Here is a 47,258-nt window from a genome sequence, read left to right as displayed (position 1 = left end):
GCAGGACCGCCGCCGACAGCAGGATCAGCGCCAGGATGACGCCGAAGCGCCCGATTCCCGGGAAGCGGGCCGGACCGGTGAGGATGAGGGTGACCGTCACGCCGTAGGCGACGCCCGCCCACGACAGTGGAAGGCCGGCCCTCTTCTCGCTGGCGCTGATCAGCTCGGCGCGGGCCGCCGCGGTGGCGGCGTCGAGCCGGTCCCTGAGGGACGGGGACATGGACGCGTGCCGCGCGCCGCTGCCGTCTCCTGAGTGGGGACCGGGTGCGGCCGGACGGTGGTTCATGGTGGGCGATCCTTTTCCGCTGGCGTCGTGGACCAGTGCGGTCGGCCGGTCGCCGGTGGACACGTGAGAATTCCGACGCTCCAGGCGCGGGCGGCACGAGTCGGATCACCTTCGACTTACCTTCGACCCGGCGGCGGAGGCCCGCAGGCGGAACACCCGTGTCCCGTACGACGGCCCACGCTCTCAGTGTCCCCCGTCCCTCATGGCGCCGCCTGCCGGGGTGTTCCGCATCAATCGGTTGACCACAAGGTCCGAATGGGTGGCGGTGCGGCCCCGGAGGCGGCGGGTCGGTCGGGTGCGGCCTTCGATGAAGTGCTGACCGACGCCGGGATCCGAGCCGTCACGGCCGGTATCCGGATCCCGCAGATGAACGCGATCACGGAGCGTTGGATCCAGACCTGCCGGCGCGGACCGCTGGACCGTACCCTTATCTATCCGGAACCGGCTATCTATCCGGAACCGGCGCCACCTTCTGCATGCCCTGCGTGAATTCGAGACGTTCCACAACGGACACCGACCACACCGGACTCTTCGGCAGGCCGTACCGCTCCGACCGCGACCCGGCCCGGGTGCCGATCGAGCCCAGGTCGCTCGGCCCGGGTGCCGATCGAGCCCAGGTCGCTCGGCTCGGCGTCCGCCGACGTGATCGTCTGGGCGGCGTCCTCGGGGAGTACCGGCATGCTGCTTGACCTGGACGGATGAGTTTTCGGCACCCGCGATGCCGAGCCACGCCTGGGCCGGCACGTCCCGGTCAGCCACGGCGCGGTAGAGCTGCTCATGCGCCGGGCCGCGCTGGAAGGACTCAGTGGCCGGCCCGAATGGCGGCGGACCGGACCGGACCGACCGCCACTTCCATCGGCTGACTAGCGCTGCTTGAGGCGCTGCGCCTCCTTGCGCACCTCGGCCTGAACCGACCGCTCGCGCTTCAGCCACTCGGGGTCCTCCGCCTTGATGGCGTCGATCTCGGCGGTGGTGAGCGGTCCGGTGATGCCGCCCCGGGCCAGGCCCGAGTTGGAGATGCCCAGCTTCACGGCGACGACCTGCCTGGGGTGCGGCCCGTTGCGCCGCAGATCGGCCAGCCACGCCGGCGGATCGGCCTGCAGCGCGTTCAGCTCATCCCTGGAGACGACTCCCTCCTGGAACTCGGCGGGAGTGGCCGAGAGGAGCACACCCAGCTTCTTGGCCGCGGTCGCGGGCTTCATCGTCTGAGTGGTCTTGAGCTTGGTCATGGTGTCAAGGGTATGGCGCGAAGCCGCTTTCCCTGACACCGGTACCGTGAGGAGGTGACTGACAAGGAGTTCCGGCTGGCTTACGTGCCCGGGGTGACGCCCGCCAAATGGGTCAACGTCTGGGCCGAGCGTGTGCCCGACGTGCCACTCATCCTGGTCCCCGTTGCCGCCGCCGAGGTGGTGAAGCTCCTGCACGACGGCGGCGCCGACGCCGGGTTCGTGCGGCTGCCCGTGGACCGCGAAGGGCTCAGCGTGATTCCTCTCTATGTCGAGACCACCGTGGTCATGGTGCCGAAGGATCACATGGTGGCCGCCGCCGACGAGGTGACTGTTGCCGATCTCGCCGACGAGGAGGTGCTCCGTCCGATGGACGACACCCTTGAGTGGACGGCCCTGCCCGGGCAGCCGGCTTTCACGCGTCCGGACACGACGGCGGAGGCGATCGAGCTGGTGGCGGCGGGGGCCGGGCTGCTGCTGGTCCCGCAGTCGCTGGCGCGCCTGCATCACCGCAAAGACCTGACCTACCGGCCGGTTGTGGAGACGACGCAGTCGCAGATCGCGCTGGCCTGGCCCGCGGAGGCGACGACTGAGCTGGTGGAGGACTTCATCGGCATCGTCCGTGGGCGTACGGTGAACAGCTCGCGGGGCCGTACCCCCGCGCCTGCCCCGGGGAAGGCGCGGAAGCAGCCGCGGAGTCCCGCTCCGGACGGGTCGGGTCGCCGGGGCGCGCAAACCGGCCGGGGCAGGAAAGGCCACCGTCCCCGCTGAACCGTGCACCGCTTCGAAGTCGTCGCAGGGCGCTTGACCTGCGGATCGACCTGATGCGGCGTAGCGGATCTCGTCGCGTGTCTGAGAAGGTCGCGTGTCTGAGAGAAGAAGGGGAGGGAGGATCTCGCCGTCTCCGCCTGGGACATCCGGGGTTCTACGAGGAGTGCGGATGCGGTGATGACCTCTGCCAGAGCTTCTGTACGGCCGAGCCGCCGGACGGAGCGTACGGCCCCGGGCACAGATGCGTGCCGCTGCTTCCACCGAGAGGTGATCTGATCCTCGACGTCGTCGATGGGCGGATCATGTACGTGGAGGTCTTGCACTACCCGGAGCTGCCCCGTCCGGCGAGCTGAAGCCATCAGCTCGGGCAAGTGCAGCGAGTACGGCAGGCGGCGCGGTGCGGCGCCGCTTGACGCCGGGGAGCGGCCGGCCTCGGCACTGTGGGGAAAACTCTGAGCCCCGTTGCAACGAGGACTGCACCATGACGCCCTTGAAGATCAGAAATGCCCTCTCCTGAGATTTCGGGAGAGGGCCTCTGAGCTGCGGAGGCTCGGGGATCTGAACGCCGGATAGGCGGTGAACCCAAACCGCATCAGCAGCTCGGGGCGCCATCGTTCAGAACGGTCCCACCTGGACCAACATCCCTCGGCGACCTTCCTGGAACGGCCTGGTACGGCGGTGAACTGCAACCCCGTACAGGGTCTTCATCCTGCCTTCGGTCGCCGCGTCCTCCGGTACTCACATGTGCGGATGTCACTCAGCCGGCTGGCGTTGCCTTTCCCTGATCTTCCGCGCCAACCACCCGACGAAGGCCACGAGTCCCAGCAGGACCAGTAGGAAGAGCAAGCCGATGAGCTTTATGGGCTGGCCGTCCAGCACGTTCGCCGGCCACGGTAGGTCGAACAGCGCGGATATTCCGAAGACCACACCGAACCCGATCAACCCTAGGGTCATCGTGAAGGCGATCCCTTTAGCTGCTTCCCGCAGGCGGCCCATCCGGCACCTTCCGTTGTTTAACCCGATTCTGTCTGGTAACCGGCAGGGGCGCATGGCAGCCGGTAAGCAGGTTCGTGGTCGGGACCGAACAGGAACAGCGACCCACGGGGTCAGCAGGGCGCCGGTGACCGGCGAACCGCTGAAGTACAGCGCGTGCTGTGTGACGGCTCGAACCCCTGACATCCTGCTTGCTGCTTGCAAAGACGCATGCCGACCATGCTCGACCTGTGAAGACGCAGCTCAGCGCACCGATCGCGTTCCCCGTGACTCCCCGCTGTTCCCCTTCGTTTCCTGCCCCATCGGGTACACGACGGGTACGGCGCTCGGGAGAGACCTCTTCCTTATCAGGACCGTCCCGACCGTTATCAGGGGCTCAGAACTCGGCCCTGACCAGTGCTGGACGTGTGGACGTGAGCCGTCGTGTGCCTTTGTTGCAGTACTCGTTGCAGTACGCGCCTACTGAGAGCCTTACTGCCCGAAGGAGAACCGGAGCTGTGCATTGATCAGGAAGTTGAGCCGGTGACGTAGCTCGTCGACCATGGCCTGTTCCGGAACTGCCTCAGGCGTCAACAACGTCCAGCGCAGTGAGCATCCGTTCTCAGCCGGGCGGATGTCGAATCGGATCTCATCATCGGGCCTTTCCGGCCACAGTGACGACCAGACCACGAGTTCCGGCTCCACCACCCGGAGGATGCGCGGCTCGACCTCATCGGGGCGCAGGTCCAGCCACTGCCGTCCACCAGACCGCCGAGGGTTGGCCAGACTCTCTCCCACACGATGTGAGGGGGCGGCGGCTGCGTACGCTCTCGCGAACCCAACTCGATCATTTCCGCAGTCTAGAAGGACGTGGCCGGGCCAACCGTCATACGGTCGTTGTCCGCCAGTTTGGAAGGTCTCGGTACGCGACCCCATGACCTGCTGTGTTCCGGGTCAGGAGCGGTCTCGCCGTTAGGAGGTCGGGCGGTGCCATGGGTGGTCTTTGTAGCGGAGGGCGTCGATCAGGTGCCGGCTGTACCCGCTGGCCTCTACAAGCTCGTCGATTTTCTCTGTGCGGGAGTGGTGGGGGAGGAGTTGCTGCACGAGGTTCGCGATCTCAGCGCGGATTTCTTGGAGCTCACGGGTCACGTAGCGCTCTTCTTCGCCGAGCCTGCGGAGTTCGGAGTAGCGACCGTCTGGAGGTGGTGTGCTCTCGGCCATGTCGCCACTGTAGGTGGCGTATGCCGATGGCAATTGATGAGGGCGCGAGCTGGCGGCGGCGGGTCGGTGGTCGGTGAGTGGGTTGAGTACGGCGGGTGCGCGGGTCGGTGGACGGCCCGGGGCGCCGCCGGCGGGACCGGCGCCCACGCCGCACGCCCGGTCGGCAGGCGACAGAGGGCCGAGTACGGCGGTGCGGCGCGCCGCCGCTTGACCTACCGGCGCAAGCGAGGAGTGTTCCATCACGTTCTGGAGTACTCCGTGGAGCTGGGGGAGCTTTCGGCAAATCCGATCCACAAGGTGAAGTTCCGCAAGGTCAAGGCCGGTGGCGAGATCGATCGCCGGTCGGTGGTCAACCCCGAGCAGGCTCGTCAGTTGCTCATCGCGGTGACCTACGCGGGCCGTACCCGTGGCCAGATGATGGCGGCCATGTTCGCCTGTATGTACTTCGCCGGTCTCCGCCCGGCTGAGGCGGCCGGGCTGCGCAAGGCGAACTGCGATCTCCCGGAGACCGGGTGGGGCGCGCTCACCCTGGAGAAGACCCGGCCGGAGAGCAACAAGCGCTACACCGACTCGGGGGAGTCCAACGACGAGCGAGGGCTCAAGCACCGCGGTGAGAGGGCGACACGACGGGTGCCGATCTCCCCGGAGCTGGTGACCATCCTGCGCGATCACATCGACAGACACGGCGTCGCCGAGGATGGCCGGCTCTTCCGGACGGTTCAATGCAGGTCAGAGTCCATGCGTGGTCCGCCCTGAACGGCTCTGAACGCCCCTTTGTTGCAACCCGAAGTGAAACCACGGCGGCTACCGGATCATCATTCTCTTCGGGTGGTGACTCCCGTCCCTTTCCACGGGAAAGAAATGCGCAGCCTTGGGGCCATGAAGACTGTCTTCGTCCAATCGTGATCCCGGCTCGGGGGAGATCCAGGTTTGGGGGCCGATCTGTATGTGGGGGTCCGTAAGTGCTGTGAGTTTTGGACAATTGACGTGGAACTCGACGTAGTCCATCACGAACGCGACGATGTTCAGCTCCTCGCCGATGAGCCCGGTGGGATCGTCTATGTCACAGGCCATCCGCTTTGTTCTTTCGCCACGGACCCCGTGCTGTCAGCGTGGGGGTCATCTGCTGATGTTGCGGTGCTGAGCTGTGAAAACAGAGGTGTAGGTCAGAGCGAGGTGGTTGGCTGCGGGTTCTCCTGGGCGACCGTGCTTCCCCGCCTGTTCTGGCATGTGATCAAGCTCGACGTCTGGGGACGATGGGCATGGAGCGGCGTCGACGGCGCGTGAAAGCTGACCGCGGGCAGTCATCCGGGCGAAATCACCGATGGACGTGATCTGCAAGATCAGGCATGCTGGTCCCCCCTAGGTGGAGGATCAGATGGCGATCGGGCTCACCGAGATTCTGCTCTTGCTGGTTATATGGGGCGTTCCGGCGGTGCTGTTGTTCTTCTTCCTTTACTGGGCGATCCGCCTGGCGATCAGACATGAGAAGCGGCGAGTTCCGGGTCCTCGCGAGATCCTGGATCAGGAGCGACGGGAACGTATGGCGGCGGAGCGTGCCGAGCACTATCGCACCAGAGGACGTCGACCCAACTGAACAAACATCCGAAGGCATTCCTGTTCCAGAGGAATACGTCAGAAGTCGGTGAAGGCTCAGGCCCGGGAAACCATTCCTGACCTGGGCCTTCTCTCTTGGAATGGGCAATGGGAATCGATCCTGCGCTGTCAGCTTGGGAAATCTCCATCGCGCCTGGTCGCTGAGCTGGTGAGGCGCTGACCTGCGGGGGAGCGGGTCGAGTGACCATGGTTCCTTGCGAATCCCCATTGATCACCTTGCTGGCGGGCACGCGCGGGGCATGGGAACGTCTGCGCCTTCGTTGCCCCTGGTGCTCGGTGAGCCGGGGGTGAGGAATGCCCCTCGGGCCGTCGATCGCCCTCAGCCTTGATCGGAGACCAGCTGTCATCAGGCGATCGTCGGGCGCAACCGTCCCAGACCCGACCTTGACCTTTGACCCGTGCGTTGTCGGTGGACCATCCCCGGCACCGATGTGGAGAGAGCGCGATGTGGAGAGACAGCGGAGCAGGCTGGACTATGCCTCGGACTCCGCTTCAGCTCGGAGATATCGGCCCCAGATCTGGGCCTTGCGGTAAGGCCCGCACCCGTCACTATCGTATTGAGGCGCATCGAAGGTGACCCAGTACGTCAACTCCCCAGGGGACGCGTGTGGATGCTGAACGGGCTCAGGCGCGCCCATGGCGTCGACCGTCCCCAGAAACTCGCTCTGCCACGGCCCGTCCAGAATCGGGTCACGCAGTACCGTGACCCGTTTTCCTGGGGCCAGGGCACCCGTCGGCCATGACCGATTCAGTGGACGGCCGAGGAGGTGCTCGACGGCTTCCCGGTCTCGCGCGCTCGCCGCACCATCAGAGGCGGGGATGGAAGTCACGTGCTCATCCTCCCGCACGACTCCCGCGGCTCCAGGCTCTAGAAGCGGGGAAGCGAAAGGTCGACGTTGACGCTCGGGGCGGCGGTGCGGCCCCGGTACGGCGCCCGACTCCACCGCTACCCCTGCCCGAAGGGCTGCCCCAGGCCAAACGCGTCTCCGGCCGGTGACACCTCTGGCTCGTCGCGTGCCGGAAGAGTCGCGTGCCAGAAGAACTGCACCGAGCATGGGGGTGCATGCCCGAAGTTCTGCGCCTCGGACTGCACCGGCCACACTCTTGCCTGCCCGGAGCGCGCCGGCGGCTGGACCTTTACCAAGCCCGAAGGCAAGGGCAAGCGGACGATCGCCCTGCCTCCTCCCCTCGTGGCCCTGCTCAAGCTCCACCGCGAGGCGCAGCGGGCCGAACGCGAGACGGCGGGGGACAGATGACAAGACTGGGACCTGGTGTGGTGCACGCCGCAGGGAAACCCGATCGACGCCGGGGACGACCGGGACGAGCCGGAGACGACTGGGACGAGTGGAAAGATCCTGAGACTCGCTGAAATCGACAAGGACGCCCGTGTTCACGACGTCCGTCACATGGCCGCAACGCTCCTGTTGGAACAGGGCGTGGACATCCGGGTCATTCAGCGATCCTCGGCCACTCCCAGCTCGCCACGGCCAAGCGCTACATCCATGTCACGGAGACGCCGGCGATCGAGGCGGCGGCCCGGATGGGGCGGGCACTCTTCGATGGCTGACGGCAACCATTGCGACCCTGAATGCAACCCTGGGCAGACTTCCCGATCATGGGATAGGAAGTCTGCCCAGTTCATTGGGGTAGGGCGCCTGGGACTCGAACCCAGAACCTACGGATTAAAAGTCCGCAGCTCTAACCATTGAGCTAACGCCCCGCTGGAGACAGCGTACCGAGGATAGTGTCCACTAACGCCCGTCGCCAGGCCCGCAGGCGATCACTGTTTACTCGATAGCAGCCAGAACCGGGGAGTCGGCTCTCATACAGTGGCATCTATGACGAGCTCGAAGCTTGATCCCGCCCGCGGTCCGCGCTTGTCGGCAGAGCAAGGTTACGTCGTGGTCGATGTGGAGACCACCGGTTTCTCTCCCGCCAAGGGTGACCGGATCTGCGAGATCGCGCTTGTCTCCCTCGACCCCGACGGCGCGACGGTCGACGAGTGGCACTCGCTGATCGACCCCGGCCGTGGCACCGGAGCCGTGCACGTCCACGGCATCACCAACGCGATGGTCGACGGCGCGCCGGTGATCGAGGAGGTGCTGGACGAGGTGTGGCGGCGGGTCGCCGGGCGGGTCCTGGTGGCTCACAACCTCTCCTTCGACCTGCGTTTTCTCAGCGTCCTCCCCGGCAGCCACTGGATGACCGAGACCATGTGCACGCAGCGGCTCGCCCCTGACTTCATCCCGGCGGGGAAGTGGACCCTCGGCGCCTGCTGCGAACGCGCGGGCATCACGTTCTCGAACGCCCACGCCGCGCTGGCCGATGCCCACGCCACCGCCGAGCTGCTCCGCTTCTACCTGCGCCGGGGCCTCTCCTGGCAGAGCGAGCTGGACAGGGCCGCCCAGGCCCCGCAGTGGCGCCCCAGCGGCCTGCCCCAGAAGCGGGCCCGGCAGCGGTAACGGGGCGCCGGACGAGGCCCCGCGGGGAGGGCGGGCCGCGGGGAGGGCGAGGTCCGGCCCGGGCTCAGTGGAAGGCGTCCGGCCCGGGCTCAGTGGAAGGCGTCCAGTCCCGTGAGCGCCCTGCCCAGGGTGAGGACATGGACCTCCTCGGTGCCTTCATAGGTCAGGACGCTCTCCAGGTTGGTCATGTGCCGGATCACCGGATACTCCAGCGTGATGCCGTTGCCGCCGAGGATCGAGCGCGAGCGGCGGGCGATGTCGATGGCGGCGCGGACGTTGGCGAGCTTGCCGAAGCTGACCTGCTGGGGGGTCAGGGCCCCGGCGTCCTTCAGACGGCCCAGGTGGAGGGCGGTGAGCTGGGCCTGGCCCAGGCCCACGTACATCCAGGCGAGCTTCTCCTGGGTCAACTGGAAGCCGCCGATGGGCCTGCCGAACTGGACGCGGGTCTTCGAGTAGTCGACGGCCGACTCCAGGCAGGCGCGGGCCGCGCCCACCACACCCCACAGGATGCCGAAACGGGCCTCCGACAGGCACGACAGCGGCCCCTTCAGGCCGCGGACCCCGGGGAGTACGGCTGACGCCGGGAGGCGGACGTCGTCGAAGTAGAGAGAGGAGGTCACCGAGGCCCGCAGGGACATCTTCTTGTGGATCTCCGGCGCGGAGAAGCCCGGCGTGTCGGTGGGGACCACGAAGCCGCGGATGCCGTCCTCGGTCTGGGCCCAGACCACGGCGACGTCGGCGATGGAGCCGTTGGTGATCCACATCTTGGCGCCGTTGAGGATCCAGTCGCCGGAGGCGTCCTGCTTGGCGTGGGTGCGCATGTTCGCCGGGTCGGAGCCGTGGTCGGGCTCGGTCAGGCCGAAGCAGCCGATCGCCTCGCCCGCGGCCATCCGGGGCAGCCACTGCTCTTTCTGCTCCGCCGAGCCGTACTTCCAGATCGGGAACATGGCCAGCGAGCCCTGGACGGAGACGAACGACCGGAGTCCGGAGTCCCCGGCCTCCAGCTCCCGGCAGGCGACGCCGTAGGAGACGGCGTCCAGGCCCGCGCAGCCGTACCCGTCGAGGTGCATGCCGAGCACGCCGAGCGAGCCGAGCACCGGGCCGAGCTCGCGGGAGGGGAAGACGGCCTCCTCGAACCAGTCGCCCACGTGGGGGAGGACCCTGTCGGCCACGAACCCCTTCACGGTGTCGCGGATGAGCCGCTGCTCCTCGGAGAGCCCGTCGTCGATGCGCAGAAGGTCGTCCATGGGATGTTCCTCTCTCGTCGGCCCCTGTCAGGGTATTGCCGACGCTCTGGGCAGGGATGTCAGGGTCGTGCCAGGGGGAATCCCGATGTGATGGGGGCTCCTTCTCGGGCAGTCTGAAGACATGAACGAAAACGACTTCTCGGGCGTCAAGCAGCTCCGCAGGACCAGGGACGGCCGCATCGTCGCGGGGGTGGCCTCCGGTCTCGGTCGGTACATCGGGATCGACCCCAACATCATCCGGGTGGCCCTCGCCATCGCCACCTTCTTCGGCGGCCTCGGCGTGGGGATCTACGCGATCGGCTGGCTGCTCCTGCCCGATGAGGGCAAGGACAGGTCGATCATCCAGGACCTGGTCGACAAGAACAAGGACAACCCGGTCTGGCAGGACGTGAAGTCCAAGACCGAGCAGAACTGGGCCAAGGCCGAGCAGAAGTGGGCCAAGGCGACCCACCAGGACCAGGCCCCGCACTACCCGACCTACCAGGACCCGGCGCCGCACTACCCGACGCATCAGGACCCGGCCCCGGCTGCCCCGCACAATCCGGTGCCCCAGCACGACAACGAGTCCAAGCCCCAGGCGTGAGTCAGACGGTCGCCTCGGCGCGGACCTTCTCGATGATCTCCTGGCAGGACCCGACCCAGAGCATGGCCAGCGCGGCCGCGACGGACAGCCCGGCCGCGCCGGTCAGTGCCACCACGTTCGCGGGGCCGAGCCCGTCGGCGGCGGCGCCGCCGACGAGGATGCCGACGCCCTGAGAGGCCAGCAGGCCCGACTGCACGAGCCCGAAGGCCAGACCCCGCCGTTCCGGGGGAACACACTGAACGAACGCGGCATTGGCCGCGAGCTGGTAGGCGCCGCCGATGCCCGAGACGAACCACAGGGCCAGCACCACGGCGAGCGGCGGCTCCATCGCACACAGGATCAACGGCGCGCAGGTCAGCATCGCCATCCAGCCCATGGCGCGGATCCGTTTCGACGGGCTGACGTAGCGGCTGAAGAGAAAGGCGCCGACGACGGTCCCGGTCGGCATCGCGCCCATCAGCAGGCCGGCGATGAACGAGATCCGCTGCGGCTCGTCGGTCAGGGTGGCGGCGTAGGGGGTGGCGATCCCCTCGGGGAGCACGTAGAAGCCGCACAGCCAGGCGAAGAGCACCAGTGTCCGGAGCCGGGGATCGCCGAAGACGAGCTTGGACCCGGCGCGGGTCATGGTCCACATGGACGGCCGGTCGGTGCCGCCGTCGAGAGGGGCGGGGCGCCGGCGCACTCCCGAGACCAGGATGAGCGCGGAGGCGAGGAACGTGGACGCGTCCAGCGCCAGCGCGCGGTACGGTCCCATACCCATGACCAGGGCGCCGCCGAGGGCGAAGCCCAGCATCTGCGCACCCTGGTTGGTCATGTTCTGCAGTGCCGAGCCCGCGACATAGCGGTCGCCGGTGAGCAGCTCCGGCAGCAGCGCCGCCCTGGCGGCCGAGAACGGGGCGCTGAGCAGCACCACGCAGAAGACGAGGCCGCACAGCACCGGGAACGGGGTCCCGGGGACGGCCATGAAGGCGACCAGGACGGCCCGGAGCAGGTCGCAGACGATCATGACGCGCCGCCGGGAGTGGCGGTCGGCGAGACCCGCGAGCAGCGGGCCACCGATGATCGGCGGCAGATAGGTCAGTGCGTAGACCGACGCGGTGGCCAGTGGGGATTGCGTCCGCTCGAACACCAGCACGGACAGTGCCACCCGCGACAGCTGGTCGCCGAGGAGGGAGAGCGCCTGGCCGAGCCAGAGCGCGCGAAACTCCCTGACGGCGATGACCTCGCCATAGGTCGCCTGGCGTTCGGCCGGGCGGCGGTGCCGCCCGGGTAGCCGGCCGGGCCTGGTGGCCGCCATAGGACTCCGCTGGGCTTACGCGCATTGACTGTCGGTGTTCGGTGCGTAACCTACGGTGCCCGTTGAAGTGTCGGCGCGCAACTGAAAGCGGCCAACCTCATGCAAGCTGTAATCGTAAATTGGGAAATCTCGGGCATGCGAGAAGTCGATATGTAATGCGGCTTTGGCTACCAGCCGAGGGAGTGCAGCCTGTCATCGTCGATGCCGAAGTGGTGGGCTATCTCGTGGACCACGGTGATCCGTACCTCTTGCACCACGTCGTCCTCGGTCTCGCAGATCGAGCAGATCGGGTTGCGGTAGATCTCGATCCGGTCGGGTAACACTCCTGCGTACCATTCACCGCGCTCGGTGAGTGGTATGCCGGTGTAAAGGCCCAGAAGATCCGGCTCCGGCGGATCGTCCACGACCACCACAACCACGTTGTCCATGACTTTCGTCAGCTCGGGGGGGATCGTGTCCAGCGCGTTGGCCACGAGCTCTTCGAACTTCTCTCTCGAGACCTCGATCACACCTGCCATTGTGCCCCGTGTTTTCGGGTAAAGGGGAGCCGCATGAACGTCACGGACTGGACCCAAGCTCTCCGCCGCGCCGCGGCGGGGCGGATCGCCCGTGCGATCGCGGTCGTGCTCGTCGCCCTGTGCGGCGCGTGGCTGGGCATCGCGCTCGGCGGCCCGGTGCACGCCGCCGTCGGCCCCGTCGAGATCGGGATGTCGGCGGAGCCCTCCTGGGCGGGGGAGACCGTCGTGGACGCCCACCCGCTGGGCACGCTCCTGTTCGACACCCACAACGCCCCGGTCGGCCTGCGCATCACCCTGGAGAACATCAACCCCGCCCGGGCCGGTGCGCTGCTGGACGACCCCCGGATCTCCGGGCAGTTCCCCGCCCTGCTGGAGAAGGAGTTGCGCGAGGGGGTCAAGACGCTGATCCTGCGTGCCGCCCTCTGCGGCCTGGCGGGAGCCCTCGTCGCCGCGCTGATCGTCTTCCGCCGTCCAGGGCCGGCCCTGGCGAGCCTGCTGAGCGCCACCGTCATGATCGCCGGTACGGGCGCGGCCGTCGCCGTGACGTTCCGGCCGAATTCGGTGGTGGAACCGAAGTACACCGGCCTGCTCGCCGGAGCGCCGTCCCTGGTCGGCGACGCCGAGTCGATCGTGACGAAGTTCGAGTCCTACCGGGTCCAGCTGGCCAAGCTGGTCAACAACGTCTCCCAGCTCTACGACGCGGTCTCCACCCTGCCGGTCTACGACTCCGACCCCGAGTCGATCCGGGTGCTCCACGTCTCCGACATCCATCTCAACCTCATCGCGTGGAATCTCATCCACTCGATCACCGCCCAGTTCAAGATCGACTTGATCGTGGACACCGGCGACCTGACCGACCACGGCACCGGCCCCGAGGACAAGTTCGTCAAGGAGGTCAGCAGTTTCGGCGTGCCGTACGTCTTCGTCAGGGGCAACCACGACTCCAAGGCGACCCAGCGGGCCGTGGGCAAGCAGAAGGGCGCGGTCGTCCTCGACGACTCCGCCGAGACCGTGGCGGGGCTGCGCATCTACGGCCTGGGCGACCCCCGTTTCACCCCCGACAAGTCCGTGGTCGTCGACTCGGACCCCGAGTCCCTGACCGCCCTGGGGCGTGCCCACGCCACCCGGCTCGGCCAGGCGTTCGAACCGGTCGACCTCGTGGCGGTGCACGACCCCACGATCGCCAGGGCGTTCTCCGGCGCGGCCCCGATGGTCCTCGCCGGCCACTCCCACGAGCGGTCCACCGAACTGCTCCCCTCCGGGACCCGTCTCCTCGTCCAGGGTTCCACCGGCGGTGCCGGCCTGCGCGCCCTGGAACACGACGAACCCACCCCTGTCGCGGCCTCGGTTCTCTACTTCGATCGCAAGACGCACAGGCTCAGGGCCTGGGACGACATCACTCTGGGGGGGCTCGGCGAACAGTCGGTTCAGATCGAGCGTCACGTTGAGACCGACCCTGGCCGTACAATTTCCCCTGGGCCTACAGGCGCCCCGTCTCCGACGGGATCGCCCAGCGGCACCACGACGCCTTAAGCCGGAACGCCGCTTTGGCATCGGGGGCAAAACTCCCCTATGCTTCAGAGGTCTCCAGCGGAAGACGGCAACGGAACGGAATGAGAATTCCGAGCCCCCATCGTCTAGTGGCCTAGGACACCGCCCTTTCAAGGCGGCGACACGGGTTCGAATCCCGTTGGGGGCACGGCCGAGCAGACGCTCGCCAGGGAAACGGCAGGTCGAAGACCTCCGAAGAACTGGTAAGCTAAGCAAGGCAAGACGGACGGAAGCGAAAACTTCCGACCAAGCAAGGTCCTGTAGAGCAGTTTGGAGTGCTCGCCACCCTGTCAAGGTGGAGGTCGCGGGTTCAAGTCCCGTCAGGACCGCTCTGGTAGGTGTTCGATCCACCACCGAGGTCAGGTAGCTCAGTCGGTACGAGCGTCCGCCTGAAAAGCGGAAGGTCGGCGGTTCGACCCCGCCCCTGACCACAGCAACTGAGCAGGGAAGACGCCCCGAACGATCATCGTTCGGGGCTTTTTTGATCTCCAATGACAGCAACGACGATCCTGTCGTCATGGTCATTTCGATGTCGCTGCGGCCGACGATGTCGCGGACGACCTGGGGCGGTACGCCGGGGTTGAGCAGTTGAACAGGATGACGGCCGTATAGCCCTACCGGTTACTCAAAGAGCAGGCAGGAATCAGATAATCTGATTTCATGAAGGTGATGACTGCCACCGAGGCGTCTCGGAGCTTCGCGACCGTTCTGGACGAGGCCGAGCGAGGGGAGACAATCATGGTCACCCGCGGGGGTAAGCAAATCGCGATGATCGGCCCCGCGCCCGCAGCGCCAGGGCGTATGGTCAAGGCCTTCCTGACCAGAAGCGCGGGAACGCTGGACGCCGATTTCGAGGCCGACGTCGTGGCAGCTCGGGAGGCGGTCGATGACGGGACGAGGGAAACATGGCCCGACGCCTGATCCTGGACACCGGCGTGCTCATCGCCGCGGAGCGAGGCAGGGCTTCTGTGGACGCGGTGATCGGGGATACCGATGATGTGGCGATCGCCGCGATCACCGTGGCCGAGCTGCTCGTCGGCGTGGAGATGGCGGACGCGGCACGCCGTCCCGGCCGGCAGGCCTTTGTGGATGAGGTCCTGGCGTTGATTCCGGTCGAGGAGTACACCACGGATGTGGCCAGGGTCCACGCTCGTCTCATGGCACATGTGCGACGAGAGGGAAAGACGCGGGGAGCGTACGATCTGCTGATTGCCGCGACGGCTGCGACCACTGCGAGAACCGTGATCACGATGGACTCGTCTGCCGCGTTCGACGATCTACCTGGCGTGCGGGTACAAGTCGTTCCCCGCTGAGCACTGACGGCAACCCTGGCGGCAACGTCGATGCAGGATGCCCTCGTCCGTCCAGCGGGGCGCTCCAGCCGTGGCCCCGCCCCCATGGCCCGCTCCCCTTCAGGTGGGCCCCATGGCCCGCTCCCCTTCGGGCGGGCGACAACGGACGGAAAGATCAAGCAGGGAGCAGTGCGCGGGGGACCCCCGCTGGATCTCCACGAGAGCATTAATCGGTCGTACTACGATCAAGCCTCATTGTGCGCATGTACCGTTCCGCGGCTTCTGCCTACTTGGTCATCACCCTCGGTTCGATCATCCTCAGCCTGGTGATCGGCACCGCGACACCCGCATGGCTGGTCACCATGTGGTATCCGCCCGGCGAGATCGTCGGGAAGTCTCCTCTGGTGCCGGTGCTGGGCGGGTTGCTGCTGCTCGGACTGGTGAACTCGTGGATGCTGTGGCAGGTTTTGCGGGGACCCGCGCCTGCGGCCGTGCCGATGCCTCGGGCGGCCACGTGGCTACGGCTGCTGCTGTACGCCGACGTGATGTGGCTGCTGATCCCCTCCTTCCTCCCGGACCTGGTCGAGACGGTCATCGGGCTGGCGCTCTGGGTGCCTGCGCTCGTGCTGCTCACGGTGGTGCTCACCGGGTCAGGCCGGCCCTTCCGGCTGGCTCTGCTCCTGCTCGGACTGGTGGAACCGGCCAGGTCGCTCGCGAGCGACCTGATGGACGATTCGAAGCCCCAGCTCTTCGTGAGCCCGGCCTACTGGGCGACTGTCATGGCCGCGGGAGTGGCCACGTTCGTCGTGATGGTGATGCTCCTGCTCGCTCAGCGGCGCGACGGACGCTGGAGCCGAGTGACGCTCCTCATCGGTCTGGGCACATTCGCGAGCGCGTTCCTGGTAGAGCTCGTAGACAGCCTGACGCGCGGCAGCACGATCGAGTCGATCGCCGAGGCGATGGATGTGCTCTACATCGTCTGGCTGGCGCGCACGGCACATGAGCTGAACCGTGAGCCGAGGCGGAAGGCGGCTCTGCGGGTGCCCGCGGCGGTCGCGGCTGTGCCCGCGGTCCTCCTGCTGATGGTCGTCGGACCCGAGGGTCGTCCACATCTCACCTACAGCTGGCAGAGCGATGAGCTCATGGAATGCTGGGCGCCGTCGGAACCGCCACGTGTCGCGGACACCCCGGCCCACGAGCGCGATCGGGCCTACATGTGCAGCGTGAGCAAGCCTTCTCGGCATGTCTCGGACCAGGAACTGCTCGGCAGGGGCCGGGATGCGTGCACCAGGTTCGCGGCCGGGGAAACGGTCAATGCTCGGCCTGCGCTGCTCGCGCTGCTCTGCCCGGAGGTGATTGGGCGGAAATATCCGGATCTGTTGCTGTCGTCCGCCCAGATCGGCCGACGGCAGGCAGAGAAGGAGAAGATCGAGCGCGAACAGTTGGAGCGCGAGGCGCGCAAGGAGGACGCCCTGTGCCGCGACCCGTGGCCCGCGCTACGCACTCGGTCCCAGGCGACCGCGTCCTACTACGACTGGGACTCCCAGCCCTACGCCATCTACGACGCGGAAGGGGACACCGAGGAAGATTACGCGGCGATCTGGGATGCGGGATCGGTCGACACCCTGGCGACCAGCGGTCAGCTGGCCCTGATCTTCACACCCAGCCAGGACTGGGCGACCTGTGTCACGGCGAAGGCGCTGCGCTCGGCCCCGCCACCCCTGCGACGCAGAGGCTGGGACCAGGTGGTCGAGGCGGACATCGTCAGCGAATCGGGTCACCTGGTGATGCAGACGCTGTCGGCGAGCAAGGTGCGCTTCCCCGATCTCGCGCGCCGCGGTCCTGGCCGCTACCGGCTGCGCCTGTATACGCGTCCAGGCGTGGATCTCATTCTCATCTATCCGGCCGGGAGAGCCGCCCTGTCCGGCTGAGTCCCCGCCATCGCCCTGTGTGTACGGTTCTCGCATGCGGTTCGGGGTGCTTGGTCCACTGATGGTGTGGGACAGCGAGGGGGAGGTGGTCAGGGTCCCCGAGGCGAAGGTCAGGGCGCTGCTTGCCGATCTGCTGGTGCACGAGGGGCGGCCGGTCTCCGCCGACCGGCTCGTCGACGACCTGTGGGGCGAGGAACTGCCGGGAAACCCCGCCAACGCCCTTCAGGCCAAGGTCTCCCAGCTGCGCCGGGCCCTTGGCCGTGACCGTGTGGTGTATCAGGTGCCCGGCTACCGGCTGCGCATCGACGAGGCCGAAGACGGAGTGGACGCGAGCCTTTTCCAGTACCTGGTGACCAAGGCCCGCCTTGTCGGCGACCCACGGACGAGGGCCGCGCTACTCACCGAGGCGCTCGAGTTGTGGCGTGGGCCCGCGTTCGCCGAGTTCGCGGACGAGGAGTTCGCGCGTACGGCGGTGCAGCGCCTGACGGAACAGCGTCTGGCCGTCCTGGAGGAACAGGCCGAAGCCCGTCTGGAGTCGGGCGACCGCACGCTGCTCATCGGGGAGCTCGCGGACCTGGTGGCACGCCATCCGCTGCGGGAACGGCTGCGCGCCGTCCAGATGCGCGCCCTGTACCTGGCCGGCCGTCAGAACGAGGCGCTGGCCTCGTACGCGGAGCTGCGCGACCGCCTCGCCGACGAGCTGGGCCTCGACCCGACCCGGGAACTGGCGGCGCTCCACCACGCGATCCTGCATCAGGACGTATCGCTCGCCCTGACGCCGGCCCCCGGCACCGGCGCGGGCCCTGCCATCAGCCCAGGCCCTGACTCCGGCCCGGATCGGGCCGCCGCCGCGGCACCGGGCGCCGGCCGCGCCCAGTCGAACCTCCCCGCCCAGCTCACCTCGCTGGTCGGCCGCGACCGGTCCATGGACGAGGTCGGCCGGACCCTCCGTACCGCGCGCCTTGTCACGCTCACCGGAACGGGCGGAGTCGGCAAGACACGGCTTGCCGTGGAGACGGCTGCCCGGTTCGCCCGCGACGCCGGCGGGGACGTGCCCGACGGGGTGTGGCTTGTCGAGCTCGCCGGTCAGAGCGGGGACCTGGCCGACCTCGTCCAGTTGGTCGCCGCCGTGCTCGGTGTCCGGGACGACGCGCCCTCCGGCCTGCCCGGACTCGGTGCGTCCCCGGTACCCGCCGACCGGCTCACCGCCGCCCTGCGCGACCGCCGGCTCCTGCTCGTCCTGGACAACTGCGAACACGTCGTCGAACGGGCCGCCGAGCTCGCGGAACTGCTGTTGCGCGCCGCGCCCGGACTGCGTGTCCTGGCCACCAGCCAGGAGCCGCTGGGGCTGGGAGGCGAGGCGGTCTTCCTGGTGGAACCGCTCAGGGCAGCCGACGCGGTACGGCTGTTCGCGGAGCGTGCCGCCGCGGCGGCCCCGGGTTTCTCGCTCGACGGGGCTACTCGCGAGACCCACGAGGCCGTGGCGGAGATCTGCCGTCGCCTTGACGGCATTCCGCTTGCCCTCGAACTGGCGGCGACCCGTGTCCGTGCCCTTGGCGTGCGGGAGCTGGCGGTGCGCCTCGGCGACCGGTTCCGGGTGCTGACCTCCGGGCAGCGGGGCGCACCGGCGCGCCAGCAGACCCTGCGGGCGATGATCGACTGGAGCTGGGAGTTGCTCAGCGCTCCGGAGCGCATCGTGCTGCGCCGCCTCGCCGTACACAGCGACGGTTGCACCCTGGACGCCGCCGAAGCGGTGTGCGGGGGTGACGGGGTGCCCCGTGAGGAGGTCCTCGACCTGGTGTCCCGGCTTGTCGACCGGTCCCTGGTCGTCATGGTCGACGGTCCGGCGGGTCCCCGCTACCGGCTGCTCGAATCCGTGAGCGCGTACGCGATGGAGCGCCTGCGAGAGACGGAGGACCTCGGCGGCGCACGAGACCGGCATCTGCGCTACTACCTGGACCTCGCCGAGCGGGCCGAACCCCGTCTCCGCGGTGCCCGGCAGCAGGTGTGGCTCGGCCGTCTCGACGCCGAGGCCGCCAATCTACGGTCGGCGCTCGACGAGGCGATACGGCGTGCCGCGGCGGCCGAGGAGGTACGCCGCCCCCCGGCCGGTGGGCCGGCGCCCGTCCCCCCGGCCCACGCAGCGGTGCGCCTAGCCACCGCTCTCGCCTGGTGGTGGCTGTTGCGCGGCCGTCTGAGCGAGGCCTGCCGCGCTCTGTCGGCCGTGCTCGCCGTCGCCCCCGAGGCCGCCGAACTCCACGTGCTGCGCAACGCGTTCATGCTGCTGACCGGGGGCCGGTCCGAGGCGCAGGCATGTCCGGAACCGGAGATCGGAGATCCCGTACGGCGCGGCCGGGCCGTATGGCTGTACGCGTACGGGCTGTTCAGCGCCGGTGACCCTACTGCCGGCGAAGAGACCAACATCCGTGCGCTCGACCTCTTCACCGTCGCCGGTGACCGGTGGGGCACCGCCGCCGCCCTCGGGCTGCGAGCCATGCACGCGCTGATCCGGGGTGACCTCGCCGGCCTCACGCGGGACGGCATGCGCAGCGCCGGGCTCTTCCGCGAGCTCGGGGACCGCTGGGGCGAGCTGCAGACCGTTTCGCCGCTTGCCGCGCTCGCCGAGATCAAGGGCGACTACGAGGAGGCCACGCGCCTCCAGAACGAGGGGCTGCGCATCGCACAGGAGCTGGGCCTGGAGACGGAGATCTCCGCCCGGTACTCCGGGCTCGGCCGGCTGGCGCTGCTCGCCCAGGAGTGGGACAGGGCCGGTGAACTGCACGAGCGGGCTCGACGGCTGGCCGTTGAGCAGGGCTACAAATACGGTGAGATCCACTCGGAGATGGGACTCGCCCTGGGAGCACGCCGCTCGGGCGACCTCGACGCCGCCGAGGCGCGTCTGCTGCGCATCCGCGACGCCGGTGTGTCCTCGGCGGCGGGTGACCATCTGCTCCTCGCCGAGCTCGGGTTCATCGCCGAACTGCGTGGGGACGAGGCTCAGGCCACCGCCCGTCATCTTCTCGGCCTGGAGATCGCGCGCTCCATTGACGAGCCACGTGCCATGGCCCTCTCCCTGGAGGGTCTCGCGGGCGCGGCGGCGCTCTCCGGGGATGCGGATCGAGCCGGGTGCGCGGCCCTGCTGCTCGGTGCGGCGGACGCGGCGCGCCAGGGTGTGGGCGCCCCGCTGCCACCCGCCGAGCGCGGTGACGTCGACCGGATCACGACGGCGGCGACGGCGGCCCTGAGCCGGGCAGCCTTCGCCGAAGCGTTCCGGCGGGGCGCGGACCTGTCCCCGGAGGAGGCCGCGCGCGCCGCCCGGGCAGTGCTGCCTCCTCCGCCCTGAGCCGTTCGCGCCTGGGCGCACCGGCCGGCCGCTGGTCGGCGGCCCTGGCCTGGGGTGGTCAGGCCGCGGCCGGTTCGGGCGTTGCGGCCCGCTGGGCGGCGGCCAGCGTGGGGTAGTCGGTGTATCCGGTCTCTCCGCCGACGTACATCAGGTGTCTGTCCCGCACCGGGTTGAGCGGGGCGTCGATGCGCAGCCGTTCGACCAGGTCGGGGTTTGCCAGGAACGCGCGGCCGAGTGAGATCAGGTCGGCGCCCGCGGCCAGCAGTCTCTCGCCCGCGTGCTTGCCGCCGTCGGCGGGGAGCGGTCCCGGCCAGGGCAGCATCGGGTTGGCGATCAGTGTCCCCTGCCAGCCCTTGCGGATTTCGTGGAAGAGCGGCTGGTCGGGGTCGGCGAAGACGACGTGCAGGTAGGCCAGGCCCTTGCCGGCCAGCGCGCCGATGAGTGCCGGGTAGATGCGCTCGGTGTCGCCCTCGTCGATGCCGTTGACGGTGAGCCCGGGGGCGATGCGCAGGCCCACCCGTTCGGGGCCGATCGCGTCGGCGACGGCCTGGACGACCTCGACCGCGAAGCGGATGCGGCCGGCCACCGAGCCGCCGTAGGCGTCGGTGCGGTGGTTGGTGCCCCGTGCCAGGAACTGGTGGATGAGGTAGCCGTTGGCGGCGTGCACCTCCACCCCGGCGAAGCCCGCCTCGACGGCGTTGCGGGCGGCGGCGGCGAAGTCGGCCACGGTGGAGCGGATCTCGTCGGCGGTCATCTCACGTGGCACCACGGAGGGCTGGTGCCCGCCGGGGGTGAAGATCGTGTCCGGGAGCGGGACCGGTGAGGGCGCGACCGGCGTCAGCCCGCTGTTGTCGGGATGGCCGACGCGGCCGCCGTGCTGCAGTTGCAGGAACATCCGGCCGCCGGCGGCGCGCACCGCGTCGGTGACGTGCCGCCAGCCCGCCACGTGCGTCTGGTCGTAGATCGCGGGGATGTCGGGGTAGGTCTGCCCCACGGCGTTCGGCGTGGTGGCCTCGGCGATGATCAGCCCCGCGGAGGCGCGCTGCGCGTAGTAGGTGGCCATGATCGGCCGCGGGACGCCGTCGGCCGCGGCACGGTTGCGGGTCATCGGCGCCATCACCAGCCGGTTGGGCAGGCGCAGATCACCAAGGTCGGCGGGTTCGAACAAGCGGGACGTCACCGGTGTGTCCGTGGTGGTGGCCGGGCCCGTGCCCGCCGTACCGCCGATGACCACGGTCTCGTTGTCCGTGTGCTTGGTCATGCTCTGCTCCCTTGCGCGTTCTCACCATGTGGTGCTGCTGACAGGGATGACTGTGCTCGCAGGCGCTTCGGAGGCGCTGACGGCCCGCTGACGGGTTGTGCGCGTGGCGCCGTCAGCCGGTCTCCGGGGCCAAGCACCGGCACCTGAAGGAAGCCGTAAGTGATCCGTAAACGGGCTCGGCCAAGCTGAGGGCACATCACCACGAAGGGCCGGACAGGCCCGCCACTTCTTGAGGAGCAGGACATGAGCAAGGTCGTCGCGGTCATCTACATCTCGATGGACGGCGTCGTGGAGGAGCCCGCCTGGACCGGGCCGTTCTGGAACGACGACCACGGCAAGTTCCAGGCCGGCCAGCTCTCCCAGAGCCGTGCCCTGCTCCTGGGCCGCGTCACCTACGACGGCATGTCCCAGGCCTGGCAGGCGATGGAGGCGGCCGGCGAGGACGTGGGCGAGATGAACAGCATCCCCAAGCACGTGGCCTCCACCACGCTCAAGGAGCCGACGTGGAACGCCACCGTCATCGACGGCGACGTCGCCGAGGCGGTCGCCAAGCTGAAGGCCGAGGACGGCAAGGACCTCCTCGTCTACGGCAGCGGCGACCTGGTCAACTACCTGATCAAGCACGACCTCGTCGACGAGCTCAAGCTCTTCCTCCACCCGGTCGTCGTCGGCGAGGGCAAGCGCCTGTTCTCCGACGGCGTCGACCCCAAGACCTGGCGGCTGGCCGGCACCCACGCCTTCAGCTCCGGCGCCATCGTCCTGGACTACCGCCCGGCGGCCCGGCAGGAGGCGTAGACCAGGCCCAGGAGGCGTGGAGACCAGGCTGCGGACGCCATCTGAGCAGCACAGGCGCCCCGAGCCGAGCACGGCCGGGGCGACGGTGAGTCCGCGGGCCGGGCCCTGCCGTCCGGTCAGGCTCGCATGGCGAGCAGGGCCTCTCGTGCTGCGGCGAGTGCTTCTTCGTCGGAGGCTCCGGTGTGCAGAGCGGCCCTGGCGAACTCCTCGGCCGCCGCGGCGAGCCGGAGGTGGAACCGGTCGGCGGCGCCGGTGATGACGGCCGCCCGGCCGCGACGTAGCTCCACCAGTCCCTCGTCGCGCAACTGCTGGTAACCCCGTAGAACGGTGTGCAGATTGATGCCGAGGGCGGTGGCCACGTTGCGTGCCGAGGGGAGCCGGTCTCCGGGGGCGGCCATGCCGTTGGCCAGCGCGGCTCGTACGGAGCCCGCCACCTGGTCGGCGAGCGGCTGGGCCGACGCGGGGTCAACTGTGATCAGCACTACGCCGTCTCCTGTCGTTGCCTGCTCAGCCATCCGTTGACCAGCTCGGCCGCCGTCTCCGCTTCGCGCGTGGAGTAGACGAACCACCGGTCGTCACTGAGCGCCAGGGCGAGCACCGGTCCCTTCCCGCTGACGACGCCCCAGCCCGCCTCCCCGTCGTCCAGCTTGTATCGCCCGGGGAGAGGTGCGCTCATGGCCTCGGCGAACCGTACCCTCGGGTACGGCACCGTCCGGCGTAGGACGGGAAACCAGGGGAGGCTCACTGTGACGCCCGAGCCGTCGATCTGCAGGCGGGTGCGCGCCTGTGCCGCCTCGAAGATCGTCAACAGTGCCAGCAAGGCCACCCCCTGCCACCCGCCGAAGCCGTTGGACACGGCCCATGCGGTGAGCGCGGCCAGCACCGCGGCGGCCGGCAGCCTACGTGCCGACCAGGCGGAAGTCACGAACATGGCGCGCTGCCACGGGCCGAGCGCCATGGTGGGGGCGTGCGGCGGTGGTGCGGCGGTGACCACGGGCGCCGGCGGCAGCGGACCCGCCACCGCCCAGCCCAGCGCGAGCGCCCCCGCGGTGACGGCGATCTCCACCGCCAGGTGCCAGGCGGGCCGGGCCACGGCGCCCGGGGCGCCGGCCAGCGCCGGCAGCCACAGCACGCCGGACACCGGAACGGCCACGCCGATGAGGAAACTGCCGGCCACCAGGCCCCGCTGGACCTGAGGCAGGCGCCAGTAGCGCAGGAACGAGACGACGAGCAGTGCTTCACACCACATCACCGCCCCGAAGAGGGGTTGCGAGGTCCAGCCTCGCCAGGTGGGCTCGTACGTGGTGTCGATGGCCCAGTTGCCGATGTGGACGCGGTCGGGAAGGCGCTCGCCGTACAAGGCGGTCAGGACCATGGGCACGGCCAGGAGGAGCAGCGGGGGAGCGGCCGTCAGGATCAGGCGACGGAGCCGTCCCGGTGCGGCGTGATCGGGGTGACGGGGAGACGCGGGGGATATGGGGATGAACACCACCAACCTCCAACTGTTTGCTTTTGACTATAACAGTGCAAACAGTCTCCTGAAGGGTGACAGGATGCTTCCCCTGCCGGGCCGGCTTCTGCCTCCCTGGCGTCCCTGCCGCCGGATGGCCGTGGCCGGGGCCGGATCGTCCTCAACCGCATCGTCCTCAACCGCGTCGTCCGGGCGGACCGGTTTGCGGAGAAGGGCGCTGAGCTGTCGGCGAGCCCTCGTGGTGGTCCGGGGTGCGGTCCGCGGTGCGAGCCGTACCGGCGGGGTGGGTGGTGAGCCGTAGGACGCGGTCGAGGGGTGAAGGGGTCTCGGGGGCGAAGGGCGTCCCGGTGTTCAGGGCGCGGAGTCCGAGCGTGATCGCCTCGCCGAGGAGGCTGACGCCGATGGACAGCGTGATCGGCCGCGCCTGCTCCGGGACGCCCGCGGCCACGGCGAGCAGGCCGACCCCCATGTTGGCCGCCGCGGACACCGCCCAGACCAGCAGGGTCCAGACCGTGTAGCGCTGCCAGAGGTGGCCGTGCTTGGTGAACAGCCGCGGGGTGAGGCCCCGCAACGCGCCGAAGAGCAGGCCGATGAGGGAGGCCGCCACGATCCAGACGATGTCGTAGCCGCTCGGATGCACGTTCCTGGCCAGGCCGAAGACGCCGATGCCGATGAGGACGACGGGCGGCAGGAACAGGTCGCGGGCGTTGAGAGGCTCCCCGATGAACCGCTTGACGACCACGCCGAGCACCAGTACGGCCACGATGGCCACCCATAACGTTCCGTCCACTGCGCCCTCCGTTGGTAGCACGGTCATGCTAAAAAACTGTAGCACGGACGTGTTATAAAAGTTGGGTGCCAAAGATCGTGGACCCGCAGGAGCGACGCCGGGCCGTCGTCGAGGCGGTGTTCCGGGTGGTGGAGCGTGACGGCCTGGAACAGGCGTCGCTACGTAACGTTGCCGCCGAGGCGGGACTGGCCATCGGCTCGGTCCGGCACTACTTCACCGCGCACTCCGAGCTGATGGTGTTCGCGATGAGGGCCATGAGCGAACGGGTGACAGGCCGGCTGGTCGCGCACGCCGACCGCCTGCTGGACGCGGACGCGCCCCTTACGCAGCACGAGCGGCGAGAGACGGCCATACGGATGCTCGCCGAGGTGCTGCCCCTGGACGGGGAGCGCCGGCGCGAGGCGGTGGTGTGGCTGGCCTTCGTCGCCGCCGCCCGCACCCGCCCCGAGCTGCGGCCTCACACCGACGAGCTCTACAACGGACTGCTCGCGCTGACCACCCGCGTCCTGGAAGGCGCCCGCCGTGCCGGTCGCCTGCGCTCGGACGCTGACATCGCCCTGGAGGCCCGCGGTCTGTGCGCGCTGCTCGATGGCATGTCCCTGCAGGCCGTGCTCCACCCCGGCAGCCTGGATCCCGAGACGATGCTCATGGTGCTACGCCGCCACCTCGCCGCCCTGACCACAGATCATGCCGCTGTCGCGGGGGCGAGGAACGGCGGAACGGCCCTTGGCCATGAGAACGATCCTTCCTCCCGTTGTGGTGATGAGCCGGCGACAGGATGAGGGGCCGCTGACGGGCGGATGCCATGCCGTCGTGATCGGCTCCAGCGGTGCGGCGCCCGGCAGCGCGACCATCAGGATGACGCCCATGACGAAGATCAGGATCGTCGCCGGGACCGGCGTGTGCGTGCGCGGGTCGACCCGCCGCATCAGCCGGTGGGCAGGGAGGCGCGAGTCTGTCCGCTGACCTCCGGGTACGGCTCTGCGCCCCTGGGCGGCCGTAGGCCGTCGAGAGCGGCCCCTGGCCGGAGGGTCCTGTCCCGCCGGTGCTGTCGGGGGGGCAGGCAGCCACTACCCGGACGCCACGACCTCGCCGGCCGTGACCTGCGGAGGGTTCGGAAACAGGGAGGCGAGATTCTCCCGCACGAAGTCCGCGGCCCTTCCGGTGGATTCCTCGGCCCCGGCTCGGTCCTCGAAGACGCTGGTGGAGAGCATCACCCCGTCGCCGGCGTCGACCCAGTAGTAGGCCACGAACCCGGGGACCTGGCGGATGAGCGGCACGAACTCCTCGCTCACCCGGCGTCCCGCCTCGGTGGGATCGGTTATCCCCTCGTATCGCCGTACCGTCGCGTACATAGCTGTCCTCCCCCTGGCCCCTGGGCCCAAGATCGCCCTATGCGGGACGACATACCCCCGCCGTGCGTCCTCTGACGCCAAGGGTCCGTAAACGAATGGCAGGACTCAGGATCACCGTGACGGGGTGACTCCGCTCCGGGTGCCGGCCGGGGCGACGAGGGCGGCAAGCGCCGACGGGGGCTCGCCTCTCCTCCGGGACGGCGGGCGCGGCGGAAGGGGCGGCGGGCATCGCCGGTGCGGTCGGGTGGTTCTCGGCCGTCCCTCGGGAGCGGATCATCGATAGCCGGGGTGGACCCCGGGGATGAGCTTCTGCTGGGCGGCGATGGCTTCGAGCAGCTCGGCGAGCTGGGCGCGCTGGGTGTGGTCCAGCGCGGCGCAGATGTCGTCCTCGTGCGCTGAGCCGAGCCGGCGCATCTCCGTCATGACGCGGGTGCCCTCCTCGGCCAGGTGCAGCGCGTAGTTACGGCGGTCCTGCGGGTTCCTCCGTCGTTCGACGAGTCCCTTGCGCTCCAGGTTGTCGATCAGTGCCACCACCCGGCTCGGCACGACCCCCATCTCCTCGGCCAGGGACTGCTGGCTGCGCCCGGGACGGGCGGCGATCATGCGCAGCAGCCCGACGTCGGCGGGGATCACCCCCAGTTCGCTGATCCGCTCCGCGAACCGTGCTGCGGCATGCGCTCCCACCTGCGAAAGCAGGAACGCCGTTCCCCTCGGCCGGGACCGCGCTGCGGGTCCGTCGGCGCCGGCCCATGGTGGTGTGCTCATGTCGTGATAGTAGTCCAGGTGTAATAGTTCTGTGCTATGAATAGTTCATCAAGGAGAACGGAGCTGGGACGTTGAACGAGGTTGGCGGACAACAGCCGCACTACCCGGACCTGGCGGGCAAGGTCGCGCTGGTCACCGGTGGCTCCCGGGGGATCGGGGCGGCGACCTGCCGGGCCTTGGCGGCGAACGGGGTCAAGGTCGCGGTGAACGGCCGCGATCGGGCCGCGGTCGACGCGGTGGTGGCCGGGATCGTGACAGCCGGGGGTACGGCGGTGGCGGCGCCCGGCGACGTCACCGACGAGGGCGCGGTACGGGGGATACGCGACACGGTGGAGCACGAGTTGGGGCCGGTGGAGGTCCTGGCGGCGTTCGCCGGGGGCCAGGGCGCTCCCACGCCGACCACCGAGCTGGGGGCCGATCGGTGGCGCGCGGTCATCGAGTCCGACCTGACGTCGGTCTACCTGACGGTGACCGCGTTCCTGCCAGGCATGATCGGCCGAGGGGGCGGGTCGATCATCACGATGTCCTCCACCGCGGGACGCCGGCCGAGCGGCGCGAACGCCGCGTACGCGGCCGCGAAGGCCGGCGTGGTGATGCTCACCGGGCACCTGGCCAACGAGGTCGGCCGGCATGGGGTCCGGGTCAACTGCCTGGCCCCCTCGGCGGTGCTCAACGACCGCATGCGGCGCTTCGTGTCCGCCGGGCAGCTGGAGGAGCTGGCCGCCGCCTACCCGCTGGGCCGCATCGGCCGGCCCGACGACGTCGCACAGGCCGTGCTGTATCTCGCCTCCGACGCGTCGTCCTGGGTGACCGGGGTGACGCTCGACCTGACCGGCGGGCGGGTGATCGCGTGACGGGCTCGGAGAACACCCGGCCCCAGAGGAACGCCGGGCCGCCGCTCGGGATCCTCGCCGTGGTCTTCACGGCGCTGTTCCTCGGCGGGATCGCCGTCAGCACGGCCATGGCGGGCGGTGCCACCTTCCCGTCGCCCTTCGGCTCCCCGGCCGAGATCCTCGCGTATTTCCACGACAACCAGGACGCCGTACGGGTGAGCGCGTTCCTGCAGTTCGCGGCCTCCGTGCCGATGGCGATCTACGCCGCCACCGCTTCCGTACGGCTGCGCGATCTCGGCATCCGCGCGCCGGGGGCCACCATCGCCCTGGCCGGCGGCCTGCTGGCCGCTGCCATGCTGGCCCTGTCCGCGCTGTTCGTGTGGACGGTGTCCCGGCCGGAGGTGCTTGCCGAGCCCGTCGTGGTCCGCGCGCTGCAGAACCTCGCGTTCGCCGCCGGCGGCACCGGACACGTCGTCTTCCTCGGGCTGCTCGTGGCGGGCATCGCCGTACCGGGATGGCTGGCCGGGCTGCTGCCGCGCCCGCTCGCGTTCGCCGGCCTGGCCGTCGCCGCCGTCGCGGAGCTGTCCACGCTGACATTGCTGGTCCCCGGGGCGGCTCTCCTGCTGCCCGTGGCCCGCTTCACGGCCCTGGCCTGGCTCATCGCCGTGGGCTTCCTGCTGCCCCGCACCCGTACCAAGAGGACCGCTCCGAGCCGCGATCGATCGAGCACGCCAGAAGATCGGAAGGAAGCCGCGTGAACACCGCACTGACCGAACGACTCATCCGGTTCCAGCACCCGCAGAAGGTCCTGGGCTATCTCGGCAGGCTCGACGACGACCGCGTCGCCGCCCTGTTCGGACTTGACGTCGGCTCCTACCGCCAGATGCGTCAAGCGCATGACGAGCAGGCGCGCCGCGCCGCGCTGGATCTGCTGGCCGAGCCCGGATTCGCGGAGAAGGTGGACCGGCTGCCCTTCCAGCCGGGCCGGCGTGTCGTGGCCGTCGGGGAGAGCACGACGGGCGACCTGCTGTCGTGGTTCGAGATCCTGCGCCACCTCGTCGAGCTGCGGCGTCCCGCCGACGACATCAGCCTCGTCAACATGGCGGTCACCGGCCAGACGACCACCCAGGCACTGGCCGCGCTGCCCGGCCTGTCCTTCCAGCGCCCGGACTGGGTGCTGTGCATGCTGGGCGCCAACGACGTCCAGCGTCTCGGGTCGGCCGACGGGCCGACCCTGGTCAGCCTCACCGAGACCGAACGCAACCTGCGCGCCCTGCGCGATCTCGCGGCGCGGCGCACCACGGCGCGATGGGTGTGGCTCACACCTCCCGGGGTGGACGAGGAGCGCGTCGCGGCCTACCAGCCCTTCCAGCAAGCGGGGATCACCTGGACCAATCGCGACATCGACGCGGTCGGGAAGATCCTGAACGCACTGCCCGACAGCACAGTCGACATCCGGTCCGTCATCGCCGGGCAGACGGCAGAGCCGTCCCATCTCGACGACGGGGTGCACCTGTCCCTCGCCGGCCAGCGGGCGCTGGCCGCCGCCCTGGTCGACGCGCTCGCCGGCGTGTCATGAAGCTGCTCGTCTTCGGCGCCACCGGGGGCACCGGTGCACGGCTGCTGACCCAGGCCCTCGACGCCGGGCACGATGTCACCGTCGTCGCCCGTGCCCCGGACGGGATCCCGGAGAAGGACCGTGCCCGATCGGCCGTCATCCGCGGGGACGTGTTGGAACCCCGGACGTGGAGCGCCGCGACCGGCGGTCACGACGCCGTCCTGTCCTGCCTGGGCAGCCGTGATCGTAAGCATCCCACCACCGTCTACTCCCAGGGCACGGCGAAGATCATCGAAGCGATGCGCAGCGCCGGGGTGCGGCGCCTGGTGTGCCTGTCCTCCGCGGGTCTGGAGATCCCTCCCGGCACGCCGCTGCCGCAGCGGCTCGTCACCAGATATCTCATCCAGCGTCTCTACCGTCACGGCTACGCCGACATGGCCACCATGGAGGGCATCGTCAGGGCCAGCACCCTCGACTGGACGGTCATCCGCCCGCCGATGCTCACCGATCGGCCGCTCACCGGCCGATATCGGGCGGCAGCGGGTCACCACCTGCCGGACCCGAAGAGCATCTCGCGGGCGGATCTCGCCCACTACATGCTCAGTCACATCGAGGATCGCGAGACCTGGGAGAAAATCGTGGAGATCTCCTCGTGAACCCCGGCCTGACGGTCGGCGAGGCGAAGACCCGCGGTAACCGCTCGCTCCCGGATGTCACCTCGACGCCCCGGTCAGCCCCCGGGACGCCTGCCGTACCTCGGACCGGCCCAGGCGGCTGGGCCACCAAGCCCGCGCGCCCAGATCCCGTACCAGCGCCGGGACCAGCAGGGACCGCACCACCAAGGTGTCGAGCAGGACGCCGAAGGCGACGATGAAGGCTGTCTGCACGAGGAAGGCGAGGGGGATCACCACCAGCGCGGCGAAGGTGGCGGCGAGCACGACGCCCGCCGAAGTGATCACCCCGCCGGTGGTGACCAGCCCGCGCAGCACGCCCTCCCGCGCCCCGTGGCGCGCGGTCTCCTCGCGCACCCTGGACATGAGGAAGATGTTGTAGTCCACACCCAGCGCGACCAGGAAGACGAAGCCGTACAGCGGCACGGACGCGTCGCTGCCGGTGAATCCGAGCACGTGCGTGAAGACCAGCGTGGAGACGCCGAGGGTGGCCAGGAAGTTCAGTGCCACGGTGACCACCAGGAGCACGGGCGTCACCAGCGAGCGCAGCAGGACGATCAGGATGAGCAGGATGATCGCCAGGACGACCGGGACGATGAGCAGCGTGTCGTTCTCGGCGGTCTCTGTCGTGTCGTACCGCTGGGCGCTGTATCCGCCGATCATGACGCCGTTCTCGGAGGCCAGCGCGGCGCGCAGGCGCTTGACCGTGTCCTGGGCGGCGTCGCTGTCCGGCGCGTCGCGCAACGTCGCCTCCACCAGCACGAGTCCATCGACGACCTTGGGGGCGTCGCCCGGCCGTCCGCTCCGGGTCACCGCCGAGGCGTCGGACACGCCCTCCACGCCGGCGGCCGCCTTCTCCACGGCCGCGGCCCGCCCGGCGGGGGCGACGATGACCGCGGGCTGCCCCGAGCCCCCGGGGAAGTGCTCGCTCAGCGTCGCCTGTGCCGCCACCGACGGCGCGTCGTTCACGAATGTCTCGTCCAGCGGCACCCCTCTGGCGTTCAGCTGCGGCACGAAGAGGGCGAGGCCGATGAGGGGCAGGACGGTCACGATCCAGAGGCGGCGCGGACGGCGGTCGACCAGGGCGGCCACCCGTCCCCAGATCCCGCGGGCCTTGGCGTCGGCCGGATGCGGTTTCGCCGGCCACAGGGCGGCGCGGCCCAGCAGGACGAGAACCGCGGGCAGGAAGGTGAGCGCGCTGAGGGCGGCGCACGCGATGCCGATGGCGCCCACCGGGCCGAGCGCGCGGTTGTTGGTCAGGCTGCTGAGCAGCAGCGCGAGCAGGGCCAGGGCCACCGTGGCGGCACTGGCGACGATCGGTTCGAACGAGCGCCGCAGCGCGACGCGGCCCGCGGCGAAGCGGTCGCCGGTCGTGGCCAGTTCCTCCCGGAAGCGGGCGGTCAGCAGCAACGCGTAGTCGGTGGCCGCGCCGATGACCAGGATGAACAGGATGCCCTGCACCTGGCCGTCGACCCGGACGACACCGCGGTCGGCCAGGAAGTACACCACGGCGCATGCCAGGCCCAGGGCGAAGACCGCGCCGACGATGATGACGAGAGGCAGCAGCACGCTCCGGTACACCGCCAGCAGAATGACGAACACGGTGATCAGCGCCACCCCGAGCAGCAGGCCGTCGATCCCGGCGAAAGCGCCGGACAGGTCGGCCCGGGTGGCCGCCGGCCCCGCCAGCTGAGCCCGCAGGCCGTCGACCGCCACCGCCGAGCCGATCCGGTCCAGGGTCTCCCCGAGCGAGTCCTCGACGTCGGGGCTGAGCTGGACCACGCCCTGCAGCGCCCGGCCGTCGTCCGATCCGAGGGCGGGTGTGGGCGTCCCGGCGACGCCCGCCGTGCCGCGCAGCGAGGCGAGCGTCCGGGTCGCCGCGGCGCTCTGCTCGGGAGTGATGTCCTTCCCGCCCGCGGTCCACACCACGATGAGCGGCTGTGTCTCACCCTGGCGGAAACCCTCCTGAACCTCCAGCACGCGCGTCGACTCCGCGCTCTGCGGCAGGAACGCGGCCTGGTCGTTGGTGGACACCTCGGTGAGCTTGCCGGCGAACGGCCCCAACCCTCCGCCGACGGCCAGCCAGACCAGCACCAGCAGCGTCGGGACGAGCCAGCGGATCGGTTGTCGCGCCATGAGATCGCCTTTCCGTGATGCCATATAACTCAATAATTGAGATACTCAATTGTTGAGTTAATGTAGCATGACGGCATGAACGGCGATAGCGAGGAGGGCGTCGACCTGCAGTCCTTCGCGGTACGACTGCGCCGGATGACCGCCGAGTTCAACCGCATCGCCCACGAGTTCGCCCACGAGCACGGGCTGCACACCACCGACGTCCAAGCCCTCATCAAGATCTTCGACGCTCCGTCGCCGATCACTCCCGGCCGGTTGCGGGAGGAGCTGAACCTCACGTCGGGTGCCATCACCGCCTGCCTCGACAGGCTGGAGCGGGCCGGGCACATCCGCCGGGTCCGCGACGCGCACGACCGGCGCGTGGTCCACCTGCACTACCTCGACGCGGCGAAGGAGTTCGCCGCCGCCTTCTTCCGCCCGCTCGGCCGTGGCACGGACAACGCCCTGCGGCGTTTCAGCCCGGAGGAGTTGCGCACCGTGGCCGCCTTTCTCGACGCGATGAACGAGGAACTCGACGTGTTGCGAGCCACGCCGCGTTCTCCCTGACCTTGCCTTCGAGCGGGCGGGCGGAACGGTTGCACACCGGCGTCGATTCCTCCCGTTCACCGCGTACCGCCCGCTCTCCGGTGACGGCGGCGTCCCGCGCCGCCTGCCCGGAGCGGCGGCCGGCGCCGCTCCGGGCAGGGCCGGCGTTCAGCTCGGGGTAAGGCGGATGTCGGCTCGGAGCAGGGCGGACGTTCGGCTCGGGGTGAGGCGGACGTTCAGCGGAACAGGTGGGCGTTCTCGGCCGCCCAGTCGTCGAAGCCGCGCGGCGGGCGGCCGATGATCTCGCGTACGGCCGGCCGCTGGTCGAGCGTCCACCGGGTGAGCTCGGCGAGCCGCGCGCCGTACTCCTCCAGGGCGTACAGCGTCACGTCGATGCCGCTGTCGGGCCAGCCGCGACGCCGCCAGGTCGCGCGGCTGTCGTCGGGCGTCACCTCGACGGCGGCGATGTCGCGGCCGATGGCTCTGGCGATGCTCGCCACGCGCGACCGGGTGCTGATCGGCAGTCCGACGGCCTCGAGAACGGTGCCGACATAGCCGTCGGCGCGGAGCGCCGCCACCGCGACAGCGGCGAGGTCGTCCTCGTGGACGAAGGGATAGTGGCCGCCGTCCAGGAAGGCCTCCCGCACGACGCGCTCGCCCCTGACCGTGTCCGGCCAGTCCGACCCCGTGGCCGGATAGGTGCCCTCGATCACCGCTCCCATCACCGCCGACGGGCGGATGTGCGTCCACTCCATCCCCGAGCGCTCGACGGCCCGCTCGACGGCCAGCCAGAACCACGTCTCCGGCGGATAGGCCTCCTCGTACTCCGGCCCGTGCGAGGACAGCACGACGATCCGCCGCACACCGGCACCCCGGGCGACCTCCAGCGCATCCCGCACCGTCGCCGGCACGGCTCCGGCGAGAAAGACGCCGTCAACGCCGGCGAAGACCTCGGCGCACTCCAGCGGCCGGGTGATGGACCCCTCGACGACCTCGGCCCCGCCGGGCCAGCCGTCCATCTGGCCGGGCTCGGCGAGGACGCGCACCCGATCCCCGGTCTCCAGCAGCTGCCGCGCCAGGCTCCGCCCGACGATCCCCGTGGGGCTGCTGCCCGCGTCCTTCCTGGCGCTGACGGCGGTCAGCAGGCGCAGACGGGCCTGCGACGCATCCGTGACCCGATTGATTCCACCCATGGCAAGGCCCTCCGACGTGAAGTGGAGATCTTGCGCCACCCCGGCGACCGGGGGAGGTTGCGGATCCGAGATCATCAACGCTACCAGCCCCGCGGTCCGGCGGAGGTGTCGGCGGCTCGGCTGCGCGGACGCCCCGGGACGGTCGTCGCGGGGCGTCCGCTCAGGTGATCTCCCTGGCCGAGACGCCGACCGGCCGGCTGCGGTCATCGGGTGCGACGGCCGCCCCGTCCGGGGGCCGGGAAGATCGCCGGATCCGCTACCGGTGGTCGCAGGCCACGGTGATGTTCTTCCACCGGAAGGTGAAGTCGGCTGTCGCCAGCAAGGACCTCAGCCTGACGACCAGGTGGCGGAGGACCCTCCGGATCTTCCTGATGAGCATCAGCAGGGCCAGGGCCGTGATGGAGAGCGTGAGGCAGTCGGGGTTGTCGGCCATTGTCTCCAGGACAAGGGACAGCGGGGCCTGTCGGTTCATGATGCCTCCTATCGGAGGCCGGGGCCGCCCTGCCCGCCTACAGTTCTCTCGTCACGCGCGCCAGGCGTGCGTACTGTAGCCGTGTTTGCTGATTCACGAGGCCGACCTCGGCCTGTTGAGTTGGTGTGGACGCCTTCGCCGGAGGGCTGTCCGGCGGTATCGGCGTCGGTATTCCGTCGTCGGGAATGGCGCGCAGGTTTCAAAGACATCTGATCGCTCGATGCCCCGCCGTGTCTGCTCGCTACCTGTCTGATCTCCGGGGCGTCCGCTGCCGCGTGGATCGTGGCAGCGTGATCGCCGTTTGGTGACGGACGGTGAGACTGATACGTCCGGTAACCAAATGATAGCTCTATGGATACTTGCTTTCTATAGGCAACCTGTCGGGAATCTAAGTTTCTCTCCGCCTCGCGAGTCGGCGACGAATTTCCAGCTCATTAGGTGTCTACTTGAGCCTCTAATCAGCCTCCAGCAATGAGAAAACGCGCCAAGTGACCCTCTTGGCGCGTTTTGTGGGATTTAAGGCTCTATGGAGCTTTTGTCAAAATTAATGGGGTCTCATCCCTGGTGAGGGCCAGGTCAGGGCGCCCGGTAGTAGGGGTCGGCGACCTCGCCCTCGCCCTTGTCCGCCGAGAAGCTGTAGACCTCGCGGCCCTGGATGAACACCCGCAACGCGCGGCTCATGACGTCGAGCGGGTCGCCCGACCAGATGACGACATCGCCGTCCAGCCCCGGCCTCAGCGCTCCGACCCGGTCGTCCAGGCCCATGATCCTGGCCGGGTTCAGCGTGATCGAGCGCAGCGCGTCCACGGGGTCCAGGCCCTCCTTGACCGCGAGCGTCGCCTGGTGCACGAGGAAGTGGATCGGCACGACCGGGTGGTCGGTGGTGATCGCCAGCTCGACGCCGGCACGGGCCAGGATGCCGGGATTGCGCAGCGACCGCTGGCGCAGCTCCACCTTCGACCTGCTGGTGAACAGCGGGCCGACGATCACCGGGATGTTCTTCTCGGCGAGCGTGTCGGCCAGCAGGTATCCCTCGGTGCCGTGATTGATCACCACGCGGTAGCCGAACTCGTCGGCCAGCCTGAGGGCGGTGGCGATGTCGTCGGCCCGGTGCGTGTGCTGGCACCACGGCAGCTCGCCGTCGAGCACCCGGACGAGGATCTCCAGCGTGCCGTCGCGGTCGAACGGCTTGCCCTCGGCCTCGGCGTGCTCCCGCTTGGCCCGGTAGTCCTGCGCCCTGGTGAACGCGTCACGGATCACCGCGGCCACGCCCTGCCGGGTGGAGGGCAGCTTCTTCTGGTCGCCGTAGACCCGCTTGGGGTTCTCGCCCAGCGCGCTCTTCACGCTCACCGGCTCACGGACCAGCATGTCGTCGACCGTACGGCCCCAGCACTTGACGGCGACCGTCTGCCCGCCGATGGGGTTGCCCGAACCGGGCTTGATGACGGCGGTGGTGACGCCGCCGGACAGGGCGTCGGCGAAGCCGAGGTCGGCCGGGTTGATCGCGTCGAGGGCGCGCAGCCGGGCGCCGTTGGGGTCGGTCATCTCGTTGGTGTCCTGGCCGGCCCAGCCCTCGGCCTCCTCGTGGACGCCGAGGTGGCCGTGTGCCTCCACGAAGCCGGGCAGCACCCACGAGCCGCCCGCGTCGACCGTCGTGACACCGGCGGGCACGCTGACCTCGGCGTCGGGACCGACCGCCACGATCTTGCCGTCCTGGATCAGGACGGTGCCGCCGTCGATCGGATCACCCTCCACCGGTACGACAAATCCACTGATGATGGCAATGTCCATGGAGGGAACCTACCGGCACCCCGTCCGGCCACCGGAGGGCGATCGCCCGTGAGGGGGCCTCACGCGTGCTCACGTCTCGGACCGGTGCCTCGGCCCCGAGTCTCGGACCCGCGCCTTGAACCTGCGCCTCGGACCCGTACCTCGTGCTCGCACTCCGTGCTCGCGCCGTCGCCGTTCCGTGTCCAGGTACACCGGTTACCGCATAACCGGTCCGCCGGGGCTGCACCACGGCCTGCCGTCGGGGCACCTGACCTTCATCGTGTGCCTGTCCGGCACGCTCGACGTGATCGCGATGCCCGACCGGGCCCGCCCACCGGTCTCCTCCGTCTCGATGGTCGCCGGACTGCACGACGCCCCGGCCCGATCACGGCCGGGGCGGGACGGTGGGCGGGACATCGGACGGCCGACGGCCTGCTCTGATCAGGTGGAAGCCGCGTGCCGCGATCACCACGGCGCCCGCCAGGGCAGCCGTCCCGAGCCAGACGTAGAGGGGCAGCCACAGGTAGGTGATCTGCTCCATGGTGCCGGCCCGGTTGTAGAGGAAGCCGAAGATCGAGGCGAGCGAGGCGAAGATCACCAAGGGGAGAGCGTACGGCGACAGCCGCAGGACGGCCCGCCACAGGGGGCGCCCCGCCCTCCGCCGGGCCCAGCGCCGTGAGCGGAGGGCGCCGCGCGCGCCGAGCGCGAGGGCGAGGATCGTGAGGCCCGCGAGAACGAGGTCGGCGGTCATGGTGAAGGGCGCGGTGGGTTCCGGGGTCCTGCCCTGGGCCAGGTCCACCAGGCCCCGCGCGATGAGCACGCTGTCGTCGTCGGGGCTCATCCCGGTGTTGGCGACGACGGCGACGCCGTAGCCTTCGTCGGGGACCAGGATCTGCACGGAGTTGTGGGTGAGCAGCCAGCCGCTGTGCTGGACCCACGTGGAGCCGTGCTCAGGACCGCCGCGCTGCCAGCCCATCCCGTAGGTGCCCCCCTTGGGAGGGGTCCACATGGTCTCGATGCTCCGGTCGGAGACGACCTGTCGGCCGTCGGCGGTCCGCCCCCCGCTGTTCTGTGTGATCAGCCAGCGGGACAGGTCGGTGGCCGTGGTGACGACGCCGTGGCCCCCGTTGGTGAACCAGCGGGGATGGGCGCGCGGGATCACCTGGCCGTAGGCGCGGATGTATCCCCTGGCGGCGCCCGGCATCTCCGCGGTGCTGTCGACGGTGGTGGTGTCCGCCATGCCGATCGGCCTGAACACCTCGGCGGACATGTATTCGGCGAACGGGACCCCGGCCACGACCTCGACCAGCCGCGCCGCGACGAAGTAGTTGGGGTTGTGGTAGCTCATCCTGGTCCCCGGTGCGGTGGCCAGCTCCGCGCCGCGCATCCGGGCGACGGCGCCGGTCAGCGTGTCCGACTGCGGCAGGGTCAGGTCGGGGAAGGCGGAGTCGGCCATGCCGGAGGTCTGGTTCAGCAGCTGCCGTACGGTGATCCTGGCGGCCCGCGGGTCGGCCAGCCGGAACTCGGGCAGATACCGGCGGACCGGCGCGTCCAGGTCCACCCTGCCCGCCTCGACCAGTTGCATGACGGCCAGGGCGGTGAAGGACTTGGAGAGCGAGGCCACCGGCATCGGCGTCCGCGCCGTGACGGCCCTGCCGTCCGCGCCGTGCCCGTAACCGGCGGCACGTACGACCTGGTCGCCCCTGGTGACCGCGACCACGGCACCGGGGAGGCCGGTCCGCCGCAGATAGTCGTTCACGTAACGGTCGACGGCAGCCGCGTCGAGGGCGCCGCCGGGCGGGGCGGCGGCCGCGGCGGGGGTCAGGGCCGTCGGTATCAGGACCGCGGCCACCAGTCCGGCACATGCCACCAGCTTCTTCACGATGCACTCCGTCACTGCTCCGTATGGGACTCCGAGGACCATACGGAGCAGTGGAGGGCGGCCGTATCGCACGATCGGCGCCGCCCACCCCTGACTTTCGTCAGGGGTGGGCGGCGAGGGGGCGGCCGGCCGTGACCGTCATCCGGCGGCGCGGCGCCCCGCGGTCATGCGGTGGTTCCCGCGTCAGTGACGGTGCCCGCGGTCACGTGAAGGTGACTCGGCGGTCATGCGGTGGCGTCCCGCGGTCGTGCGGCCGTCAGCCGTGCTGGCCTCCGTCGCCGTTGCTGGGCCGGCCCCAGGGGCCGGTGATCGCGAACACGTAGCCCGGGGACTGGATGTTGGCGAACAGGATCCTCCCGTCCGCGCTGAAGGTCGGGCCGGTGAACTCGCTGTCGTTGAGCTCGTTGCGGGCCATCGGGTAGGCCTTCCCCTGCTTGGTGACGCCGACCAGGTGCGAGAGGCCCTCGCCGTCCTCGGCCAGGATGATCCCGCCGTACGGGGAGACCGTGATGTTGTCCGGGCCGTCGTAGTCGGTGTCCTGCTCGGGGTCCGGGTTGACTCCGAAGATGGTCCTGAGGGTGACCGTCTCCGACCTGGGGTCGTAGAACCACACCTGCCCGTCGTGCTCGTTGACGCTGCCGTCGTCGGTGCGGGCGTAGCTGGAGACGAAGTAGGCGCCGCCGTCGGCCCACCAGGCGCCCTCAAGCTTGCGGCTGCGGGTGACCTGGCCGTCGGCGAACTGCTTGCGCACCGAGACCGTCGCGGCGTCGCGGTCCGGCACGTCGATCCACTCCACCCTGTAGCGGGTGCCCGGCTGGGTGGCCTCGGACAGGTCGGCGATGTGCCTGCTCCCCTTGAAGCAGCTCATGGCCTGCAGGGTGCCAGCGGTGTCGCCGCCCTCACCGAGCGCGAGCGCCCGGAGCGCGCCCTTGCCGCCCCGGAAGTGCCTGGGCGGGGTCCAGCGGAAGTACAGGCCGTTCGGCCCGCCCGCGTCCTCGGTCTCGTAGATCGCGGAGGTGTGCGGGTCGACCGCGACGGCCTCGTGCGAGAACCTGCCCAGGAACTTCAGCGGGACCGGGTCGAGGTTGGCGTCGCGGTCGAACGGGTCCACCTCGAAGACGTACCCGTGGTTCTTCTGGAAGACCCCGCCGGCGCGCTGCTCGGTCTCCTCGCACGTCAGCCAGGTGCTCCAGGGGGTGATGCCGCCCGCGCAGTTGTTGTGCGTGCCGGCCACGCTGACGTACTCGCGGATCCGGTTCCCCTGGCCGTCGACCTCGATGTTGGTGGTGCCGCCGCGTGCGCCGGGGTCGTAGGTCAGGCCCGGCAGGGCCGGCACGGGGTAGGGCTCGTTCCCGCCGATCTCGTGGTTGTTGACCAGGACGGAGCCGTTGCTTCCCCGGAAGAACCCGGTGCCGTCGGCGTCGCTCGGAGTCGGCTCGCCCGTCTCCAGGAGCGTCTTGCCGGCCTGGGCGACGATCTTGTAGGAGAAGCCGCGCGGCAGCGCGAGCAGGCCGGCCGGGTCGGCGACGACGGGGCCGTAACCCACCGCCTTGAGGCCGGCCTGGGCGGTCTGGGCGGCGGCGGGACCGGCGATGGCGTCGACGCTGCCGATGATGGCGATGCCCAGGCCACCCGCGGCCCCGGAACGTAGCAGGTCGCGGCGCGAGATCGGGGGAGTCATAGAAGTACCTTTTTCATCCATTTTGGTAGGTATGACGGGACTCAAGTCCCCCAGGCTGAACGCTTCTTTCCCCGATGCGGTCACCGGGGTGAACGGACGGCGAACGATCGGCCGCGGCGCCGGACGGCGCCCCGTGGGCCATCGGTCCGGCGCGTGGCGGGCTCCCCGCTCCGGCGGCGGTGGGCTCCCCGCGCCGCGGCGACCTCCGTCGACCTTGACCGCGGCCAGGGAGACCTCCGTCGACCTTGACCGTGGCCGGGGTGATACGCGGGGACCCTGCTCCCGACACCCTTCTCGGCGCGCCGGGAGAAAACGATGTTTTCGTGATCATAAAGAGACCGGGAGCGGGTGGGGCGCGGGGTGCGGACCCGGCTTGACCGGATTCTCCGTGGCGTTCTTGATACGGGCGGCGTTAACGCGAATTCGGTGAGTTATCAGGCTCGGGCATTGCCTCTCATATCAGGTCATATCGCGCCTGTGAACATTGGTCAGGCCCGCGGGTCGAGGGCGAACAGCCGGACCAGCTCGTCGAGGCGGTAGTGGAACTGCCCGGCCTGGCCGTTGTCGACCACCGAGGCGGAGCGGGTCTCGACCAGGGCGCCGAGGTGCCGCCCGGCGGAGTCGTGGTCCAGGCCGCAGACGGCGGCGACGGTGCCGATCGTGAAGTCGACGGGCCCCAGCCGGGCCAGCCGGGCCAGCGTCTGCTGGACCTCCTCGTTCATCCGCGAGTAGCTGTGCCGCAGGCCGTCCCGTACGGCCAGGTCCGCGACGCTCAGCTCGTCCAGGCGGCCACGCTCGTCACGGAGCAGGGCGGCGAGGGCGGCGAGCGGCCAGCGCGGGCGGGCGGCGAGCCGGGCGCCGCAGATGCGCACCGCCAGGGGCAGCCCGCCGCAGAGCCGGACCAGCTCGGCCGCGGCGTCGGGCTCGGCGATGACCCGTTCGTGCCCGGCGACGGCCGCCAGGAGCTGGATGGCGTGGTCGGTGTCGAACCCGTCGAGATCCACGAACTTGGCGCCGCTGACGCCCACCAGCCGGGACCGGCTGGTGACCAGGACCGAGCACGCCGAGGAGGCGGGGAGCAGCGGCCTCACCTGCGCCTCTCCCACGGCGTCGTCCAGCACGACCAGGATGCGGCGGCCGTTCATGAGGCTGCGGTACAGGGCCATGCGCTCGGCCAGGTCGTCCGGGACGGCGGCCTTGCCGACCCCGAGCGCCCGCAGGAACCGTCCGAGCACGCGGGCCGGGGACTCGGGAGCGTTCCCGGTGCCGCGCAGGTCGGCGTAGAGCTGGCCGTCCATGTACATCGGCGCCAGCCGGTGCGCGACGTGCACGGCCAGGGTGGTCTTGCCGGCCCCGGCCGGGCCGGTGACGCCCGCGATCAGCGGGGCCGGCCACGCCGGGTCGTTCAGCAGCCCGCCCAGGTGGTCGAGGAGCACGGCGATCGCCTTGTCTCGCCCCAGGAAGTCGGCGGTGTCGGCGGGGACCTGGTGAGGCACGATCGTGCGTCCCCATCCCGTGCCGTGGACCCGTTCGAACCCGCCGAGCGGGTCCTGGTCGAGCACGGTGAGGTAGGCGCGCTGGGCGTCCGCGCTGGGCGCGACGCCCAGCTCGTCGGCGAGCCGGGATCTCAGCCGCTCGTACTCCATGAGCGCCTCGGCGGGCCGGCCGCAGGCGGCGTACAGCTCGATCAGGCGTGTGTGCAGCGGCTCGTCGAACGGCCGGGCCCGGGCCAGGGCGCGGGTCCTGGGCAGCAGCAGCTCGGGGGCCTGGACCGAGATGGCGAGCGCGGCCAGCCGCTGCAGGCACATGGCGTGGTCGTCGTCCAGGGCCCGTACCGCAGGGTCCTCCCGCACCCCGTCGGGGGCGCCGTCCAGCACGGAGCCGTGCCACTGTTCGAGCGCGCCCATCAGGGAGGACAGGCGCTGGTGGGGATCGAGGCCGGCGGTGTCGGAGTCGGCGGCCAGCGCGGCGCGGAACCGGGCGGCGTCGATGAACCGGGGCGGCAGCCGCAGCCGGTAGCCGCTGTCGACGTGCTCGATGGAGGCGACCGCGCCGGCCTTGTCGCGCAGCCAGGAGCGCAGCCGCGACACGGCGGTGCGCAGGGCGATCGTGCTGCCCGAGCCGTGGCCCCACACCTGCTCCAGCAGCCGTCTCTCGGCGACGACCTCGCCGTTGTGCAGCAGCAGCACGGCCAGCAGCATGCGGGGGTGCCGTGCCGGCAGCGCCACCGTGATCCCGTCCCGGCAGACCCGGAACGGTCCGAGAATCTGGAAGTCGTAGGTGGGAACAGCCCTGTCGACGATCATGCCTGTTCCTCCGCCTGGGCCCCTCACGCTCCGTTGCGGAAGGACACCCCTAAGCCGCATTTACCTCGTTTGCGGACATAGCAATCTTACGGCTAATGATCGGCAATGTCCGGCCTTTAACGTTCCATGTGGCAGATGCCGCAAGTCGTACCTAACGGCGTAACACGGGGTAACGGCGGATCCAGATGGTGAACAACATGCGGGAATTCCGGTAATGCAACAGATGGTAGTCGGCCGATTCCTCGACGTCGTTAACAGCAATTCTGACCGCGTTGCGGTGTATTCGGTTGATGCTTCAATCACTTACGGTGAGCTCGCCGCCGCGGCCGGTGGGATCCAACGCCTCGTCACCGAGGCCGGCGGCCGTCCGGGAGGGCGGGTCGGCCTCCTGACCGGTCACGACGCGACGGTCATCGCCGCCATCCTGGGGACCCTGCTCTCCGGCTGCGTCTACGTCCCGCTGGACCCCTCGTATCCGGTGCCGCGGCTGGCGTACATGGTCGACGACGCCGATGTGAGCGTGCTGGTCACCACCCGCAGGCACGAGGCGCTCGCCCGTACCCTCCTCGGCGAGCGGTCCTGCGCCGTGGTCCTCGTCGAGGACGCGACCCCGGCGGCGCCGGTGGCCCCCGAGACGGTCGAGCCGGACAGCGTGGCCTACCTGCGCTACACCTCCGGATCCACCGGCGTGCCCAAGGGGGTGGCCCAGAGCCACCGGAACCTGGCGCACTGCGTCGGCAACCAGATCGAGAGCCTGTCGATCACCTCCGAGGACCGGCTCAGCCTGCTCGCCTCGGTCAGCTTCGACGCCTCCATCCCGGACATCTACCCCGCGCTGCTGAGCGGCGCGGCCGTGGTGCCGATCGACGTCCGCGCGCTCGGGCCGGGCGAGCTGGTGCGCCGCCTGGCCGACCTGGGCGTGACCGTCTACCACTCCACCCCGACGCTCTACCGCTACGTGCTCGACGCGCTGGGGCCCGCCGGCCGGCTGCCCTCGGTCCGCGCCGTGCTGCTCGGCGGCGAGCGGGTGACCGGCTCCGACGTGGCCGCCGGCCGGGGACGTTTCGCCGACCGCTGCCAGTTCGTCAACGGGTACGGGGCCACCGAGGCCACCTTCGTGGCCCACCACCGGATCTCCTTCGACCCCTCGGAGGCCGGGCCGGAGCCGGGCCCCCTGGTGCCGATCGGCCGTGCGCTGCCGGGCTACGAGGTGGTCCTGCTGGACGCCGACGGCGGCGAGGGCGAGATCGCCATCCGCAGCCCGTACCTGGCCCTGGGATATTGGCGGGACCCCGAGCGCACCGCCGCGCGATTCACCACCGACGGCGACGGCAGGCGGGTCTACCGCACCGGAGACCTGGGACGCGAGCTGCCCGACGGCACGCTGGTCTGCCTGGGCAGACTGGACCGGCAGATCAAGGTGCGCGGGTTCCGCGTCGAGCCGGCCGAGGTGGAGACGCACCTGGCCGGACAGCCCGGGGTGGCCAGGGCCGTGGTCACGCTCGCCGGGGACCGGCTCGTCGCCCATGTACAGCCCGCCCCCGGCGCCGTGCTCGATCCGGCCGCGATGCGGCGGAGCGCCGCCGAGGTCCTCCCGGACTACCTGGTCCCCGCGGCGATCATGGTGCTCGACGCGCTGCCGCTCACCCCGACCGGCAAGGTGGACGCCCGGGCCCTGCCCGCTCCGGGCCCCGTCCGCGACGGCGAGCGGCCGGCCACCCCCGCCGAGGCCACCGTGCACGACGCCTGGTGCGAGGTGCTCGGCGTGGCGCGGATCGGCGTGACCGAGCCGTTCTTCGACGCCGGCGGCCACTCCCTGCTCCTGGGACGGCTCCAGCAGCGCCTGTCCGAGACGTTCGGGACTCCGGTGCCGATGGTGACGCTGTTCGAGCACACCACGGTGCGGGCCCAGGCCCGGGCCCTGTCCGCCCCGGCCGACACGCCGCCCCCGCCGCCGCCGGCCGCGGTCCCCTCCGCCGCCGCCGGCTTCGACGACCTCGACGACCTCGACGGCCACATCGCGGTGGTCGGCCTGGCCTGCCGCTTCCCCGGCGCTCCCGACCCGGCCGCGTTCTGGTCCGTGCTGTCCGACGGAGTGGACGCCATCTGGGACTACCCGGAATCGGAGCTGCGCGAGCTGGGCGTCGGGGCGGGGCTGCTGGCCGACCCCGCGCACGTGAGGGCCGGCGGGAAGCTGGACGGGGTGGCGGACTTCGACGCCGAGTTCTTCGGGTTCACCGCCGAGGAGGCCGCCCGCACCGATCCGCAGCACCGCCTGTTCCTGGAGACGGCCTGGGAGGCCCTGGAGGACGCGGGATACGACCCGGGCCGCTTCGACGGCCAGATCGGCGTGTACGCCTCCACCTCGGCCAACCGCTACTTCCTGTTCCACCTGTTCGGCAACCCCGCCGCCGGCGCCCCGGACGACCCCGACGACTGGGAGGGGCGGCTCCTGCCCCACCAGCGCGCCGACCACCTGCCCGGGCAGGTCGCCTACCGGCTCGGGCTGACCGGACCGGCGGTCGCGGTGCAGACCGCCTGCTCCAGCTCCCTGGTTGCGGTGTGCATGGCCGCCCAGAACCTCGCCGACCACCGCTGCGACCTCGCGCTCGCGGGCGGGGTCAGCGTCACCTGGCCCCGCTACCGGCACACCCCCGGCGGGATGGTCTCCCCGGACGGGCGGTGCCGCGCCTTCGACGCCGCGGCCAACGGCTCGGGATTCTCCAGCGGGAGCGGCGTGGTGGCGCTCAAGCGGCTCGCCGACGCCATGGCCGACGGCGACCACGTGTACGCCGTGATCCCCGGCTGGGCGGTCGGCAACGACGGCGCCGCCCGGGCCGGCTTCGCCGTACCGGGTCTGAGCGGTCAGGTGGCCGCGGTGACCGAGGCCCTCGGCGACGCGGGGATCTCCCCCGACGAGATCGGCATGGTGGAGGCGCACGGCAGCGGCACGCCGCTGGGCGACGCCATCGAGGTGGAGGCGCTGACCCGGGCCTTCCGGGCGGCCGGCGCGCGGGACACCGGTCACTGCGCGCTGGGCGCGGTCAAGACCAACATCGGCCACACCGACGCCGCCTCCGGGATCGCGGGGTTCATCAAGGCGGTCCTGTCGGTACGGCACGGGCAGATCCCCGGCAACCTGCACCTCGACTCCCCCAACCCGCAGCTCGACCTGGAGCGCGGGCCGTTCTACCTGCCTGCCAAGACGGTGCACTGGCCCGAGGGCCGCCGGCGGGTGGCCGGGGTCAGCGCGATCGGCATCGGCGGCACCGGGGCCCACGTCCTGGTGTCCGAGGCGCCGCAGCCGCAGGCCACGGTGCCCGCCTCCGGGGGCCGGTATCTGCTCCCGATCTCCGCCCGCTCTCCCGAGGCCCTCCGCGCCGCGATCGTACGGCTGCGCGAGCATCTCGCCGCCAACCCGCACCTGTCACCGGCCGACGTGGCGCACACCCTGACGGCCGGACGCCGTTCCTTCGCCCACCGGGCCGTCGTGGAGTGCGGCAGCCTCGCCGAGGCGATCGCGGCCCTCGACCCCGACCGGCTGATGTCCCAGGCCGGCGCGCCGGAGGCGCTGCCTTCCGGCTCCGCCGTCCCAGGGCGGCGGGTACCGCTGCCGACCTATCCCTTCCAACGACAGCGCTACTGGATCGACCCGCCGGGAGGCACCCGATGACCACCCTGACGGCCCGCTGGTTCCGGTGCGCGCGGCCCCTGCCGCACGCGCCGCTCCGGCTGTTCTGCCTGCCGTACGCCGGCGCGGGCGCGGGCGTGTTCCACCCCTGGCCGGCCGCCCTCGCCCCCGACGTGGAGGTGGTGGGCGTCCAGCTACCGGGCAGGGAGAACCGGATCGTCGAGCCGCCCGAGATCGACCTGGCCGAGCTGGCCGACGCGGTCGCCGACGCCGTGACCGCCGACAGCCGCCCCTACGCGCTGTACGGGCACTCGCTGGGCGCGCGGCTGGCGTTCGAGGTGACCCGGCGGCTGGACCGTGCCGACGCGCCGCTGCCGGTCCGGCTGTATGTGGGCGCCGCCCGCGCACCGCATCTGCACGCCTCCGCCGACACCTTCGACGGGCTCTCCCGCGTCTCCGACGACGAGCTGGTGACCCGGGTGGTGGCCGGGGGCGGTGTGCCCGAGGCGGTCGCCGCCGAGCCGGAACTGCTGGAGCTGCTGCTGCCGACGCTGCGGGCGGACTTCGCCTGGCTGGACGACTACGTCTACCAGCCCGGACCGGCGCTGCCGGTGCCGATCACGGCCTTCGCCGGCACGCTCGACCGGGCCGTCTCGATGGAGCAGGTGGCCGCCTGGGAGCAGCACACCGCCGCGGGCTTCGCCCTGCACCGCCTCGACGGCGGTCACTTCTTCCTCCAGGACAGGCTGGCCGACCTGACCACCCTGCTGTCGGCGGACCTCAGGGCCGCGGGCGGTGGGCTGTGACGAAGGTGAGACTGGGAGACAGCGGCTGGTCGGTGTGGCCGGACGCGTTGCTGCGCACGACGGGGTTCCCCGCCGACGGGTTGGACGCCTTCGCGGCGCCCGCGGCCGCCGCCGCGGCCGACGACCTGCTCGCCGGTAACGGTGACGCGGAGATGTTCGACAAGACGCTGGCCGAGGCGGTCGCGGCGGGGGCTCGCAAGATCTGTGAGATCGCCGCTGATCCGCTGTTCCGTGAGGCGGTGACCTGGCAGAACCCGGGTGTGCTGGTCGCCTTGGACGGCTTGGTGGCCGGTGGTCCGGAGGCGAGCCGTAACGTGCGGCGCCGGGACCGGGAGCGGGCGGTGATCCGTTACTGGCAGCGTTACTGCGCCAAGAACGAGACCATCGGGTTCTTCGGCCCGGTCTGCTGGATCGACGTCGAGCGGTCCGAACAGGCGCTGAGCGTCCGGACCGGCCCGGGCCTGCTCCGCCACCGACGGGTGTTCTTCGAGGGCTGGGCGATGACCGCCTACGCCGATCACCTGGCCGGCGATCCGCTGGTCCGCCGCTGGTGGCCGCCGGCGCTGCTGCCGCATCTCACCGTGCAGGAGCGGTCGCTGCTGCGACCGATGCAGCCGCCGCTGGCGCTGTCGCCGGTGGAGGCGGCGGTGCTGGCCCGCTGTGACGGGCGCACCCCGGCGGTGGAGATCGTCACGGAGTTGGACCGGCCGGAGGACGGCTACCTGCTGCTGGAGCGGCTGGTCGAGCGGGAGTTGATCACCTGGGACGCGGCGCTGCCGATCGGCCGCGACGCCGAGCAGGCACTGCGTGAGCGGATCGCCTCGATCGGGGACACCGAACTGCGCGGACACGCCGCGGCGGGGCTGGCGCGGTTGTGCGCGGCCCGTGACGCGGTGGCCGCCGCCGCGGGTGATCCGGCGGGGTTGAAGGAGGCGCTGGCTGGGTTGGACGCGGAGTTCACCGCGGTCACCGGTGCCGCGCCGCGGCGGCGGGACGGGCAGATGTACGCCGGTCGCACGCTGTGTTACGAGGACACCACC

Annotated in this window: 41 protein-coding genes, 4 tRNA genes and 1 pseudogene; 24 read left to right on the top strand and 22 right to left on the bottom strand. The window is 70.3% G+C overall.

What is annotated here, in order from left to right; all coding sequences use genetic code 11:
* Positions 1-286, bottom strand: a pseudogene (locus ACWDS7_RS10570) (Pycsar system effector family protein); the annotation flags it as partial.
* 863 nt (positions 287-1,149) lie between these two features.
* Positions 1,150-1,515 carry a DUF5997 family protein gene (locus ACWDS7_RS10565; protein ID WP_451929038.1) on the bottom strand — a complete coding sequence of 122 codons (366 nt, stop codon included), beginning with the start codon at positions 1,513-1,515 and terminating at the stop codon, positions 1,150-1,152.
* 54 nt (positions 1,516-1,569) lie between these two features.
* Here ACWDS7_RS10565 and ACWDS7_RS10560 point away from each other — a divergent pair, with 54 nt between their 5' ends.
* Positions 1,570-2,283 (top strand): LysR family transcriptional regulator substrate-binding protein, encoded by a 714-nt coding sequence (locus ACWDS7_RS10560; protein ID WP_451929037.1) that lies wholly within the window; start codon positions 1,570-1,572, stop codon positions 2,281-2,283.
* Positions 2,284-3,036: 753 nt separating this feature from the next.
* On the opposite strand, the gene ACWDS7_RS10555 is transcribed toward ACWDS7_RS10560, so the two are convergent.
* The 3 genes from ACWDS7_RS10555 to ACWDS7_RS10545 all read right to left on the bottom strand — a co-directional run bounded on the left by ACWDS7_RS10555 (position 3,037) and on the right by ACWDS7_RS10545 (position 4,476).
* The gene (locus tag ACWDS7_RS10555) at positions 3,037-3,279 is read right to left on the bottom strand and encodes a hypothetical protein (protein ID WP_451929036.1); all 243 of its coding nucleotides are present in this window, start codon (positions 3,277-3,279) and stop codon (positions 3,037-3,039) included.
* Positions 3,280-3,747: 468 nt separating this feature from the next.
* The gene (locus ACWDS7_RS10550; protein ID WP_451929035.1) at positions 3,748-4,053 is read right to left on the bottom strand and encodes a hypothetical protein; all 306 of its coding nucleotides are present in this window, start codon (positions 4,051-4,053) and stop codon (positions 3,748-3,750) included.
* Between the two features lie 174 nt (positions 4,054-4,227).
* On the bottom strand, positions 4,228-4,476 hold the full coding sequence (locus ACWDS7_RS10545) for a hypothetical protein (RefSeq protein WP_451929034.1): 249 nt from the start codon (positions 4,474-4,476) through the stop codon (positions 4,228-4,230).
* Positions 4,477-4,773: 297 nt separating this feature from the next.
* On the opposite strand from ACWDS7_RS10545, the gene ACWDS7_RS10540 reads away from it, so the two are divergent.
* The 3 genes from ACWDS7_RS10540 (at position 4,774) to ACWDS7_RS10530 (ending at position 6,073) form a co-directional block, all read left to right on the top strand.
* Positions 4,774-5,232: a hypothetical protein gene (locus ACWDS7_RS10540; RefSeq protein WP_451929033.1), complete on the top strand. Its 459-nt coding sequence runs from the start codon at positions 4,774-4,776 to the stop codon at positions 5,230-5,232.
* 231 nt (positions 5,233-5,463) lie between these two features.
* The gene (locus ACWDS7_RS10535) at positions 5,464-5,763 is read left to right on the top strand and encodes a hypothetical protein (RefSeq protein ID WP_451929032.1); all 300 of its coding nucleotides are present in this window, start codon (positions 5,464-5,466) and stop codon (positions 5,761-5,763) included.
* A 91-nt stretch (positions 5,764-5,854) separates the two neighbouring features.
* The gene (locus ACWDS7_RS10530; protein WP_306862460.1) at positions 5,855-6,073 is read left to right on the top strand and encodes a hypothetical protein; all 219 of its coding nucleotides are present in this window, start codon (positions 5,855-5,857) and stop codon (positions 6,071-6,073) included.
* Between the two features lie 1,667 nt (positions 6,074-7,740).
* Here ACWDS7_RS10530 and ACWDS7_RS10525 read toward each other — a convergent pair.
* Positions 7,741-7,813 (bottom strand) — tRNA-Lys (locus tag ACWDS7_RS10525).
* Between the two features lie 118 nt (positions 7,814-7,931).
* Between ACWDS7_RS10525 and ACWDS7_RS10520 the strand changes: the two genes are divergently transcribed.
* Complete coding sequence (locus ACWDS7_RS10520; RefSeq protein WP_451929031.1) at positions 7,932-8,555, top strand: 3'-5' exonuclease; 624 nt, start codon at positions 7,932-7,934, stop codon at positions 8,553-8,555.
* A gap of 89 nt (positions 8,556-8,644) precedes the next feature.
* Here the strand turns inward: ACWDS7_RS10520 and ACWDS7_RS10515 are convergent, their stop codons facing one another.
* Complete coding sequence (locus ACWDS7_RS10515; RefSeq protein WP_451929030.1) at positions 8,645-9,802, bottom strand: acyl-CoA dehydrogenase family protein; 1,158 nt, start codon at positions 9,800-9,802, stop codon at positions 8,645-8,647.
* Positions 9,803-9,923: 121 nt separating this feature from the next.
* Here ACWDS7_RS10515 and ACWDS7_RS10510 point away from each other — a divergent pair, with 121 nt between their 5' ends.
* Positions 9,924-10,385: a PspC domain-containing protein gene (locus tag ACWDS7_RS10510; RefSeq protein WP_306862475.1), complete on the top strand. Its 462-nt coding sequence runs from the start codon at positions 9,924-9,926 to the stop codon at positions 10,383-10,385.
* 1 nt (position 10,386) lies between these two features.
* Here ACWDS7_RS10510 and ACWDS7_RS10505 read toward each other — a convergent pair whose 3' ends face one another.
* Positions 10,387-11,682, bottom strand: a complete 1,296-nt coding sequence (locus ACWDS7_RS10505; RefSeq protein ID WP_451929029.1) for an MFS transporter — start codon at positions 11,680-11,682, stop codon at positions 10,387-10,389.
* 167 nt (positions 11,683-11,849) lie between these two features.
* On the bottom strand, positions 11,850-12,200 hold the full coding sequence (locus ACWDS7_RS10500) for a metallopeptidase family protein (protein WP_306862480.1): 351 nt from the start codon (positions 12,198-12,200) through the stop codon (positions 11,850-11,852).
* A 33-nt stretch (positions 12,201-12,233) separates the two neighbouring features.
* Here ACWDS7_RS10500 and ACWDS7_RS10495 point away from each other — a divergent pair, with 33 nt between their 5' ends.
* The 8 genes from ACWDS7_RS10495 to ACWDS7_RS10460 all read left to right on the top strand — a co-directional run bounded on the left by ACWDS7_RS10495 (position 12,234) and on the right by ACWDS7_RS10460 (position 20,317).
* On the top strand, positions 12,234-13,733 hold the full coding sequence (locus tag ACWDS7_RS10495) for a metallophosphoesterase family protein (RefSeq protein WP_451929028.1): 1,500 nt from the start codon (positions 12,234-12,236) through the stop codon (positions 13,731-13,733).
* Between the two features lie 93 nt (positions 13,734-13,826).
* Positions 13,827-13,899, top strand: a tRNA-Glu gene (locus ACWDS7_RS10490).
* Between the two features lie 106 nt (positions 13,900-14,005).
* A tRNA-Asp gene (locus tag ACWDS7_RS10485) sits at positions 14,006-14,080 on the top strand.
* Positions 14,081-14,108: 28 nt separating this feature from the next.
* Positions 14,109-14,182: transfer RNA gene (locus ACWDS7_RS10480), tRNA-Phe, on the top strand.
* 229 nt (positions 14,183-14,411) lie between these two features.
* Positions 14,412-14,672: a type II toxin-antitoxin system Phd/YefM family antitoxin gene (locus ACWDS7_RS10475; protein ID WP_451929027.1), complete on the top strand. Its 261-nt coding sequence runs from the start codon at positions 14,412-14,414 to the stop codon at positions 14,670-14,672.
* A complete protein-coding gene (locus tag ACWDS7_RS10470; protein ID WP_451929026.1) occupies positions 14,657-15,064 on the top strand; it encodes a PIN domain-containing protein in 408 nt (135 codons plus the stop codon). The genes ACWDS7_RS10475 and ACWDS7_RS10470 overlap by 16 nt, the downstream gene beginning before the upstream one ends.
* 242 nt (positions 15,065-15,306) lie before the next feature.
* Positions 15,307-16,974: a hypothetical protein gene (locus ACWDS7_RS10465; RefSeq protein ID WP_451929025.1), complete on the top strand. Its 1,668-nt coding sequence runs from the start codon at positions 15,307-15,309 to the stop codon at positions 16,972-16,974.
* Between the two features lie 34 nt (positions 16,975-17,008).
* Positions 17,009-20,317 carry a BTAD domain-containing putative transcriptional regulator gene (locus ACWDS7_RS10460; protein ID WP_451929024.1) on the top strand — a complete coding sequence of 1,103 codons (3,309 nt, stop codon included), beginning with the start codon at positions 17,009-17,011 and terminating at the stop codon, positions 20,315-20,317.
* A gap of 58 nt (positions 20,318-20,375) precedes the next feature.
* On the opposite strand, the gene ACWDS7_RS10455 is transcribed toward ACWDS7_RS10460, so the two are convergent.
* A complete protein-coding gene (locus ACWDS7_RS10455; RefSeq protein ID WP_451929023.1) occupies positions 20,376-21,578 on the bottom strand; it encodes an alkene reductase in 1,203 nt (400 codons plus the stop codon).
* Positions 21,579-21,821: 243 nt separating this feature from the next.
* Here ACWDS7_RS10455 and ACWDS7_RS10450 point away from each other — a divergent pair, with 243 nt between their 5' ends.
* The gene (locus ACWDS7_RS10450) at positions 21,822-22,373 is read left to right on the top strand and encodes a dihydrofolate reductase family protein (RefSeq protein ID WP_451929022.1); all 552 of its coding nucleotides are present in this window, start codon (positions 21,822-21,824) and stop codon (positions 22,371-22,373) included.
* 116 nt (positions 22,374-22,489) lie between these two features.
* Here ACWDS7_RS10450 and ACWDS7_RS10445 read toward each other — a convergent pair whose 3' ends face one another.
* The 3 genes from ACWDS7_RS10445 to ACWDS7_RS10435 form a co-directional block, all read right to left on the bottom strand.
* Entirely contained in the window at positions 22,490-22,855 is a 366-nt protein-coding gene (locus tag ACWDS7_RS10445) for a GntR family transcriptional regulator (RefSeq protein ID WP_451929021.1), read from the bottom strand.
* Positions 22,855-23,862, bottom strand: coding sequence for a hypothetical protein (locus ACWDS7_RS10440; RefSeq protein ID WP_451929020.1), 1,008 nt, complete (start codon positions 23,860-23,862; stop codon positions 22,855-22,857). The genes ACWDS7_RS10445 and ACWDS7_RS10440 overlap by 1 nt, the downstream gene beginning before the upstream one ends.
* A gap of 157 nt (positions 23,863-24,019) precedes the next feature.
* Positions 24,020-24,661, bottom strand: coding sequence for a hypothetical protein (locus ACWDS7_RS10435; RefSeq protein ID WP_451929019.1), 642 nt, complete (start codon positions 24,659-24,661; stop codon positions 24,020-24,022).
* Positions 24,662-24,699: 38 nt separating this feature from the next.
* Between ACWDS7_RS10435 and ACWDS7_RS10430 the strand changes: the two genes are divergently transcribed.
* Positions 24,700-25,416, top strand: a complete 717-nt coding sequence (locus tag ACWDS7_RS10430; protein WP_451929018.1) for a TetR/AcrR family transcriptional regulator — start codon at positions 24,700-24,702, stop codon at positions 25,414-25,416.
* A gap of 288 nt (positions 25,417-25,704) precedes the next feature.
* On the opposite strand, the gene ACWDS7_RS10425 is transcribed toward ACWDS7_RS10430, so the two are convergent.
* Together ACWDS7_RS10425 and ACWDS7_RS10420 are read right to left on the bottom strand one after the other, a co-directional pair.
* Positions 25,705-25,989: a hypothetical protein gene (locus tag ACWDS7_RS10425; RefSeq protein WP_451929017.1), complete on the bottom strand. Its 285-nt coding sequence runs from the start codon at positions 25,987-25,989 to the stop codon at positions 25,705-25,707.
* Between the two features lie 273 nt (positions 25,990-26,262).
* Entirely contained in the window at positions 26,263-26,754 is a 492-nt protein-coding gene (locus tag ACWDS7_RS10420; protein WP_306862511.1) for a MarR family winged helix-turn-helix transcriptional regulator, read from the bottom strand.
* Positions 26,755-26,825: 71 nt separating this feature from the next.
* Between ACWDS7_RS10420 and ACWDS7_RS10415 the strand changes: the two genes are divergently transcribed.
* The 4 genes from ACWDS7_RS10415 to ACWDS7_RS10400 are packed head-to-tail and all read left to right on the top strand — an operon-like array spanning position 26,826 to position 29,801.
* Positions 26,826-27,608, top strand: coding sequence for an SDR family NAD(P)-dependent oxidoreductase (locus ACWDS7_RS10415; RefSeq protein ID WP_451929016.1), 783 nt, complete (start codon positions 26,826-26,828; stop codon positions 27,606-27,608).
* Positions 27,605-28,345 (top strand): hypothetical protein, encoded by a 741-nt coding sequence (locus ACWDS7_RS10410; protein ID WP_451929015.1) that lies wholly within the window; start codon positions 27,605-27,607, stop codon positions 28,343-28,345. Before ACWDS7_RS10415 ends, ACWDS7_RS10410 begins: the two co-directional genes overlap by 4 nt.
* Positions 28,342-29,166 (top strand): SGNH/GDSL hydrolase family protein, encoded by an 825-nt coding sequence (locus tag ACWDS7_RS10405; protein ID WP_306862520.1) that lies wholly within the window; start codon positions 28,342-28,344, stop codon positions 29,164-29,166. The genes ACWDS7_RS10410 and ACWDS7_RS10405 overlap by 4 nt, the downstream gene beginning before the upstream one ends.
* Complete coding sequence (locus tag ACWDS7_RS10400) at positions 29,163-29,801, top strand: NAD(P)-dependent oxidoreductase (protein WP_451929014.1); 639 nt, start codon at positions 29,163-29,165, stop codon at positions 29,799-29,801. Before ACWDS7_RS10405 ends, ACWDS7_RS10400 begins: the two co-directional genes overlap by 4 nt.
* Positions 29,802-29,858: 57 nt before the next feature.
* Here ACWDS7_RS10400 and ACWDS7_RS10395 read toward each other — a convergent pair whose 3' ends face one another.
* The gene (locus ACWDS7_RS10395; protein WP_451929013.1) at positions 29,859-31,952 is read right to left on the bottom strand and encodes an MMPL family transporter; all 2,094 of its coding nucleotides are present in this window, start codon (positions 31,950-31,952) and stop codon (positions 29,859-29,861) included.
* A gap of 75 nt (positions 31,953-32,027) precedes the next feature.
* Between ACWDS7_RS10395 and ACWDS7_RS10390 the strand changes: the two genes are divergently transcribed.
* The gene (locus ACWDS7_RS10390) at positions 32,028-32,498 is read left to right on the top strand and encodes a MarR family winged helix-turn-helix transcriptional regulator (RefSeq protein ID WP_306862527.1); all 471 of its coding nucleotides are present in this window, start codon (positions 32,028-32,030) and stop codon (positions 32,496-32,498) included.
* A gap of 215 nt (positions 32,499-32,713) precedes the next feature.
* Here ACWDS7_RS10390 and ACWDS7_RS10385 read toward each other — a convergent pair whose 3' ends face one another.
* From ACWDS7_RS10385 to ACWDS7_RS10360, 6 genes are all read right to left on the bottom strand, one after another.
* Positions 32,714-33,670 (bottom strand): NAD(P)H-binding protein, encoded by a 957-nt coding sequence (locus ACWDS7_RS10385; protein WP_451929012.1) that lies wholly within the window; start codon positions 33,668-33,670, stop codon positions 32,714-32,716.
* 256 nt (positions 33,671-33,926) lie between these two features.
* Positions 33,927-34,142: a hypothetical protein gene (locus ACWDS7_RS10380; RefSeq protein ID WP_306862532.1), complete on the bottom strand. Its 216-nt coding sequence runs from the start codon at positions 34,140-34,142 to the stop codon at positions 33,927-33,929.
* 576 nt (positions 34,143-34,718) lie between these two features.
* Positions 34,719-35,933 carry an amidohydrolase gene (locus ACWDS7_RS10375; protein WP_451929011.1) on the bottom strand — a complete coding sequence of 405 codons (1,215 nt, stop codon included), beginning with the start codon at positions 35,931-35,933 and terminating at the stop codon, positions 34,719-34,721.
* A gap of 364 nt (positions 35,934-36,297) precedes the next feature.
* On the bottom strand, positions 36,298-37,794 hold the full coding sequence (locus ACWDS7_RS10370) for a serine hydrolase domain-containing protein (RefSeq protein WP_451929010.1): 1,497 nt from the start codon (positions 37,792-37,794) through the stop codon (positions 36,298-36,300).
* A 256-nt stretch (positions 37,795-38,050) separates the two neighbouring features.
* Entirely contained in the window at positions 38,051-39,475 is a 1,425-nt protein-coding gene (locus ACWDS7_RS10365; RefSeq protein ID WP_451929009.1) for an alkaline phosphatase PhoX, read from the bottom strand.
* A 488-nt stretch (positions 39,476-39,963) separates the two neighbouring features.
* Complete coding sequence (locus ACWDS7_RS10360; RefSeq protein WP_451929008.1) at positions 39,964-41,781, bottom strand: BTAD domain-containing putative transcriptional regulator; 1,818 nt, start codon at positions 41,779-41,781, stop codon at positions 39,964-39,966.
* 214 nt (positions 41,782-41,995) lie between these two features.
* Between ACWDS7_RS10360 and ACWDS7_RS10355 the strand changes: the two genes are divergently transcribed.
* From ACWDS7_RS10355 to ACWDS7_RS10345, 3 genes are all read left to right on the top strand, one after another.
* Positions 41,996-45,454 (top strand): amino acid adenylation domain-containing protein, encoded by a 3,459-nt coding sequence (locus ACWDS7_RS10355; RefSeq protein WP_451929007.1) that lies wholly within the window; start codon positions 41,996-41,998, stop codon positions 45,452-45,454.
* Positions 45,451-46,218, top strand: coding sequence for a thioesterase II family protein (locus ACWDS7_RS10350; protein ID WP_306862556.1), 768 nt, complete (start codon positions 45,451-45,453; stop codon positions 46,216-46,218). Before ACWDS7_RS10355 ends, ACWDS7_RS10350 begins: the two co-directional genes overlap by 4 nt.
* Positions 46,215-47,258, top strand: a 1,044-nt coding sequence (locus ACWDS7_RS10345; protein WP_451929006.1) for a lantibiotic dehydratase, incomplete at its 3' end; no start/stop codon positions are given. The genes ACWDS7_RS10350 and ACWDS7_RS10345, both read left to right, overlap by 4 nt.

The sequence above is a fragment of the Streptosporangium sp. NPDC003464 genome, assembly GCF_053588315.1.
This window is presented reverse-complemented; position numbering and strand designations above follow the sequence as displayed.

Coding starts and splice junctions, on each gene's coding strand:
- ACWDS7_RS10565 (WP_451929038.1), bottom strand. CDS start 1,515: ATGACCAAGCTCAAGACCACTCAGACGATGAAGCCCGCGACCGCGGCC.
- ACWDS7_RS10555 (WP_451929036.1), bottom strand. CDS start 3,279: ATGGGCCGCCTGCGGGAAGCAGCTAAAGGGATCGCCTTCACGATGACC.
- ACWDS7_RS10545 (WP_451929034.1), bottom strand. CDS start 4,476: ATGGCCGAGAGCACACCACCTCCAGACGGTCGCTACTCCGAACTCCGC.
- ACWDS7_RS10530 (WP_306862460.1), top strand. CDS start 5,855: ATGGCGATCGGGCTCACCGAGATTCTGCTCTTGCTGGTTATATGGGGC.
- ACWDS7_RS10520 (WP_451929031.1), top strand. CDS start 7,932: ATGACGAGCTCGAAGCTTGATCCCGCCCGCGGTCCGCGCTTGTCGGCA.
- ACWDS7_RS10515 (WP_451929030.1), bottom strand. CDS start 9,802: ATGGACGACCTTCTGCGCATCGACGACGGGCTCTCCGAGGAGCAGCGG.
- ACWDS7_RS10510 (WP_306862475.1), top strand. CDS start 9,924: ATGAACGAAAACGACTTCTCGGGCGTCAAGCAGCTCCGCAGGACCAGG.
- ACWDS7_RS10505 (WP_451929029.1), bottom strand. CDS start 11,682: ATGGCGGCCACCAGGCCCGGCCGGCTACCCGGGCGGCACCGCCGCCCG.
- ACWDS7_RS10500 (WP_306862480.1), bottom strand. CDS start 12,200: ATGGCAGGTGTGATCGAGGTCTCGAGAGAGAAGTTCGAAGAGCTCGTG.
- ACWDS7_RS10495 (WP_451929028.1), top strand. CDS start 12,234: ATGAACGTCACGGACTGGACCCAAGCTCTCCGCCGCGCCGCGGCGGGG.
- ACWDS7_RS10475 (WP_451929027.1), top strand. CDS start 14,412: ATGAAGGTGATGACTGCCACCGAGGCGTCTCGGAGCTTCGCGACCGTT.
- ACWDS7_RS10470 (WP_451929026.1), top strand. CDS start 14,657: ATGGCCCGACGCCTGATCCTGGACACCGGCGTGCTCATCGCCGCGGAG.
- ACWDS7_RS10465 (WP_451929025.1), top strand. CDS start 15,307: ATGTACCGTTCCGCGGCTTCTGCCTACTTGGTCATCACCCTCGGTTCG.
- ACWDS7_RS10460 (WP_451929024.1), top strand. CDS start 17,009: ATGCGGTTCGGGGTGCTTGGTCCACTGATGGTGTGGGACAGCGAGGGG.
- ACWDS7_RS10455 (WP_451929023.1), bottom strand. CDS start 21,578: ATGACCAAGCACACGGACAACGAGACCGTGGTCATCGGCGGTACGGCG.
- ACWDS7_RS10450 (WP_451929022.1), top strand. CDS start 21,822: ATGAGCAAGGTCGTCGCGGTCATCTACATCTCGATGGACGGCGTCGTG.
- ACWDS7_RS10435 (WP_451929019.1), bottom strand. CDS start 24,661: ATGACCGTGCTACCAACGGAGGGCGCAGTGGACGGAACGTTATGGGTG.
- ACWDS7_RS10425 (WP_451929017.1), bottom strand. CDS start 25,989: ATGTACGCGACGGTACGGCGATACGAGGGGATAACCGATCCCACCGAG.
- ACWDS7_RS10420 (WP_306862511.1), bottom strand. CDS start 26,754: ATGAGCACACCACCATGGGCCGGCGCCGACGGACCCGCAGCGCGGTCC.
- ACWDS7_RS10400 (WP_451929014.1), top strand. CDS start 29,163: ATGAAGCTGCTCGTCTTCGGCGCCACCGGGGGCACCGGTGCACGGCTG.
- ACWDS7_RS10395 (WP_451929013.1), bottom strand. CDS start 31,952: ATGGCGCGACAACCGATCCGCTGGCTCGTCCCGACGCTGCTGGTGCTG.
- ACWDS7_RS10390 (WP_306862527.1), top strand. CDS start 32,028: ATGAACGGCGATAGCGAGGAGGGCGTCGACCTGCAGTCCTTCGCGGTA.
- ACWDS7_RS10385 (WP_451929012.1), bottom strand. CDS start 33,670: ATGGGTGGAATCAATCGGGTCACGGATGCGTCGCAGGCCCGTCTGCGC.
- ACWDS7_RS10380 (WP_306862532.1), bottom strand. CDS start 34,142: ATGAACCGACAGGCCCCGCTGTCCCTTGTCCTGGAGACAATGGCCGAC.
- ACWDS7_RS10375 (WP_451929011.1), bottom strand. CDS start 35,933: ATGGACATTGCCATCATCAGTGGATTTGTCGTACCGGTGGAGGGTGAT.
- ACWDS7_RS10365 (WP_451929009.1), bottom strand. CDS start 39,475: ATGACTCCCCCGATCTCGCGCCGCGACCTGCTACGTTCCGGGGCCGCG.
- ACWDS7_RS10360 (WP_451929008.1), bottom strand. CDS start 41,781: ATGATCGTCGACAGGGCTGTTCCCACCTACGACTTCCAGATTCTCGGA.
- ACWDS7_RS10355 (WP_451929007.1), top strand. CDS start 41,996: ATGCAACAGATGGTAGTCGGCCGATTCCTCGACGTCGTTAACAGCAAT.
- ACWDS7_RS10350 (WP_306862556.1), top strand. CDS start 45,451: ATGACCACCCTGACGGCCCGCTGGTTCCGGTGCGCGCGGCCCCTGCCG.